The sequence below is a fragment of the Acetobacter sp. ESL1128 genome, from assembly GCF_058505085.1.
Window position 1 is genome coordinate 560350 of sequence record NZ_CP196369.1, and the last position, 55599, is coordinate 615948.

General features: G+C 58.7%; 52 protein-coding genes and 1 tRNA gene (2 of these 53 cut by a window edge). 32 read left to right on the forward strand and 21 right to left on the reverse strand.

Annotated features, from left to right (window positions below):
• From ACSYTG_RS02685 to aldA, 9 genes are all read left to right on the forward strand, one after another.
• On the forward strand, positions 1 to 204 hold the 3' portion of the coding sequence (locus ACSYTG_RS02685) for a MauE/DoxX family redox-associated membrane protein (RefSeq protein WP_489783771.1). The gene continues 387 nt to the left of window position 1, outside the view; the window shows 204 of its 591 coding nt (coding positions 388-591); its start codon lies beyond the left edge, outside the window; its stop codon occupies positions 202 to 204.
• The gene (locus tag ACSYTG_RS02690; protein WP_158093044.1) at positions 201 to 806 is read left to right on the forward strand and encodes a redoxin family protein; all 606 of its coding nucleotides are present in this window, start codon (positions 201 to 203) and stop codon (positions 804 to 806) included. The genes ACSYTG_RS02685 and ACSYTG_RS02690 overlap by 4 nt, the downstream gene beginning before the upstream one ends.
• Positions 793 to 1383 (forward strand): methylamine dehydrogenase (amicyanin) small subunit, encoded by a 591-nt coding sequence (gene mauA / locus ACSYTG_RS02695; protein ID WP_086646666.1) that lies wholly within the window; start codon positions 793 to 795, stop codon positions 1381 to 1383. The genes ACSYTG_RS02690 and mauA overlap by 14 nt, the downstream gene beginning before the upstream one ends.
• 8 nt (positions 1384 to 1391) lie before the next feature.
• Complete coding sequence (locus ACSYTG_RS02700) at positions 1392 to 1883, forward strand: c-type cytochrome (protein WP_233129134.1); 492 nt, start codon at positions 1392 to 1394, stop codon at positions 1881 to 1883.
• 195 nt (positions 1884 to 2078) lie between these two features.
• Positions 2079 to 3440 carry an outer membrane beta-barrel protein gene (locus ACSYTG_RS02705; protein ID WP_086646573.1) on the forward strand — a complete coding sequence of 454 codons (1362 nt, stop codon included), beginning with the start codon at positions 2079 to 2081 and terminating at the stop codon, positions 3438 to 3440.
• 45 nt (positions 3441 to 3485) lie between these two features.
• Positions 3486 to 4085 carry a thioredoxin domain-containing protein gene (locus ACSYTG_RS02710; protein WP_095349972.1) on the forward strand — a complete coding sequence of 200 codons (600 nt, stop codon included), beginning with the start codon at positions 3486 to 3488 and terminating at the stop codon, positions 4083 to 4085.
• Between the two features lie 166 nt (positions 4086 to 4251).
• Complete coding sequence (locus ACSYTG_RS02715; RefSeq protein ID WP_086646574.1) at positions 4252 to 5088, forward strand: aldo/keto reductase; 837 nt, start codon at positions 4252 to 4254, stop codon at positions 5086 to 5088.
• A gap of 13 nt (positions 5089 to 5101) precedes the next feature.
• Complete coding sequence (locus ACSYTG_RS02720; protein ID WP_489783770.1) at positions 5102 to 5965, forward strand: LysR family transcriptional regulator; 864 nt, start codon at positions 5102 to 5104, stop codon at positions 5963 to 5965.
• Between the two features lie 99 nt (positions 5966 to 6064).
• Positions 6065 to 7510 (forward strand): aldehyde dehydrogenase, encoded by a 1446-nt coding sequence (gene aldA, locus ACSYTG_RS02725; protein ID WP_489783769.1) that lies wholly within the window; start codon positions 6065 to 6067, stop codon positions 7508 to 7510.
• 107 nt (positions 7511 to 7617) lie between these two features.
• Here aldA and ACSYTG_RS02730 read toward each other — a convergent pair whose 3' ends face one another.
• From ACSYTG_RS02730 to ACSYTG_RS02740, 3 genes are read right to left on the reverse strand one after another with little or no spacing between them, the layout of a single operon-like run.
• The gene (locus tag ACSYTG_RS02730) at positions 7618 to 8955 is read right to left on the reverse strand and encodes a c-type cytochrome (RefSeq protein ID WP_489783768.1); all 1338 of its coding nucleotides are present in this window, start codon (positions 8953 to 8955) and stop codon (positions 7618 to 7620) included.
• Complete coding sequence (locus ACSYTG_RS02735; protein ID WP_489783767.1) at positions 8955 to 11165, reverse strand: xanthine dehydrogenase family protein molybdopterin-binding subunit; 2211 nt, start codon at positions 11163 to 11165, stop codon at positions 8955 to 8957. Before ACSYTG_RS02735 ends, ACSYTG_RS02730 begins: the two co-directional genes overlap by 1 nt.
• Positions 11162 to 11623, reverse strand: a complete 462-nt coding sequence (locus ACSYTG_RS02740) for a (2Fe-2S)-binding protein (RefSeq protein WP_086646578.1) — start codon at positions 11621 to 11623, stop codon at positions 11162 to 11164. The genes ACSYTG_RS02735 and ACSYTG_RS02740 overlap by 4 nt, the downstream gene beginning before the upstream one ends.
• 260 nt (positions 11624 to 11883) lie before the next feature.
• Here ACSYTG_RS02740 and ACSYTG_RS02745 point away from each other — a divergent pair, with 260 nt between their 5' ends.
• Positions 11884 to 12273, forward strand: a complete 390-nt coding sequence (locus tag ACSYTG_RS02745; RefSeq protein ID WP_086646579.1) for a hypothetical protein — start codon at positions 11884 to 11886, stop codon at positions 12271 to 12273.
• A gap of 127 nt (positions 12274 to 12400) precedes the next feature.
• Here ACSYTG_RS02745 and ACSYTG_RS02750 read toward each other — a convergent pair.
• Positions 12401 to 12476: transfer RNA gene (locus ACSYTG_RS02750), tRNA-Ala, on the reverse strand.
• A gap of 120 nt (positions 12477 to 12596) precedes the next feature.
• Here ACSYTG_RS02750 and ACSYTG_RS02755 point away from each other — a divergent pair.
• Positions 12597 to 12899 (forward strand): YggT family protein, encoded by a 303-nt coding sequence (locus ACSYTG_RS02755; protein WP_233129137.1) that lies wholly within the window; start codon positions 12597 to 12599, stop codon positions 12897 to 12899.
• A 70-nt stretch (positions 12900 to 12969) separates the two neighbouring features.
• Here the strand turns inward: ACSYTG_RS02755 and ACSYTG_RS02760 are convergent, their stop codons facing one another.
• The 3 genes from ACSYTG_RS02760 to ACSYTG_RS02770 form a co-directional block, all read right to left on the reverse strand.
• Positions 12970 to 13146: a hypothetical protein gene (locus tag ACSYTG_RS02760; RefSeq protein ID WP_165925242.1), complete on the reverse strand. Its 177-nt coding sequence runs from the start codon at positions 13144 to 13146 to the stop codon at positions 12970 to 12972.
• Positions 13147 to 13337: 191 nt separating this feature from the next.
• A complete protein-coding gene (locus ACSYTG_RS02765) occupies positions 13338 to 13967 on the reverse strand; it encodes a hypothetical protein (protein ID WP_489783766.1) in 630 nt (209 codons plus the stop codon).
• Between the two features lie 5 nt (positions 13968 to 13972).
• Positions 13973 to 14647, reverse strand: a complete 675-nt coding sequence (locus ACSYTG_RS02770) for a YoaK family protein (RefSeq protein WP_086646670.1) — start codon at positions 14645 to 14647, stop codon at positions 13973 to 13975.
• A gap of 254 nt (positions 14648 to 14901) precedes the next feature.
• Between ACSYTG_RS02770 and ACSYTG_RS02775 the strand changes: the two genes are divergently transcribed.
• Positions 14902 to 15297 carry a hypothetical protein gene (locus ACSYTG_RS02775; protein WP_179290108.1) on the forward strand — a complete coding sequence of 132 codons (396 nt, stop codon included), beginning with the start codon at positions 14902 to 14904 and terminating at the stop codon, positions 15295 to 15297.
• 79 nt (positions 15298 to 15376) lie between these two features.
• Here the strand turns inward: ACSYTG_RS02775 and ACSYTG_RS02780 are convergent, their stop codons facing one another.
• Positions 15377 to 16069, reverse strand: coding sequence for a hypothetical protein (locus ACSYTG_RS02780; protein ID WP_086646581.1), 693 nt, complete (start codon positions 16067 to 16069; stop codon positions 15377 to 15379).
• A 304-nt stretch (positions 16070 to 16373) separates the two neighbouring features.
• Entirely contained in the window at positions 16374 to 17162 is a 789-nt protein-coding gene (locus ACSYTG_RS02785; protein WP_354858417.1) for an META domain-containing protein, read from the reverse strand.
• A 162-nt stretch (positions 17163 to 17324) separates the two neighbouring features.
• Between ACSYTG_RS02785 and ACSYTG_RS02790 the strand changes: the two genes are divergently transcribed.
• Positions 17325 to 17711 carry a hypothetical protein gene (locus ACSYTG_RS02790; protein WP_095349327.1) on the forward strand — a complete coding sequence of 129 codons (387 nt, stop codon included), beginning with the start codon at positions 17325 to 17327 and terminating at the stop codon, positions 17709 to 17711.
• Positions 17712 to 17724: 13 nt separating this feature from the next.
• Here the strand turns inward: ACSYTG_RS02790 and ACSYTG_RS02795 are convergent, their stop codons facing one another.
• The gene (locus tag ACSYTG_RS02795; protein ID WP_489783765.1) at positions 17725 to 18321 is read right to left on the reverse strand and encodes a nucleoside 2-deoxyribosyltransferase; all 597 of its coding nucleotides are present in this window, start codon (positions 18319 to 18321) and stop codon (positions 17725 to 17727) included.
• Positions 18322 to 18542: 221 nt separating this feature from the next.
• On the opposite strand from ACSYTG_RS02795, the gene ACSYTG_RS02800 reads away from it, so the two are divergent.
• A complete protein-coding gene (locus tag ACSYTG_RS02800) occupies positions 18543 to 20135 on the forward strand; it encodes a gamma-glutamyltransferase family protein (RefSeq protein ID WP_489783764.1) in 1593 nt (530 codons plus the stop codon).
• Here ACSYTG_RS02800 and guaD read toward each other — a convergent pair.
• Positions 20132 to 21481: a guanine deaminase gene (guaD, locus tag ACSYTG_RS02805; RefSeq protein ID WP_489783763.1), complete on the reverse strand. Its 1350-nt coding sequence runs from the start codon at positions 21479 to 21481 to the stop codon at positions 20132 to 20134. The two genes, ACSYTG_RS02800 and guaD, sit on opposite strands and share 4 nt — an antisense overlap.
• A gap of 21 nt (positions 21482 to 21502) precedes the next feature.
• Positions 21503 to 22405: a LysR family transcriptional regulator gene (locus tag ACSYTG_RS02810; RefSeq protein WP_086646586.1), complete on the reverse strand. Its 903-nt coding sequence runs from the start codon at positions 22403 to 22405 to the stop codon at positions 21503 to 21505.
• A 151-nt stretch (positions 22406 to 22556) separates the two neighbouring features.
• On the opposite strand from ACSYTG_RS02810, the gene ACSYTG_RS02815 reads away from it, so the two are divergent.
• From ACSYTG_RS02815 to ACSYTG_RS02855, 9 genes are all read left to right on the forward strand, one after another.
• Positions 22557 to 23978, forward strand: coding sequence for an NAD(P)-binding domain-containing protein (locus ACSYTG_RS02815; protein ID WP_086646673.1), 1422 nt, complete (start codon positions 22557 to 22559; stop codon positions 23976 to 23978).
• A 28-nt stretch (positions 23979 to 24006) separates the two neighbouring features.
• On the forward strand, positions 24007 to 24903 hold the full coding sequence (gene puuE / locus ACSYTG_RS02820; protein ID WP_489783762.1) for an allantoinase PuuE: 897 nt from the start codon (positions 24007 to 24009) through the stop codon (positions 24901 to 24903).
• 11 nt (positions 24904 to 24914) lie between these two features.
• Positions 24915 to 25433: a 2-oxo-4-hydroxy-4-carboxy-5-ureidoimidazoline decarboxylase gene (uraD, locus tag ACSYTG_RS02825; protein WP_165925468.1), complete on the forward strand. Its 519-nt coding sequence runs from the start codon at positions 24915 to 24917 to the stop codon at positions 25431 to 25433.
• Positions 25430 to 25762: a hydroxyisourate hydrolase gene (gene uraH / locus ACSYTG_RS02830; protein WP_086646588.1), complete on the forward strand. Its 333-nt coding sequence runs from the start codon at positions 25430 to 25432 to the stop codon at positions 25760 to 25762. The genes uraD and uraH overlap by 4 nt, the downstream gene beginning before the upstream one ends.
• Before the next feature lie 3 nt (positions 25763 to 25765).
• A complete protein-coding gene (locus ACSYTG_RS02835; RefSeq protein WP_095349323.1) occupies positions 25766 to 27226 on the forward strand; it encodes a nucleobase:cation symporter-2 family protein in 1461 nt (486 codons plus the stop codon).
• 62 nt (positions 27227 to 27288) lie between these two features.
• The gene (xdhA, locus tag ACSYTG_RS02840) at positions 27289 to 28794 is read left to right on the forward strand and encodes a xanthine dehydrogenase small subunit (protein WP_489783761.1); all 1506 of its coding nucleotides are present in this window, start codon (positions 27289 to 27291) and stop codon (positions 28792 to 28794) included.
• A gap of 10 nt (positions 28795 to 28804) precedes the next feature.
• Positions 28805 to 31186, forward strand: coding sequence for a xanthine dehydrogenase molybdopterin binding subunit (xdhB, locus tag ACSYTG_RS02845; RefSeq protein WP_489783794.1), 2382 nt, complete (start codon positions 28805 to 28807; stop codon positions 31184 to 31186).
• Positions 31167 to 32030 carry a xanthine dehydrogenase accessory protein XdhC gene (gene xdhC / locus ACSYTG_RS02850; protein WP_253527737.1) on the forward strand — a complete coding sequence of 288 codons (864 nt, stop codon included), beginning with the start codon at positions 31167 to 31169 and terminating at the stop codon, positions 32028 to 32030. Before xdhB ends, xdhC begins: the two co-directional genes overlap by 20 nt.
• 242 nt (positions 32031 to 32272) lie before the next feature.
• Positions 32273 to 33154, forward strand: coding sequence for an NAD(P)-dependent oxidoreductase (locus ACSYTG_RS02855; protein WP_489783760.1), 882 nt, complete (start codon positions 32273 to 32275; stop codon positions 33152 to 33154).
• A gap of 35 nt (positions 33155 to 33189) precedes the next feature.
• Here ACSYTG_RS02855 and ACSYTG_RS02860 read toward each other — a convergent pair whose 3' ends face one another.
• Positions 33190 to 34110 carry a LysR family transcriptional regulator ArgP gene (locus ACSYTG_RS02860; RefSeq protein WP_489783759.1) on the reverse strand — a complete coding sequence of 307 codons (921 nt, stop codon included), beginning with the start codon at positions 34108 to 34110 and terminating at the stop codon, positions 33190 to 33192.
• A 54-nt stretch (positions 34111 to 34164) separates the two neighbouring features.
• Between ACSYTG_RS02860 and ACSYTG_RS02865 the strand changes: the two genes are divergently transcribed.
• A complete protein-coding gene (locus ACSYTG_RS02865; protein WP_489783758.1) occupies positions 34165 to 34806 on the forward strand; it encodes a LysE/ArgO family amino acid transporter in 642 nt (213 codons plus the stop codon).
• A 102-nt stretch (positions 34807 to 34908) separates the two neighbouring features.
• On the opposite strand, the gene ACSYTG_RS02870 is transcribed toward ACSYTG_RS02865, so the two are convergent.
• Entirely contained in the window at positions 34909 to 36438 is a 1530-nt protein-coding gene (locus tag ACSYTG_RS02870) for a UxaA family hydrolase (protein ID WP_489783757.1), read from the reverse strand.
• A 121-nt stretch (positions 36439 to 36559) separates the two neighbouring features.
• Here ACSYTG_RS02870 and ACSYTG_RS02875 point away from each other — a divergent pair, with 121 nt between their 5' ends.
• Together ACSYTG_RS02875 and ACSYTG_RS02880 are read left to right on the forward strand one after the other, a co-directional pair.
• Positions 36560 to 37438: a LysR substrate-binding domain-containing protein gene (locus tag ACSYTG_RS02875; RefSeq protein WP_415437000.1), complete on the forward strand. Its 879-nt coding sequence runs from the start codon at positions 36560 to 36562 to the stop codon at positions 37436 to 37438.
• 56 nt (positions 37439 to 37494) lie between these two features.
• The gene (locus tag ACSYTG_RS02880) at positions 37495 to 38229 is read left to right on the forward strand and encodes an IclR family transcriptional regulator (protein WP_491706442.1); all 735 of its coding nucleotides are present in this window, start codon (positions 37495 to 37497) and stop codon (positions 38227 to 38229) included.
• 12 nt (positions 38230 to 38241) lie between these two features.
• Here the strand turns inward: ACSYTG_RS02880 and ACSYTG_RS02885 are convergent, their stop codons facing one another.
• Both ACSYTG_RS02885 and ACSYTG_RS02890 read right to left on the reverse strand, forming a co-directional pair.
• A complete protein-coding gene (locus ACSYTG_RS02885) occupies positions 38242 to 39738 on the reverse strand; it encodes a class I adenylate-forming enzyme family protein (RefSeq protein ID WP_489783756.1) in 1497 nt (498 codons plus the stop codon).
• Between the two features lie 4 nt (positions 39739 to 39742).
• Positions 39743 to 40768, reverse strand: a complete 1026-nt coding sequence (locus ACSYTG_RS02890; protein ID WP_489783755.1) for an alcohol dehydrogenase catalytic domain-containing protein — start codon at positions 40766 to 40768, stop codon at positions 39743 to 39745.
• Positions 40769 to 40900: 132 nt separating this feature from the next.
• Between ACSYTG_RS02890 and ACSYTG_RS02895 the strand changes: the two genes are divergently transcribed.
• The 4 genes from ACSYTG_RS02895 to ACSYTG_RS02910 all read left to right on the forward strand — a co-directional run bounded on the left by ACSYTG_RS02895 (position 40901) and on the right by ACSYTG_RS02910 (position 46762).
• The gene (locus tag ACSYTG_RS02895; protein ID WP_489783754.1) at positions 40901 to 41599 is read left to right on the forward strand and encodes an enoyl-CoA hydratase/isomerase family protein; all 699 of its coding nucleotides are present in this window, start codon (positions 40901 to 40903) and stop codon (positions 41597 to 41599) included.
• The gene (locus ACSYTG_RS02900) at positions 41589 to 42935 is read left to right on the forward strand and encodes an MFS transporter (protein ID WP_086646599.1); all 1347 of its coding nucleotides are present in this window, start codon (positions 41589 to 41591) and stop codon (positions 42933 to 42935) included. Before ACSYTG_RS02895 ends, ACSYTG_RS02900 begins: the two co-directional genes overlap by 11 nt.
• Complete coding sequence (locus ACSYTG_RS02905; protein ID WP_489783753.1) at positions 42932 to 44128, forward strand: acyl-CoA dehydrogenase family protein; 1197 nt, start codon at positions 42932 to 42934, stop codon at positions 44126 to 44128. Before ACSYTG_RS02900 ends, ACSYTG_RS02905 begins: the two co-directional genes overlap by 4 nt.
• Positions 44129 to 44251: 123 nt before the next feature.
• A complete protein-coding gene (locus tag ACSYTG_RS02910) occupies positions 44252 to 46762 on the forward strand; it encodes a TonB-dependent receptor plug domain-containing protein (protein WP_086646678.1) in 2511 nt (836 codons plus the stop codon).
• Between the two features lie 160 nt (positions 46763 to 46922).
• On the opposite strand, the gene ACSYTG_RS02915 is transcribed toward ACSYTG_RS02910, so the two are convergent.
• Genes ACSYTG_RS02915 through ACSYTG_RS02935 form a run of 5 tightly spaced genes read right to left on the reverse strand, consistent with a single transcriptional unit; the run spans position 46923 to position 51441 of the window.
• Positions 46923 to 48272, reverse strand: coding sequence for an AtzE family amidohydrolase (locus ACSYTG_RS02915; protein WP_489783752.1), 1350 nt, complete (start codon positions 48270 to 48272; stop codon positions 46923 to 46925).
• The gene (locus ACSYTG_RS02920) at positions 48269 to 48457 is read right to left on the reverse strand and encodes a DUF4089 domain-containing protein (RefSeq protein ID WP_086646602.1); all 189 of its coding nucleotides are present in this window, start codon (positions 48455 to 48457) and stop codon (positions 48269 to 48271) included. Before ACSYTG_RS02920 ends, ACSYTG_RS02915 begins: the two co-directional genes overlap by 4 nt.
• Before the next feature lie 15 nt (positions 48458 to 48472).
• Entirely contained in the window at positions 48473 to 48877 is a 405-nt protein-coding gene (gene hpxZ, locus ACSYTG_RS02925; protein ID WP_489783751.1) for an oxalurate catabolism protein HpxZ, read from the reverse strand.
• 33 nt (positions 48878 to 48910) lie between these two features.
• Positions 48911 to 50137, reverse strand: a complete 1227-nt coding sequence (locus tag ACSYTG_RS02930; protein WP_086646604.1) for a pyridoxal-phosphate-dependent aminotransferase family protein — start codon at positions 50135 to 50137, stop codon at positions 48911 to 48913.
• Positions 50134 to 51441 (reverse strand): allantoate amidohydrolase, encoded by a 1308-nt coding sequence (locus ACSYTG_RS02935; protein WP_489783793.1) that lies wholly within the window; start codon positions 51439 to 51441, stop codon positions 50134 to 50136. The genes ACSYTG_RS02930 and ACSYTG_RS02935 overlap by 4 nt, the downstream gene beginning before the upstream one ends.
• 343 nt (positions 51442 to 51784) lie before the next feature.
• Between ACSYTG_RS02935 and ACSYTG_RS02940 the strand changes: the two genes are divergently transcribed.
• On the forward strand, positions 51785 to 54229 hold the full coding sequence (locus ACSYTG_RS02940) for a TonB-dependent receptor (protein ID WP_095349345.1): 2445 nt from the start codon (positions 51785 to 51787) through the stop codon (positions 54227 to 54229).
• Between the two features lie 47 nt (positions 54230 to 54276).
• Positions 54277 to 55599, forward strand: partial view of an 8-oxoguanine deaminase gene (locus tag ACSYTG_RS02945; RefSeq protein WP_489783750.1) — the 5' portion only. 51 nt of this gene lie beyond the right edge of the window; only the first 1323 of its 1374 coding nucleotides appear in the window; it begins with the start codon at positions 54277 to 54279; the stop codon falls past the right edge of the window.

The window sequence follows — 55599 nt, forward strand, 5'->3', positions numbered from 1 at the left end:
TGGGCAGTTGTGCTGCGCACTCTGGCCTGTGCCGTGCTGGCTCTTGTGCCCTGCATGGGCCTTGCCTTTGGGTATGGGGTTGCTCCCGTACTGTGGGGGCAGGGTGTTGTAGGGGGCGTGTGCCTGTATCTGCTGTGGCAGGCCATGCAGGTATTGCCACCGGTGCATGTGCCCGGGTCCGGCATGCAGGAGCATGGCGCATGATTATGCTGTTGTGCCTCTGGCAGGCTGTTCTGGTTGTTCTGGTGCTTGTGCTGGCCGTTGTGCTGGTTGCACTGGCCCGCCAGATTGGTGTGCTGCACGAACGGCTGGCACCGCTGGGTAACCAGGAGGTCAAGCCCGGTCTGGACGTGGGGCAGGTGGTCCCGCGCCTGATCCTGCATACGCTGGATGGCCAGCCCTTTACCGTAGGGGATGTTCTTCCCGCAGGTCGCAGGCAGCTTTTGCTGTTTGTGGCGGCGGAGTGCCCTGTGTGCAAGCGCGTCTCCCCCATTGCGCGCCAGATTGCTGCCGAGCGTGGGCTGGACCTTGTGTTTGTAGGGGACGGCCCCGAACCCGAACTTAAAGCCATGCAGCTGGCCCGGCCAGAAATGCAGGGTGTTCCACTTATAACCGGGGTTGAACTGGCTCTGGTTCTTCAAATCAACCGTATGCCAGCGGTGGTACTGCTTGATGAGCGCGGCACCATACTGGCCAAAGACCTAGTTAATACGCGGCGGCAGATTGAAGGGGTGTTGGATGGCGTGGCCCCCACACACTCCGCAGCGCCAGCCGATACAGGAGCGAATGCGCATGTTGCCTTCTGAACACACTCAAAAAACGGAACAGGATGTCTCCCTGTTCGACCGTATGACCGAATCTGTGCTGCGCCGCTTTGCAGGGCGTACGTCCCGCCGTGGTGTGGTGGCCCGTCTGGGCGGGCTTGCGGCTGCCGTGCCGCTGTTCCCGCTGCTGCCGGTCAGCCGTGCTTCGGCAGCAACGCCTGCTGCGGGCAAGGCTGCTTCCAAGGCGCCAACGCCTTTTGGCACCAAGGCACAGGTCAAGGATGCCAATGCGTGCGATTACTGGCGTTATTGCGCCATTGACGGCAACCTGTGCACGTCCTGCGGTGGTGGGGTTCATAGCTGCCCGCCCGGTACGGCTCCGTCCCCCACATCATGGATTGGGAGCTGCTACAACCCGCAGGATGGTAATTCCTACATGATTGCCTACCGTGACTGCTGTGGCCAGGATTCGTGTAACGAAGTAACCTGCCTTGGCACGGACGGGGACCAGCCCTCCTACCGCCCCATGGCCAATAACGACATCATCTGGTGCTTCGGCACGGGTACGTCGGAAATGTACAACTGCTCCACCGCCGCCGTGATCGGGAAAGCTTCCTGAGCATGCGCATGGCGTTGTTGCGTTGTGTTCTGCCTGCCTGCGTTGCGGTGCTGGCCATTATGGCCGGTACCGCGCGTGCCCATGCGGTGCCAGATGCCGTGCCGGGTGCGACAACCCTGAGCCATACGCAGTCTGTTTATGTTTCGCATTGTGGTGGGTGCCACGGGATTGAGGGCATATCCGGCCCGACCTTTGTGCCCATGCTGCGTAACACGGTAGGCAGTTTTGCCTGCACGGAGGAGGGGCGGTCTTATCTGGTGCGTGTGCCAGGTGTGTCCATGTCCCTGATCCGCGATGACCAGACTCTGGCGGATGTCATGAACTTTGTGCTGATCACACTGGGTGGGACCAGCACGCCGCCCAACTTTAAGCCCTATACGGCAGCGGAAGTGCACACATGGCGTGCGCACCCGCTCTCGGGGCCGGACTTCATGAGCCTGCGTGCGCATGTGCTCGAACGTTCGCTTGCGGCCTGCGCGCATACACCCGGCAAAGGGTGAGTGCGGTGTGCTCCTTGTGGCGGTGCGGCAACAAGGAGCAGGTCCAGCTTGGGGCAGGTCTGGCGGGTGACATGAAAACTTAAAGTGACTTTTGGTCACGCCTTATCCAGCCTGTATCCGGTGCAAACTGTCATACTTACCCGCCCGGCGGGTTTTACTGAATAATTTGGTTCTGATCTGTGGAGCAAAAAAAGTATGTTTCTTCGCCGCCCTTTGCCCGTTGGGATGTGGCTGACCATGCAACTGGCGGCGCTGCCCGCCATGGCGCAGGAAAAAATAATTCCCGGTGATTCCGCCCGCCCTCTGGTGCTGGAAGAAACCCCTGCGGAAAAAGCACAGGCGGACAAGGAAGAGGTTAATCTTAAAACCTCCAAGAACCATACATGGTTTGATGATCTGGAAGGCCACCTTGTGGTCGAAGCCGGCGTAAACGGCAACCCGTGGACCCACACAGGCCGGAACTGGGCACAGTCCTACGTGGACCGCGCCAACACGGCTACACTGAACCAGATTACGGGCACACTCTCCCACCCCACGACCGACATTGGCGGGGGCTATGGCATCGGGTTTGTGTTCGAAGTGCTGTACGGTTCGGACGCCCGCTTTAACCCGACCATTGGTATGGGCGATGGCAACCTGACAGGCATGTACCAGTGGGCGCCAACACAGGCCCATATTGATGCGCATCTCCCCTGGCTGAGCAAGGGCGGCATAGACCTGCAGATTGGCCAGCAATACGGTATTCAGGGTTTTGAGGGCACGGACGCACTGGAACGCCCCTTTTACTCCTATAACTATTCATCCGATTACATTGTACCGTTTGAAACCGTAGGCGTGCTGGCCACATGGCATATGACCGACACGGTTGCATGGGTTCTGGGTGTTAATGCGGGTAACTCCACCACGTTTGGTGGTGCCAAAAACAACAAGCGGCCCAAAGGCTATTTTGGCGTGCAGCTTACAGGCCTTGCTGACGGCAATCTGGATGTGGCGGCCATTGCCTACCTTGGTCCGCAGCAGAGCGTGTATGCCATTGGCAATGTAGCCAACCAGAAAATGGAATATGTTGGCGATATTCTGGCTACGTACAAACTGAACGACACCACGTCCATCACGCTCAATGGTACCTATTACCATGATGACTATTTGCAGGATGACGTGTACGGCGTGACCACCTATTTTGCGCATGATTTCTCCCCCTCGCTGACCTTTAACGCACGTGGTGAAATCTTCCGGGACAATAACGGGCAGGTTGTAGGTGCCAACACCTCCACCATGTCCTACGTGAACGAACTGCGCGGGCGGAGCTACCCCTATGATCAGGCACCGGGCACCACGTATGGGGAACTGACCGTGGGCGTGACCTACCGGCCGGAGTTCCTCAAACTGCCGCGCGGCAGCTTCTCTCTCCGCCCCGAAGTGCGGCTGGACAAGTCGCTCAATGGCACACGCCCGTTCAACCGTGTTTCTCCCACGGATGATCCGAACGTCAATTTTGCCAATAACGGCACCAACAACATGTTCTGGTTCAGCTGCGATGCCATCTGGTCTTACTGATACGCCGGTACAGGGCGGGAAGGAGCAGGTATGACACAGGCAGGCCTGCAGGCTCTTGTTCTTGCAAACGCCATGTTGAGCCTGCTGCTGTGTGCCGCATTTTTTGTGGCGTATCGCATGGTGCTCAGGCTGCGCAGGCTTTTTCAGGAAATCGCGCCCGTAGGTGCCCTGACAAACGCACGCGGCCCCCAGCCGGGGGACATGGCCCCCGCAGGCTCCTTTGCAACGCTGGATGGGCAGGCCATGGGGCTGGCCGGTGGGGCCATGCCCCGCCTGCTGCTGTTTGTGTCGGCTACCTGCCCGATCTCGCGCAAGGTTATACCCATTGCACGCAGCTTTTGCGCCAAGGAGCAGCTGGAACTGGTTCTGGCGGGGGATGATAACCCAGCCGCACAAACCCTTTTTGCACAGCAAACGGCCACACCACCGGCCCTGTTTATAAACGACCCCGCTCTGGGCCGTGCGCTGGAAGTGGACAAGCTGCCAGCAGCCTTCCTGCTTGACCAGCAGGGGGTGCTGATCGCACGCGGGCTGGTGAACAACCGTGAACATCTGGAAAGCCTGCTCAATGCGTGGGAGAGCGGGTTTGGCACGGTGCAGGCCTATATCGCCCATAACCGTAAAGCAGCCCGCACCAGCGCGTAGGGGAGTGCTGGCACACGGCCTTTTGTCGTGTGCCAGCTTACCATGCGTACCCGGCCTGCCTGTTCCTGCCTTGTGAATGGCGGAACCTTCATGCACACAGAAGCGTTGAGATTAATCCGTGCGGGGGACTGTGCGGGGTCCATCCATACTCAAGGAGAACGCAGGCGTGAGCATTCCTGAACTAACCCTGAACGATGGCCGGAGCTTTCCACTTATAGCTTTTGGTACATACAAATTAAACGGTGCAGCAGGCGTGCAGGGCATGCTCAGTGCGCTTGATGTTGGCTACCGTGCGCTGGACAGCGCGTTTAATTACGAAAACGAAGGGGCCGTGGGCGAGGCCGTGCGTAAAAGCGGGCGTGCGCGCGAGGAACTGAGCATTGCGTCCAAACTGCCCGGCCGCCACCAGAAATATGATGAAGCCCTGACCTGCATTGAGGAATCCCTCTACCGTGCCGGTCTGGATTATTACGACCTGTATTTCATCCACTGGCCCAACCCCAAGCAGGGTTTGTATGTGGAGGCATGGCAGGCGCTGATCGAGGCACAAAAGCGCGGTTATGTGCGCTCTATTGCCGTATGTAACTTTCTGGCCGAACATCTGGACAAGCTGCATGCCGAAACAGGCGTGTTGCCCACCATCAACCAGATCGAGCTTTCGCCCTACTTCCCGCAGGACGATATGCGGGCCTACCACCAGAAGCACGGTATTGTGACCGAAGGCTGGAGCCCGATTGGCCGGGGTGGCAAAATCCTGTCTGATGAGCTGATAGCAGGCATTGCCAAACGGCTGGGCAAAACCCCGGCACAGATTGTGCTGCGCTGGCATGTGCAGGTTGGTTCCGTGCCGATCCCCAAGGCATCGCACCGTGAGCGGCAGGTGGAGAACATGTCCGTGTTCGATTTTGAACTGACGGAACAGGACATGAAGGACATTGCCACTCTGGCCCGCCCCGATGGGCGCTCCTTTGGGCAGGACCCCGCGACGTACGAGGAGTTTTAAGGGCGGCTGGGGCATGGATAGCCTCAAACTCGCACAGCTCAGGTTTTTCTGCGCGGTTATGGAGGCAGGCTCGGTTGTGGCTGCCTCCCGCCGCCTGAACTGTGTTGCTTCCAACGTAACGGCCCGGCTGCGGGAGCTGGAGCAGAGTGTTGGCCAGCCCCTGTTCCTGCGTGAAAAAGGGCGGCTGGTTGAAACACCATCTAGCCGGGCATTTTACGCGCAGGCGCGTGAGGTTGTGCAAAAAGCCTCAGCCCTTGAACATTTTTTTAAACCCGATGTGCCGCGCGGTGTGCTCCGGCTGGGGGCGCTGGATGTAGCGTTACAGCATTTTCTGCCCCAGTGCCTGCCATCTTTCATGCAGACATTCCCGGATGTGGAGCTGACCGTGCTCAAGCGCGCGAGCTACACGCTGGAACAGATGCTGATGGAACGCGCAGTGGATCTGGCCCTGACCGATGGCCCAATCCAGCACCCTCTGCTGGAAAGCCGGCTGGTTTTTACGGAATGCCTGCGCCTTGTGGCGCCTGCACAGATTGCATCACCCGGTGAGATAGACTGGGCAAACACGGATGTTCTTCTGTTCAACTCGGACTGTTTTTACCGCAGTGTGTTCGAGGCGTGGATGCAAAAGAACGGTGTTGTACCAAGGCGTGTGCAGACCATTGAATCCTACCACGTTATTTTTGCCTGCGTGCGCGCAGGGCTTGGGGTGTGCTGCTGCCCTGATGCGATGTTGCCCGCAGCCCACGCGCAGGGGCTGCATGCCATGACCCCGCCAGACCTGCCAGAAGCCCCGGTGTACAGCGTATGGCGGCGTGATGGCGTAACCCCGCTGCTTATGCGGTTTGTGGACTATCTGGGCACTCCAGCGGAATAGGTGTTCATTTTTTGTGAGCCTTTGGCTCACATATCATCACTTTTAAAGTGGTGTGCCATGCCCAATAATCATACCCAGACGGTAAGGAGACTATTGGAAATGTCTTTGAAAAAACATGATCAGTTCATCAACGGTCAGTGGGTTCAGCCTAGCTCCGGCGATTACGTAACCATTAAAAACCCGGCCAATGGCGTGGCACTGGCAGCCGCAGCCAAAGGTAATACTGCGGATGTGGACAAGGCCGTGGCAGCCGCGCGCAAGGCTTTTGGTCCGTGGAGTGCCAAAACAGCCTCCGCCCGGGCCGATTACCTGTACGCCCTGATGAACTTGCTGGTGCGTGACAAGGAAAAACTCGCCACCACCATTACCTCCGAAATGGGAAAACCCATTGCAGAAGCACGGGTGGAGGTGGATTTTGCCGCAGGGCTTTTGCGTTTTGCGGCTGAAAATACCCGCCGCCTGCAAGGCGAGATTATTCCCGGTGAACGTGAGGGAGAAAAAATCCTGATCGACCGTGTGCCCCACGGTGTTGTGGGGGGGATTGCCGCATGGAACTTTCCGCTGGCCCTGTGTGCGCGCAAAATCGGCCCGGCACTGGCTGCGGGGAATACCATTGTTGTTAAACCGCATGAGCTAAGCCCGCTCTCGGCTCTGGCGCTGGCCTCTCTGGCGCAGGAAGCCGGGCTGCCTGCCGGTGTGCTGAACATTGTAACAGGGGATGGCCCGGATGTGGGTGTGCCACTGGTGGCCCACAAGGACGTGCCGCTGATTACCATGACCGGCTCCACCCCTGCGGGCAAAAAGATCATGGCGGCCGCTGCCGAACATCTGAAGGAAGTCCGGCTGGAACTGGGGGGTAAAGCTCCGTTTATTGTTATGGAAGATGCGGACATAGACGCAGCGGTGGACGCTGCGGTGAGTGCGCGCTTCTTTAACGGCGGGCAGGTCTGCACCGCCAACGAGCGGACCTACGTGCACGAGGCCGTGTATGACCAGTTTGCAAAAAGCTTGCGTGCACGCGTGGAAAAGCTCAAAGTGGACGACCCCATGCAGGATGATACCGATATGGGGCCAAAGGTCAGTCTGGCGGAGCTGGAAAAAGTGGATGCCATGGTGCAAAAAGCTATTGCACAGGGTGCCACGCTGGAGCTGGGTGGCCACCGCCTGAGCGGGCCAGCCTATGACCACGGCACTTATTATGCACCCACCCTGCTGACCAATGTGCGGCATGGTATGGATATTGTGCAAAACGAGGTGTTTGGCCCAGTACTGTCCCTGCTCAAGGTGCGGGATTTTGATGAAGCCCTCGCACTGGCAAATGATAGCCAGTACGGCCTGTCGGCTTATCTGTTTACCAAGGATCTGGGTCGGGTGCTGCGCATGACGCGTGAACTGGAGTTTGGCGAAATATACGTCAACCGTGGCGCGGGGGAAGAACCGCAGGGCTTCCACCACGGCTACAAGAACAGTGGCCTTGGTGGGGAAGACGGGCAGCATGGGCTGGAAGCTTATGTGCAGACCAAAACCATCTACCTGAATGCCTGAATGCCTGAATGCCACCCGTAAGCACGGGGCTTGGGGGGTAAAACAAAAGGCTGCGGAGCCAGAACGCTCCGCAGCCTTTTTGTCTGTTTTGTATAAGCCCTGTTCTGTTAGGGCTGTTTTATGTCAGGTGCCGTTGATTCAGCCTGTCTGGCGTCATGCACTGCCTGTTCCATGTTGTGCGGGGTGGCTGTGGTAAAATGGGTCATGACAAAGCTGGCAATGTCGGCCAGATCCCGCTCGCTCAGCCCGCCACCGGCAAAATGCGGCATAATCTGCACACCCGTTGTGGTTTGCATGCCGCTTCCCTGCACCAGCAGTTGCACAAGGTTGCGCCCGTTATCCGCTCCAAGTGAGCGCGCTCCCGTAATGGTGCCAAAGCTGGATTGGCGGCCCGTGCCATCGGGCATGTGGCACCCTGCACAGGCAGACGCATACAGGCGTGCACCGCGCGTGTTCTGGGGCAAGCTGGCATCACCCGCTGTGGGGGTTCTGGCTTCCACCGTATCTTCCACCGTGTGCAGGGGGGCAATGCTGCGCAAATACACAACCATGGCATGGATGTCGGATGCGCTCAGGTAGCGCAGGCTATGGCCAATAACATCGGCCATGTCTCCTGCTGCGGTGCCATGGCCATCAGCATGGCCGGTGGAAAGGTACTGGGCAAGAGCTTCATCACTCCACGCGCCAAGCCCGCTCTGTTTGTCCGGTGTCAGGTTATATGCACGCCAACCATTGACCACATTGCCGCCCAGTGCGCGGCTGGAATCAAGCCCGAAGGTTCGTGTGCGCGGGGAGTGGCAGTCTGCGCAATGGCCCGGCCCTTCCACCAGGTAGCGGCCACGGTTCCAGTCTGCTGGTTTGGCCGGGTCATTGGCATAGCTTGCGGCCGGGCCGTTGAGCATGTTCCAAAAAACCATCAGGCTACGGATGGAGAACGGGAATTTGACCGAGTTTTCAGGTGTTTTCTGTGCAGATGGCGGCAGGGTTTCCAGATAGGCGCGTATGTCCCGCACTTCTGCATCGCTCATGCGGGCATAGGCGGGGTAGGGCATGGCGGGGTAAAGGTGCTTCCAGTGGGGGGATATGCCTTTGCGCACGGCATCCACAAACTGCTGGTCGGTCCATGCGCCAATACCTGCGGTTTTGTCCGGCGTAATGTTGGGGGCGTACATAACCCCCACCCCCGGCAGGCTGAAGGCCCGCCCGCCTGCATAGGGTGTTCCGCCTTCGGCTGTGTGGCAGACCTCGCAGTCGGCCGCGCGGGCCAGATAGCGCCCATTTTCCACACTGGGGGCAGAGGTCGCTGCATGGGCATGTGCTGTGGTGGCCAGCAGGGCTGCCCCACCAAGGACCACGCCAGACAGGGCACCACCCACCCGGGAGAACTTTACCCGTGTGCCCTGCACACAGGTGGAAATAAAGGGGAAGGACATGGGGTTACGCATCAGCCCTGCTCCTTGTGGTCTGCCCCATTGCGGGGGGAAAGGAGTGGTAATGTGCGGTAGCGCCGCCCCTGTGCCGCTGCCATGGCGTTGGCCAGAACGGGGGCTGCGGCTGCGGTGCCAACCTCGCCAATGCCGCCGGGGTCTTCCGTGCTGGGCATGAGCAGGACATCAATTTTGCAAGGCGCTTCGTTCATGCGCATGACGCGCCATGTGTTGAAGTTGCTTTGCTGCACACGGCCCCCTTCGAGCGTGATTTCGTTATAAAGGGCCGCACTAAAGCCAAAGATCAGCCCCCCTTCGATCTGTGAGACGACCTGATCGGGGTTGAGCACCCGCCCGCAATCCACCACTGCGGTTACGCGGTGGATAATCACGTTATCGGGTTCGGGCATTTCCACCTCTGCAATGCTGGCCATGTAGGAGCCAAAGGCAAACTGCACGGCCACACCGCGTGCGCGGCCCGGTGGCAGGGGGGTGTTCCAGCCTGCGGCCTGTGCGGCCTTGTCCAGCACGGCCAGAGCGCGGGGGTTCTGGGCCAGCATGGCGCGCCGGTAGGCTACGGGGTCCGCGCCTGCGCGGTGGGCCAGCTCGTCAATAAACCCTTCCACCACAAACAGGCCGCGTGTGCCGCCTACACCGCGCCACCATGCGGTAACAACGCCGGGGGCTTCACGCCGGGCAAATTCCAGCCGGTAGGCGGGGTAGGTGTAAGGCGTAATAACGGTCGCGACGGAAAGATCTTCGTCATACCCGTCCTTGGTCAGTTCCGGCGGGTCCCAGCGGGCAACTACGGCGGGGCCGACAATGCGGTGGGTCAGCGCGGTTATAAAGCCCTTGCTGTCCAGTGCGGCGGTCATCTGGTCCACGTAGGCAGGGCGGTAGCGGTCGTGCGTCAGGTCCTCCTCGCGGCTCCAGATGATCTTGAGCGGGTGGGGCACCTGCCGTGCGAACTCCACGCACTGGGTAACGTATTCATGCTCCAGCCTGCGGCCAAAACCCCCGCCAATATACTGGCAGTGCACATTAACCTTGTCTTTGGGCAGACCGGTCAGTTCTACCGCCGTGTCCCGTGCGCGGTCGGCAATTTGTGTGCCGGTCCATATGTCGCACCCATCGGGGCGTACATGGGCGGTGCAGTTTATGGGCTCCATGGTGGCATGGGCCAGCAGGGGCTGCTGGTAGGTGGCGGTATGTGTGGCCGCCGCGTGGGCAATAACGGCTGGGGCATCGCCCTTTGTGCTGGCCACAATGGCGGGGCCATTCAGGCCATCATGCAACTGGTCATAGATGGTCTGGGTCGTCACATGGGCGTTAGGGCCATCGTGCCATTGGGGCTTGAGCGCGCGCAGGCCCTTGCGGGCGGCCCAGTAATGGTCGGCTACAACGCACACGGTGTTATTGGCCGTGTTGACCAGCACGGCCTGCACGCCCCGTATGGCAAGGGCTGCGGCCTTGTTCATGCCTGCCAGCGTGCCACCGACCACCGGGCAGGCAGCTACGGTGCCGATTTTTTGCCCCGGCACCTGTACGTCCATGCCAAAAATGGCACGGCCCTGCACCTTGACCGCACTATCTATGCGGTGCTGGGGCTTGCCCAGCAGGGTGTAAGTGGCAGGGTCCTTGAGTGTGGGTTTTTGTGGCACGGGCAGCGTGGCTGCCTGAGCGGCAACCGCACCAAAAGGCAGGGAGCGCCCGGTAGGCACGTGGATAATTGTGGCCGAGCGGGTTGTGCACTCCGCCACCGGCACCTGCCAGCGTGTGGCGGCGGCCTGTACCAGCATGCTGCGCGCTGCGGCCCCGGCCTGCCGGAGCGGGAGCCACTCGGTCATGACCGAAGTGGAGCCGCCCGTAATTTCGGCCCCGCCGCCGGGGGGAGCGGCTTCAATTTCCACCTGCGCCATGTCTATGCCCAGTTCTTCGGCAATCAGCATGACGGAGGATGTGTAAATGCCCTGTCCCATTTCCACATTGGGCAGAATAAGGGTAATGCGGTTGTCCGTTGCAATGCGGATATAGGCGTTGGGGGCAAAGGCTCCCTGTGCGTTTTCCACCAGCAGCCCCTGCTCGGGGGCTGTGCCTGCGGGCACGGACGCGCCCTGTGCCCGGCCCCGGCGTGGCGTGGGCCAGAACGTGGCCAGCAGAAGGGCGCCCCCGGCCCCCAGCATCTGCCTGCGGCTGGCCAGTGCGGGGCGTGGTGTTTGTGTGGTCATGCCAGTGCTCCCGCCGCGTGGTGGAGGGCTGCGCGAATACGCACATACGTGCCGCAACGGCACAGATTGGCCGACATGGCGCTGTCTATCTGTTCATCCGTGGGGTGGGGGACGGCACGCAGGAGCGCAATAGCCGCCATGATCTGCCCCGGCTGGCAGTAACCGCACTGCACCACATCCAGTGCCACCCATGCGTCCTGCACGGCTTTGGTTACGGGGTCTGTGGGGTTCAGCCCTTCCAGCGTGCTGATACGCTGCTCACCAATCAGCCCTACCGGCAGGTTGCACGCCCGCACGGCCCGGCCATCCATATGCACGGTACAGGCACCGCACTGGGCTATGCCACAGCCGAATTTGGTGGCGTTCATGCCCAGAACATCGCGCAGAACCCACAGAAGGGGGGTGTCTGGATCGACATCCACCTGGTGGGATTGTCCGTTTATGTTCAGGCTCAGCATGGTGGCTCCTTGGGGTGGGTCTGGGCCTTGCAATGTAATGGAATTGGTTTGTTTCCGAAATGGGAAGGATGAAGAATGTGTCGGGTTTTTTGAAAAATCATCTGTATATAAATGGATACATTTCTACCTTTGCGCAGATTTGATGCCAGTAAGGAATGGCCGTGCAAGTGGAGTAAACGCTGCCGTGATGGCGCTGGCGTTGCTACAGCCCGCGCCTGCGTTCATCATATGCAAGCACACAGCATGAGAGGCGATTCCCCATGAACACCACCCCCGGCACCCCGGATGCACTTTTGTGGAAGCTGGCACGTCTGGCCGCAGGTGTTGAGAACAAGGCCTGTGAGGAAACAGCGATTTCGTTCGATCTGAAGGAAATTACGCAGATTTTGCAGGAGATCAAAAACGCTCTGCCGGCGGATAATGAATGGTCGCTCTACCTGACACCGGGCATTATCTGGTCCACGGTCTGGAGCCTTTATCAAAACGCACTGGAGCTTGGCGGTTATCAGGACCGCGAGGCAATTGTGCAGCTTGTGCGGGATGCGGTGGAAAGCCTGAGAAGCGCTTTGCTGGGCACGGCAAAAACCACAGGTGTACGCACACTTGGTGTAGACCATCTGATGGAGCCGGGAGCCATTACAGCGGGCTGAATGCGGCAATGGGGCGTGTGCCTGCAAGGCATGGAGGCACAGAACCGCCAGCGTGTGTAAACACAAGGGCTGGTGGTTTACAAAAAGCCGATATTTTTTAAGGAAAACAACAGCAGAGTCAGGCGGTTGGTGGAGCTGAGGGGAATCGAACCCCTGACCTCCTCATTGCGAACGAGGCGCTCTCCCATCTGAGCTACAGCCCCGCCTGATCTGTCAGGCAGTGGTTTACAGGGCTTACGATTTTTCTGTCAAGTTGTATTGTAGGGCGTATAACTGCAAGGTGGCCCTGCCGGGCTTGAAGCGTAAGGAGCTGGTTTTATATCGTGTTTGTGTTTTCGCTCTTCATGGTGCTGACGCGGATACTGGAGATTTATTGCTGGATTCTCCTTATATCCTGTATTTTTGTCAATCTGTATGCGTTTGGCATACTGGATAGCCGCAACCAGCTTGTCTGGAAGATTGGCATGTTCCTGGAACGGTTGACCGAGCCTGTGCTGGCCCCTGTCCGGCGGGTGCTGCCAACGCCCGGTGGGGTCGATTTTAGCCCCATGGTCGTGCTGCTGGGTATTCAGTACGTTATTCAGCCCCTGCTGGCCGATGTGTTTAGCGCATTGATCATGCACTAGGCAGCTGGATACAAAAAAACCGCCAGGCCGTGCAGGCTGGCGGTTTTTTTAACGGGTTGTCCGCTAAGGCTCAGTGATGAGCGTCGGGAGTGCCGTCTTTTTCAATGTGGGTCAGCGTGTAGCTGCTCATAATGACAACCGGCACCAGGAACGCCACAACCGCAACGCCCAGCACTGCGGTGTTGCCGCCAAGCAGGTATGCGATCAGGTCAAGACCCAGAAGTGTTACGCACAGATAAATGCCCATTCCAAAAACCCTTTTGTAGCCTGTAAGGCAGGAGCTGCTGGTGTTCTGGCGCGGAATGCCTACTGTGCAGAACCTGCCGGATTCATTCACAAATCTGACAGCGTCACACTACTCCTTTGGTTTTGGCGGTCAACTGCTATCTGCTGCATGGCGTTGCGGCATTTTCGGGCGGTGTCCCGCCTGCGGGGGCGCTAGGGGCGGGCTGGTGGTGCAGGCGGTGTTGGCCCGGATGCAGGGGCTGCCTGCTCCTGTGGTGCGGCCGAAGCCGCATTGTGCGGGGACTGGGAAAAACCGCTAATATCAGGCGCATGGAAGGCGGAAACCGGGCCAAAAATGGTGCCCGATACTTTATGGGCGGAGGGTACGGGGGTGTTCAGGCACCCTTTTATAACGGTGGCGCACACCCCGTCGCTGCCAATCATCTGGTCGTTGTCACCGCTATAATGCATGTCTGTTACCCTGCCATCTACCAGCCGGATGGAGGCCACACAGGTGGAGCCTGCCCCGCCAAGGGTTGTCTGGGTCAGGTTGACCAGTGTTTGCAGGGGGATCAGCGTCGAATCGTTGGTTGCCGGTATGTTGGTGCCCCGGGTGTACTGGTAGATCCGCACGTGCTCGTTAATGATCTGTGTTCTGTCGGGTACGCCTACGCAGGCTTGCAGGTCCTCGTTGGTCATGCCCAGTACGGCCAGTTGCCCTTTATGTGCAATGCGGGAGGAGTAATAACCGCACCCGCTCAGGGCAAGCAGTGTAGCCAGGGTCAGACGGGGTACAAGGTGCAGGGGCCGGGTAAAACGGCGCGGAGTAAGGCGGGCAGGCATGCGCCTTAGTTTCCCGGTCTTGCGGGGGTGATGTCAATATACAGAATGGCAAGCCATGGCAGGGGCCATAAAAAGGGCAGGGGAGCCTGCCACAGCAGGGCTAACGCACCAAGCATGGCCCCACCGGCAAAACCAACCCATGACAGACCGGGGAGCAGAATAGCCCCCGCAGGCAATGCTGGCCCCGTGCTGGCCCCGCAGCGCAGGGCTACGGCACTGGCCAGTGCCGAGGCACATTTGAGCATGTTGCTGGTAATAACCACGGTCTGGATTGCGTTGCCGGAAAAACGGGCAATGCTCTCGCCCTGAACCGCCATAAGGGCGGGGAGCAATACAAGCTCGACCAGCCGGGCATGTGCCCCAAATTGGGCAGCCTGCACCACCAGCAGTAAAAGCACCATGAGTGCAATGCCATTGGTGGCCCCCCACCGCAGGCGGGCAAGGCTTGCCAGAAAGCCCGCACCAAAAAAAATGGCCAGCACGCAGCCCAGCAACACGGCGTAGTGCCAGTTGGCATGGGCCAGTGCTGCGGAAAGATGTGTGGTGTTGCCGGTCATGGCCGAGGCAAACAGGCCGCCCAGATGAGCAAAGCTGAGCGCATCTACGTGCCCGGCCAGAATGCCAAGCACCAGAATACGGCGGGCGGATACGGCTACAGGGGTGGCAGGGGCGTCTGGCATGTTGGGGCTTGCTGTGCGTTCAGGCAAAAGATGGGAGCGTATTGTGCCCCACAGGGCAGAAGGCTGCAAACACTGCCGGGCAGGAGGAGCCATGCCCGACAGAGCGGGTTTATACCGGGCTGTGGGGATGGCCGCAGGGCACCTGATGGAAAAATCAGGTCTTTAAAAACCATAATGCTGCCACCAGATACAGGCATGCATAACGCAGGCCCTGAAAAGCAGGGCTGGTTTGGGAACGGAAAAGAGACAAGCGTATGAGACTGCACCGCGTGATGACACTGGGACTGGCCGGCCTTATGGCCGCAACAGTGGGCACAACCGTTGTACAGGCCGAACCGGGCGGGTGCCTTAAATATGGTGCCGCAGGTGCGGTTGGTGGGCATCTGGCCAACCATGCCGTACTGGGGGCCACGGCCGGTTGTGTAACGGGCATGTACCGCAGGCATGAATACCGTAAGGAAGCCAGGAACAAGGCCAAGCTGTACGATCAGGAACATCCCGGCGCAAAAGGCACATACGAGCAGAAAGCCACCGCCTATGATGTGGAACACTCCACCGCTCCGGGTAGCACAACAGCTCCTTCCAATGCCCAGCCCGGTTCTGCCCAGCCGCAGCAGCCAGCAAGCCCGCAGGGGGAAGAACACCTGTAACCGAGCCTGACGGCCTGCCCCCTTTGGTTTGAAGCCGCTGAAAGGTCTGCGCTAAAGGGGGGGGTGCCCCCTGCCTGCATCATGCTTCCGGTTTGGGGGCAGGCGGGGTCCGGCGGGAGGAGAGCGTGCGCACGGTATCGAGCACAAATGCGGTCACGTAGAGCATAATGCGCTCAAACTCTTCCTGCACATCTTCAAAGGTCAACAACTGGTGGCGGAGCAGGATGTGCATGATCTGGGTATGGCAATCCATATCCGGGTTTGTGTCCAGCCATTCCGTCTCGCTCAGGCGTCGGGCATTGGCCTGGCAGATGTTCAGCAGCACAATTTCTAACGCAATATGCCCACCCAGCACCCGCCCAAGTGGCTGGGTGGGGTTGTAAATGGTGGGAATAAGCGTTTCAGCGTTATAGGTTTCTTTGCACTGTTCGTAGTGAATTGAGTAATACAGATATTCCGCAAAGGTAATTTTTGTATAAATGCCGGTATCGCGCGCTGTTGCCTTGAGAAAGTTTTTATAAAGATTGGCACTGACTTCAAACGGGATTGTGCCGTTCAGGTCGGCAAAGCGTTTTGCGACACTGAGAATACTGGAAACCCGCAACTGCGCCCCTTTGAATGCGCGCAGGGTAATGGCCAGCAGCTCTTCCTGACTGATGCTATGGATGATTGTGCGGAATTTCTGGCTATGGTCGTGGGTTAATTCCACAAATTTATCGTAAAATTTGGCTTTGGTAAGAATGTAAGGCCCGGAAAGCTGGCTGTTGGGCATGATCGTGCTTTAAAGACGGGGGGATGAAATAGATAGGGTTTTAAAAACGCGGGCTGGCATGGCGTGTTTCTGAATCCTCTGGAGTGGCTTATGCTTAAAATACACTCACGCTCTTTTGCACAAAAAAGGTAAATTTCTGGTTAAAAATTGTTTTAGTGGCGGTCTCAAACCGGTGTTTGGGAGCACAATAAAAAAGACGGACTCGTTTCGTTGTGTGGTTTTGCGGACTGTTTGTGTGAATTTTACGCATGCCCCCCAAGGGCGGCATAAAGCCGGCCCATACCGGTCTTATGCCACGGTAGCGTTAAAAGGTCTGGCGCAGGCGCATGGTTTTTCCATCCTGCGTGTGGAGCACAAGGGTTCCATCTTCCATGCTCCAGGACTGCACAGTGTGCAACAGGTCCAAAAACAGGGCAGAAACACGGCCATGCGCGCCCGGGCAGGCCATGAGCGTGCTCATGCCCGCCTGTGGCGACTGGCTCACCTTGCCATCATGGCCAAAAACAAGGCCACCAGCATAACGGTTGCAGCCATCTGACCCGGATACCTTGCCGCTGTCGTTAATATCCAGCGTAGGGGTAAACATGTCTGCCGCCGGGTCGGGGTTTTCGTCCGTGGCGCTGTCATGCGCATCGGGCAGAACATTGCCGTTGTGCAGTTTATGGCCATCAAGCTGTGTGGCAACCCAGCGTGTGGCGTTCAGTTGCGTGGGGGGCACAATGTTGCCGCCGCAGCCGTTAAGGGTCTGCTCCTTGGTGGTAATGCGCACGCTTTGTGTAAACATCTGCCCGCTCATGCTGTCCTGGCAGGGGGTGGGGCTTATGGTTACGGCCAGATCGGGGGCCTCGTAATGGCGGGTGTCGCCACGGGTATAGGTCCGGGTGATCATGCGGGTCAGGCGGGGGCCATCGGGGGTGCTCAGGGCCAGTGTGCCTGCTGCCATGCTGAAGTTCCAGAATGGCTCGTTCCCACGGGCTTCATACACGCCGTTGTCTGTGCCGGGTGTGTTCAGCGGCTGTGGTTGCGTTGCACAGCCCGCCGCAAGGGTTAAGGCGCAGGACGCCAGAAGGGAACGAATACGCGGCAGGGCCATGGCATGGCTCCTCATTCTATTGCGGACCGTAAGCAGTATGGCCCTTTGGCGCGTGGGCACAACGGCTTTCTTGTTCATGGCATGTGGGGCAGGTTGGGGGCTGGGGGGATAAGGTGCAGGGCGGGCCTGTTCTGCCGGGCATAGGGGGATTAAAAGCAGGGTATGATTATTCAGGGTTACAATTACTTTTGCGACATGCCGGACGATGCGCGCTACCTGCGCAGCCCCCAGCCGGATGAACGGTTTATTGAAGAAAATATGGTGTTCATTCTGCCAGACCGCCTGCGCAAGTTCCGCCGGCAGTTGTGGCATGTGCGCCGCAACCCCGGCCCGGTGCATGTTTATGTGCCGCTGTTCCGTGTGAATACGATTATGGCATCAGACCCGCTGCCTGCGGGGTATGGGGCGGTGCAGGATGTGTATCCATTCTATACTCACACCACGCGCAGGCGTGGGCGGGCACTTGATTATTATGTGCTGTTCCTTTTCAGGGACAAGGATTCCTACGTCCGGTGTGAAGCAGCCTTACCCGCTGATGGCGCGGGCTGACCTGCCTCCATATTCATGTAAGCAGATGGGCCGCCGCAGCCATGATCGCCCCTTGGGCGGAGGAAAAAACAGTGCCGGAATCAGCCAGAACCGTTGCAATCATCAGGTTCACCGGTAAGCCAAAATCCTCCACCGTCATGTTGTGGGCATCCACCAGTGTTGTGCGGTTGTCCAGCATGACCGTGCTCATGCTCTCCCCACTGGCCAGTAAGCGTTCGGGGTAGGCGGCCATAGGGGTGGTGGTGCTGGCATAGCCAAAAACTGGCAGGCCGAGCGCGTGGGCATAGCCTATTTCAAACGCGGTGCCATCATCCACATTGGGGCCACGGAAGGGGGAAAGATCGGCAATAACAGCCCGGCTCTGGCGGATCAGGTCCATATTGGCGCGGGCTATGGCTGCGGCAAGGGCTGCGGGGCCAGCATGGGCCTTTGGGTCGAGTGCGGCATCCAGCGGGTATAGGCCGCGCAGGCCCGCGCGCGTGCAGGCCGCCACCAGTTGTGCCCCTTGTGCGCGGGCATCCAGCGCAAAAACGCCCGGCCCGGCCAGGTACACGGCTGGTTCTGGTGTGGTGCTCTGCTCTGGCCGGGTGCCTGCATGGTTCTGGGGCATGGCGTTGGGTCCTGCTGGTGGTGGGCAAAGTGGCATGGTTGTCAGATTTTGTGTGTGCTGTCAGGCGTAAAGGTGGGCAAGGGGGTGCTTGGGCGGGCAGGTCAGGGTGGCTCTCGCACTCCGGCAATGGGGGTGTGCTTTTTTTGTTTATGGGGCATGGCGCAAAAGCGCGGTATCCTGCGTGCAATACAGGCCATACCAGAGCGGGAGCCGCCCAGACCATGCTGCATAGTTTTCAGTCCACCCGGGGGATGGTCACATCCCCGCATCATCTGGCCAGCCAGAGCGGTCTGGCTATTCTTAAAAAAGGCGGCACGGCGCTGGAGGCGGTTACCGCCATGGCCGCAACCCTGTGCGCGGTTTACCCGCACATGACCGGCATGGGGGGGGATGCGTTCTGGCTGATCTCCTACCCCGATGGCCGGACCGAGGTGCTGGAAGCCTGCGGTGCCGCCGCCCTGCATGCCAGTGCGCAGGACTACACGGCCGCAGGCCATACCAGCGTACCCTGGCGGGGGGGCATGGCGGCCAATACCATGGCGGGCACGGTTTCGGGCTGGCAGGCAGCACTTGAGCGTAGTGCGGCACTCCAGCCCGCCCTGCCGCTGGACGCAGTGCTGGAAGATGCCATCTGGTACGCCCGGAACGGTTACGCCCTGACCACGAGTGAAGCCTCCCTGCTGGCGGAAAAACAGGCCGAACTGCTGGGCAATGCCGCCTTTGCCGCAGCCTATGCCCCACAGGGGCGCTTGCCGCAGGCGGGGGATATACGCAAAAACCCGGCACTGGCCGAAACCCTGCAAAGTCTGGTGCGCCACGGGCTGGATAGTTTTTACACTGGCGATGTTGGCCGCAGGCTGCTGGCAGACCTGACCCACGCCGGCAGCCCCCTGCGCGCGCAGGACTTTGCCCACCACGCGGTGGCAACCCCAGCCCCCCTGCATGCCCGTGTGGCGGGCGCGCAGGTTTATAACGCTCCCCCGCCAACTCAGGGTGTGGCCTCGCTCGCCATTCTCAAACTGTTTGAAAAACTCAACGTGCAGGAGGTGGATGGCTTTGCCTATGTGCATGCACTGGTCGAGGCCACCAAGCATGCCTTCCTGTTTCGGAACGCGCATGTGGGCGACCCACGCTGGATGAGCGAGGACGCACAGGGTTTTCTGGATGATACCGCCCGCTTTAACGCCATGGCAGCCAGCATAGACCCATACCGCGCCATGCCCTGGCCCGCACCGGCCCAGATGGGAGACACAACCTGGATGGGGGCTGTGGACTCCCGCGGGGTGGCGGTCAGCATGATCCAGAGCCTGTATTTTGAATTTGGCTCCGGTGTGTTCCTGCCCCAGACTGGGCTGCTCTGGCAGAACCGTGGCGCGTCCTTCCTGCTGGAGGAAGGGGCATGGAATGCCTTTGTACCCGGCCGCAAGCCGTTCCACACCCTTAACCCCGCGCTGGCCCGGTTTGATGATGGACGGGTCATGGTTTATGGCACCATGGGGGGCGAAGGGCAGCCGCAAACGCAGGCCGCCCTGTTTACGCGCTACGCCATGTTTGGTGTGCCTTTGCAGCAGGCCATTACCGCGCCACGCTGGCTGCTGGGGCGCACATGGGGCAGCCACAGCCATTCGCTTAAAATGGAGAGCCGGTTTGATGCGGGCGTTATCGCCCGGCTGGAGCAGGCCGGGCACGAGGTGGAGCGCGTGGCCCCCTTTACCAGCATGATGGGCCATGCCGGGGCCGTGGTGCGCCATGCCAGCGGCCTGTTTGAAGGAGCGGCAGACCCCCGGAGCGATGGGTGCGTGGGGGCTTACTAGCCCGTATGCACCGCTGCATCCGCCTGCGTTTCTGCCCGTGTATGCACCAGCCGGCCATTGGCCCATGTGGCGCGTATGGCCCGGTCATCGCCCAGAACCATTAAGGTAAACAGGCGCTCGGCCAGACTGGTGCAGCGGGCACTCCGCTGGGCCATAAGCGGGGTGGCGGCGGGGTCCATAACACAGAGGTCGGCCTCCATGCCGGGGGCTATCAGGCCAATATGGTCGTGCAGGTGCAGGGCGCGTGCAGCCCCCGCCGTGGCCAGCCAGAGTGCCTGTGCTGCGGAAAGCCGGGTATCCCCCGCCATGAGTGACACCTTGTAAGCTTCCCCCATTGTGGCCAGTAGCGAGAGCGATGTGCCTGCCCCAATGTCTGTCCCCAGTGCCACGTGCACCGGGCGGGTGGGTTTGAGCGCGTCAAACAGGGCAAATGCGCCACTCCCGAGGAACAGGTTGGAGGTTGGGCAATGGGCCAGCGTACAGCCTGATTGGTGGCAGTGGGCAAAGTCATGCTCAGCCATGTGAATGGCATGGCCAAATATGGCGCGTGGTCCATCCAGCCCTGCTTTTGCGTACACATCCAGATAGGAGGAGCGGTTGGGGAACAGGCTGCGCACGGCGGCTATTTCGTCCAGATTTTCGGCCAGATGGGTCTGCATGTACAGCCCCGGCGTGTGCTGGAATAACGTGCCTGCCAGTTCAAGCTGTTCTGGCGTGCTGGTTATGGCAAAGCGTGGGGTTACGGCATAAAGCTGGCGGTCCCTGCCATGCCAGCGCGCAATAAGGGCGGCGGACTGGTCGTACCCGCTTTGGGCAGTGTCCTGCAGGTTGGGGGGGCAGTTGCGGTCCATCAGCACCTTGCCCGCGATCATGCGGGTGCCAAGGCGGGCGGATTCCTCAAAAAACGCATCGACCGACTGGGGGTGTACCGTGCAGTACACCGCGGCCGTTGTGGTGCCGTTACGCAGCAGCTCGGACAAAAACAGCCTTGCCGTCCGCCGGGCGACATCCACATCGGTAAACTCTGCCTCGGTGGGGAAAATATACTGTTCCAGCCACGGCAGAAGCTGCTCCCCCCAGGAGGCAATGGCCGAAATCTGGGGGTAATGCACATGGGCATCTATAAAACCCGCGCTGATCAGGCAATCGGGGTAGTGGGTCAGGGGGGTGTTGTCTCCCAGCAGGGGGTGCAGGGTGGCGTAGGGGCCGCATTGGGTAATGCGCCCGTGTTCCATAATAATCAGCCCGTCCTCTTCCAGCACCAGTGCATCGGGCGTGGTAAAGGGGTTGGCGCAAAAGGTAACGTAACTGCCTCTTATGGCGTGGCGGTCCGGGGTGTGGGGCATTGGGGGCGTGCTTTCGGGCCGTTAGAACTGTTCGGCAAAAAAGTTTTCAATTTCGGTAATAATAAACCGCGCGGCGGTGGAAAGCTGGCGCGAGCGGTCCACGCACAGGGCCAGTGTTAGCGGGGGGAGCTTGCGGTTGGTAATGGGGGTAAAGGCCAGTTGGCCTTTCTGCACCTCATCATACGCATCCAGATAGCTTAGAATCCCCACCCCCGCGCCTTCCAGCACCATGGATTTGATCATCTGGATATTGTCGGCCTTGGCCACGGTTGCGACCTTGACCCCCGTTTCCGCCTCCAGCACCCCAATGGGGCGCCACAGGGCCAGCGGAGGGGCCGGGATGATCATGGGGTATTCCGCCGCAAGGCTGAAGCGGGCTTCGGTCATTTCCGCGATCTCGTGCGAGGGCAGGCAGACAAAGCCCAGTGGTATTTCCTTGTGGGTGCGTACTGTTAATTCGCGCATGTGGCCGGGGTTGAACATGAGCGCGAAGTCGGCATGCCCTTTAACCAGCAGTTCCCCCATATCGTGGCTTTTGCGCACATGCACGCTCACCATAATGCCCGGATGTGTCTGGCGCAGCTTGCCCAGAAGGGTGGGCAGAAAACCCTTGGTCAGTGCATCGGGGATAAGAATATCCGTGCTCCCCTGCCGCAGGCCTTTAAGGTTATCCAGTTGGGTTTGCAGGGCGTTCAGGTCGCGGGACCAGCGGCGGCAGGAGGTCAGGAGCAGTTCCCCCGCCGTGGTTAGCCGCAGCCCCGATGGCAGGCGCTCAAAGAGCTGGGTGCCCAGAATTTTTTCGCCCTGCAATACCTGCCGGTCTATGGCGGATGCGGCAATATGCAGCTCGTCCGAAGCTTTTCTAATAGAGCCATGCTGGGCTACGGCCATGAAATACCGCAGGAAGCGGGAAAAAACGGGCATCAGCTTTTGCTCTCTTTTTGCGAACGCACCATGCTGAATTAAGTCATATACAAGAACGATACGTGTGTGAAACAGTAAGTCTGATTTTATTTGGCGCGATCAGGAACCACGCAGGATTCCCGATCTGCATAATGTGGACTGATAAATGGGTATGGAACAGCTAAACAAACGTGTTCGGGACGATCTTGCCAAAATCGAGTTTGCCTCGGGTAACTGGTGCGTTCCCCATCAGCACAACGGACGGGATGTGCTGGACGTGGCCATTATTGGCGGCGGGCAGGGCGGGCTTGCCACATGCTTTGGCCTGCGGCGGCGCGGCGTGGCCAACACCTGTATTTTTGATATGGCCCCCGAGGGGGAAGAAGGGCCGTGGGTTACTTTTGCGCGCATGATCACCCTGCGCACGCCCAAGCACGTGACCGGGCCGGACCTTGGTATTCCCAGCCTGACCCCCCAATCCTGGTTTGAGGCAAAATACGGCGAGCAGGCCTGGCGTGATCTGGATAAAATCTCCCGTCACGACTGGCAGGATTATCTGCTCTGGCTGCGTGATGTGCTGGACCTGCCAGTTAAAAACGAACACCGTCTGGCCGACATTGCATGGGAAGACGGGCTGCTCAGGCTGACCTTTACCGGCGCAGGTGGGGCCGAGCATGTGGTCTGGGCGCGCCGTGTGGTTCTGGCGACCGGCATAGAAGGCGGTGGGGCGTGGCATGTTCCCGACTTTATCCGCGAGGGGCTGCCCAAAAGCCGCTATGCCCATACCTGTGAACAGATTGACTTTGAAGCCCTGCGCGGCAAGCGCATTGGCGTGCTGGGGGCTGGTGCCTCGGCGTTTGATAACGCGGCAACCGTGCTGGAACATGGCGCTGCCAGCGTGGATCTGTGCCTGCGCCGCAAGCAGATCCCCACAGTGAACCCCTACCGGTGGATGGAAAACGCAGGCTTCCTCAGCTATCTGGCCGATCTGCCAGACCTGCTGCGCTGGCGTTTTATGTACAAGATTTATGACCTGAACCAGCCGCCCCCGCAGGATACGTTCTGGCGTTGCCGCAAGCACCCCAACTTTGCCTACCACCCCGGCACCCCCTGGACCGCCGTGCGGGAGGAAAACGGGGCCGTGGTCGTAACCACTCCAAAAGGCGAGATGGAGTTTGACTTCCTGATCATTGGCACAGGCTTTATTATCGACCTGACCAAGCGGCCCGAACTGGGGCGCATTGCCAGCCGCGTTGCCCTGTGGAAAGACCGGTTTGAAGCCCCCGCAGATGAGCAGAGCGCCCTGTTGGGTAGCCACCCTTACCTGAGCAACGCCTTCCAGTTCCAGCCATTGGAAGCCAATGACCCGCTCGCCCCCATGATGCAGTGCATCTACAACTTTACGTTCTCCGCCATGCCCAGCATGGGGCTCGCCGGGGCAACCATTAGCGGGATGCGCTTCGGGGTGGAAAAACTGACCAACTGCATAGGCCGCAGCCTGTTTGTGGAGGACGGAGCCCTGCACCTGCAAAGCCTGCTGGATTATAACGTGGATGAACTGACCAGCTTTGACCCGCCGCCAGAGCAGGCCTGAAAAAAACCAAGCGTAAAACGGGATAAAAATGAACCAGACATACCCGCGTGACATGATCGGCTATGGCGCCACCCCGCCCGATGCACACTGGCCCGGTGGCGCGCGTATAGCCGTGCAGTTTGTGATCAACTACGAAGAGGGCGCGGAAAACTGCGTCCTCCACAATGATCGCGGGTCCGAGGCATTTTTGTCCGAAATGGTGGGCACGTCCTCCATTATCGGTGCGCGCTGCATGCAGATGGAAAGCCTGTATGAATACGGCAGTCGTGCCGGCTTCTGGCGGCTTTACCGCCTGTTTGCAAAAGCGGGCCTGCCCGTTACGGTTTTTGGTGTTGCCATGGCGTTGGCCCGCAACCCCGCAGCCGTTGCCGCCATGCAGGCCAGCGGGTGGGAAATTGCAACCCACGGCCTGCGTTGGATAGATTACCAGAACGTGCCAGAGGATGTGGAGCGCGCCCATATGCGCGAGGCCATAGCCCTGCACACGCAGGTTACGGGGGCTCCGCCGCTGGGCTGGTATCAGGGCCGAACCAGCCCCAATACCGCCCGTCTGGTCGTGGAGGAAGGCTGCTTTTTGTATGATGCGGATTCCTACGCCGATGACCTGCCCTATTACGACCGGCGCTACGGCAAACCCCAACTGATTGTGCCGTACACGCTGGATGTGAATGACATGAAGTTTGCCGCCCTGAACGGCTTTACCGAGGGCGAGCAGTTCTTCCATTACCTGCGCGACACGTTTGACATGCTCTATCAGGAAGGGGGGCGTATGATGTCCGTTGGCCTGCACTGCCGTCTGGCAGGCAAGCCCGCACGGGCACTGGCTGTTGCCCGCTTTTTGGAGCATGTGGCAACCTATGCCGATGTATGGGTGGCAACCCGGGCCGATATTGCCCGCCACTGGCAGAAGGTGCACCCGGCATGACCACCTCTGGCATGCTCACTCTGGCGCAGGTTAACGCCATGCCCGATGCCGCTTTTGTGGAGGCGTTTGGCAGTGTGTATGAACATTCCCCATGGGTTGCGGCGCAGGCAGCCAAAAGCCGCCCGTTTGCAGACCTTGGTGGCATGTGTGCGGCGTTTTCCGCCGCCATGCGTGCCGCGCCCGAGGCGGCACAGTATGCGCTTGTGCGCGCCCACCCCGAGCTTGGGCACCGTTTGGGGGTGGACCCGGGGTTGACCGCAGACTCTGCACAGGAACAGGGCGGAGCTGGGCTGGACCGGCTAACGCCAGAGGAATACACGCATTTTCGTGCCCTGAATGATGCGTACACACACAAGTTCGGCATGCCGTTTGTTATTTGTGTGCGCAAGGTGGGCGGGCATGCCAAACAGGTTATTGCACAGGCCATGGAACAGCGGCTTGCCAGTACGCCCCAAGCCGAACTGGCCGAGGCCTTGAGCCAGATTGACGCAATAGCCGCATTACGTCTGCACGATAAGGTGGTGGCATGAGCTCTCTTTCAACCCATGTTCTCAACACGGTTTCCGGCCGTCCGGCGGTGGGGGTGGCGTTGCGCCTGAGTGGGGCCACAGGCGTTCTGTTTGCAGGGCAGACCGATGCCGATGGCCGCTGCCCGGAGCTAAAAGCGCTTGAGCTGGAAGCCGGTGCCTACTGCCTGGAGTTTGAGGTCGCGGCCTATTTCCGCCAGCAGGGCACACCGCTGGCGGACCCGCCGTTCCTGGATATTGTGCCAATCTGCTTTGGTCTTGGCGGCAGCGGGCATGCCCATGTGCCCCTGCTGGTCGCCCCATACGCCTATTCGACCTACAGGGGGAGTTAAGCCATGCAACCTGCCAGCAACACGCCACAGACCGTCCACCCCGTGGACCAGATGCTCCCGGTCTGGAAGCTTGGCTTCTATGGCCTGCAACATGTGCTCACATTCTATGCAGCCGCCGTTATTGTGCCTGTGCTGCTGGCGGGGGCCATGGGTCTGCCCCGTGCCGCACTTGAGCATCTGATCGAGGCGGATCTGTTTACCTGTGGCATTGCCTCCTTCATCCAGTCCGCGGGGCTTGGGCGTTATATCGGGGTCAAGCTCCCGCTGTTGCAGGGGGTTACCTTTGTGGCTGTTACCCCCATGATCGCCATTGGCGTGGCCGCGGGTGGGGGCGTGCAGGGGCTGCCCCAGATTTTTGGCGCGGTCATTGCTGGGGGGATATTTACCTTTCTGGCGGCACCGTGGTTTGGCAGGCTGGTCAGGTTTTTCCCGCCTGTGGTTACGGGGTCTGTCATTCTGGTTATCGGGCTGGCTCTGCTGCCGGTGGCCGCGAATGATATTGTGAACGGGCAGGGCACGGGGGTCATGCAAAACCCGGTTAACATGCGCAATGTGGCGTATGGTCTGGGCACGCTGGTTTCCATCCTGTTTATCCAGCGTATGTTCAAGGGGTTTGTGGCCAGCATTGCCGTGCTGTTCGGGCTGGTGGCTGGCACGTTAACCGCGTGGTTTCTGGGCGATGCCAGTTTTGATGGCGTGCTGTCTGCTCCATGGGTGACCGTTGCGCAGCCTTTTTACTTTGGCATGCCCACCTTCCATGTGGTGCCGGTGCTGTCCATGCTGGTGGTCATGATCATTACCATGCTGGAAACCACGGGGGATGTGTTTGCCACGGGTTCCATTGTTAAAAAGGATATTTCCTCAGCCGACATCACGCGGGCGATCCGTGCGGATGGTCTGGCAACCATGATTGGCGGGGTGCTGAACTCCTTCCCTTACACCTGCATAGCCGAGAACGTGGGCCTTGTGCGGCTTACACGGGTGACCAGCCGCTGGGTTGTGGTGGCGGCGGCGTTTATCATGATGGGGCTGGGCTGCCTGCCCAAGCTTGCCGCCATTATTGCCAGCGTGCCCCTGCCGGTACTGGGTGGGGCCGCACTGGCCATGTTTGCCGCCGTGGCTGTGGTGGGGATTCAGACCCTTGTCAAAGTGGATTTTGATAATCTGAACAACACGGTTATTGTGGGCACCAGCATCGGGCTGAGCATGCTGGCAACGGCACAGCCCCATATTGCTGACCATTTTCCCGCATGGATGCAGGTTATTTTTGGCAGCGGTATTACGTTGGGTGCCCTGTCTGCCATTGTGCTGCATCTGGTGTTCAACTTTGGCAATCTGTGTTCCTCCGAGCAAACGGTGGAACAGGATACGGTCATACTCGAAACCCCGGTCTGGAACGTTGTGGGCGCGCAGGACAAACCTCAGGCGGCCCTTGGGCAGGCTGGCCGCGCCCAGACCGAGTAAGCATCGGCGTTTCGCATACTCTGTGCCTGATACGCATAAAAACATAAGCCGGGAGGGCACGCATGCGCCAGCACGTCAGCTTTTATGTGGGGGATACCCTCCACCATCTGTCCAGCCTGCCGCCGGAGTTGACCCTGCTGGACTGGCTGCGCGACCAGCAGGCCCGCACCGGCACCAAGGAAGGCTGTAACGAAGGGGATTGCGGTGCCTGCACCGTTCTGGTCGGGCGGCTGGAGCAGGGGCATCTGGTATGGCGCGCAGTTAATGCCTGTATCCACATGGTGTGGATGCTCGATGGCGCGCAGCTCTTGACTGTGGAGGACCTGCGCGGCCCCGATGGTGCATTGCACCCGGTGCAGCAGGCCATGGTAGACGAGCACGGATCGCAATGCGGGTTCTGCACACCGGGGTTTGTCATGTCCATGGTCGCGCTGTCCACGCGCGCGGATCTGGCGGCACTTGAGGGCACGTTGGATGGTGAGCGGATTATAAACGAGGCCCTGGCAGGCAATCTGTGCCGTTGCACGGGGTATGCCCCCATTGTGCGCGCCATGAAAAAAGCCGCAGCCTACTGCGCCCGGCATGGTGAACCCATAAGTGCCCGCACGGCGGAGCTGAGCGCGCGCCTACAGGCCCTGCAGGATGGCAAAACAGTGGAACTGCATAGCCCGCAGGGGCGTGTTACGCTCCCTGCTACGGTGGAGGCACTGGCCACTGCCTATGCGCAGGACCCGGCGGCCGTGCTGGTAGCAGGGGGGACCGATGTTGGCTTGTGGGTCACCAAAAGATTGCGCCAGCTCCCCCATATTATTGCCGTGCGTACCGCCCGCGACCTGCACAAAATCCATACCGGCCCCGATGGCGCGTTGTGGATAGGAGCAGGCGTTACCTACACGGAGGCCATGCCCCATCTGGTCGCGCACCTGCCAGTTGCGGCAGATACGCTGCGGCGTATCGGGTCCACGCAGGTTCGTAATGCTGCCACCGTGTGCGGCAATATCGGCAATGCGTCACCGATTGGGGATGGCCCGCCCATTTTTATGGCCGCAGGTGCGCAACTCCACCTGCGCTGCGGGCCTGACCGCAGGGTTGTGCCGCTGGAAGCGTTTTTTCTCGAATACGGCAAGCAGGACATCCGCCCCGGCGAGTTTATAGAAGGCGTGCTTATTCCGCCGTTGCCTGCTGGGAGCGTGTGCGGAGTGTACAAGGTTTCCAAGCGGTTTGATCAGGATATTTCTGCCGTGCTGGGGGCCTTTGTGCTGGTTGTGGCTGAGGATGGCACCATCCAGCAGGCCCGTCTGGCCTATGGCGGCATGGCGGGCATACCCTGCCGGGCCAGCCGGGCGGAGGCTGCTCTTATGGGGCAGATGCGTACCCCCGAAACACTCCTTGCAGCGCAAGCGGCCATAAAAGAGGATTTTACCCCTCTGTCAGACATGCGGGCCAGTGCGTGGTACCGTGCAACGGTTGCCGCCAACCTGCTGGTCCGCCTGTTTGAGCCTGATAGGGATAACAGCCCGCACCACGCCCCAACATTACAGAACTGGCAGGAGGTGGTGCATGGTTGACCCCCACACCATGGCAGCACAACCAGCTGAAACCGGAGGCTCGGCACCCCAAGATCCCGCACAGGTGGCCGGTGCGGCGTCTTCCTCGCTCAGGCATGAGAGCGCGCACCTGCACGTAGCGGGGGAGGCGCGGTATGTGGATGATATGCCAACACCGCCCAATGCGGTGCATGTTGCCCTTGGCCTGAGTAGTCGCGCCCATGCGCGCATCATCAGCATGGATCTGGGGCCGGTGCAGGCTTACCCCGGCGTGGTTTGCGTGTTGAGCGCGCGCGACATAGCGCACCACAACCAGATCAGCTCCGTAGGAGCGGGGGACGAACCCCTGCTGGCCGAAGACCATGTGTTTTTCTGTGGTCAGCCCTTGTTTGCCGTGGTGGCCCAAACCCGCCATGCAGCCCGCCAGGCCGCAGTGCTGGCACGGGTGGAATACGAGGACCTGCCCGCAGTGCTGAACATAGAGCAGGCCCGCGCGCAAGGGGGGGCACTGGTCTGCCGCTCGCTGGAAATGACACGGGGTAACGCCGCTCAGGCTCTGGCCAATGCCCCGCACAGGCTTGCAGGCCAACTGGCCATTGGCGGGCAGGAGCATTTTTACCTCGAAGGGCAGGCCGCATTGGCCTGGCCCGGAGAGGACGGGGAAATGCGTATCTGCTCCTCCACCCAGCACCCGACAGAAACCCAGCACATGGTGGCCCACGTGCTGGGTTGCCCCAACAACCTTGTGACCGTGGAAGTCCGGCGCATGGGCGGTGGTTTTGGCGGGAAGGAAACTCAGGCCAACATTGTGGCCTGTCTGGCAGCCCTTGCCGCTGCGCGAACCGGCCGCCCAGCCAAACTCCGCCTTGACCGTGATGATGACATGATGATCACGGGCAAGCGCCATGATTTTGTGATTGACTATGACGTGGGTTTTGATGCGCAGGGCCATGTTCTGGGGGTGGATATGGAGCTGGCTGCCCGCTGTGGCTGGTCGGCCGACCTGTCCGGCCCGGTAACGGACCGCGCCCTGTTCCATGCCGACAACGCCTATTACTACCCGGACGTACGCCTGCGCTCGGTGCCGCTGCGCACCAACACGCAGTCCAACACGGCATTTCGTGGTTTTGGTGGCCCGCAGGGGGCTGCGGCGGCTGAACGGATTATGGAGCAGATTGCCTTTGCCACCGGGCTGGACCCGTTGGATGTGCGGCTGCGCAATGTGTATGGTACGACCGAACGCAACGTCACTCCGTACCACATGACCGTGGAGGATTCCATTGCCGGGGAGGTTATGACCCAACTTGCGCAGGACTGCGACTACCGCAAACGCCGCGCACAGATCAGGGAGTTTAACAAGACAAGCCAGTACCTGCGGCGCGGTATTGCATTAACGCCGGTCAAGTTTGGTATTTCCTTTACCGCTACGCATTTTAACCAGGCCGGGGCATTGGTGCATGTTTACACCGATGGCTCGGTGCAGGTGAACCACGGCGGGACAGAAATGGGGCAGGGCCTGCATACCAAAATGGTGCAGATTGCCATGCGCGAGTTCGGGCTGCCCCATGAGCGGGTGCGCATTACCGCCACCACAACAGGCAAGGTCCCCAATACCTCTGCTACCGCTGCGTCCAGTGGTGCGGACCTGAACGGCATGGCCGTGCTGGCGGCTGTGCGCACCATCAAGGACCGGCTTGTAAACTTTGCCGCTGCCAAATGGCAGGTTCCCTCCGAACAGGTGCATTTTACAGCCGACGGTGTGGTGGTGGGGGAGGCTACGGTGCCGTTCGCCACGCTGGTCAATGCGGCGTATATGGCCCGTATTTCCCTCTCCTCCACAGGGTTTTATAAAACGCCCAAAATTTCGTGGGATAGTGCAACAGGGCGTGGCCGACCGTTTTATTACTTTGCTTACGGTGCGGCCTGCGCGGAGGTTGTGGTGGACCTGCTTACGGGGGAAAACCGCATGGAGCGGGTGGACATCCTGCACGATGCAGGTCTCTCCCTTAACCCGGATATTGATATAGGGCAGATCGAGGGCGGGTTTGTGCAGGGCGCGGGCTGGCTGACCATGGAGGAGCTGTTCTGGGATACATCGGGGCGTTTGCGCACCCATGCGCCCAGCACCTACAAGATTCCTGCCTGTTCTGACCGGCCACGTATTTTTAATGTCAAACTCATGGACAACGTGCCCAACCGGGAGGAGACCATTTTCCGCTCCAAAGCGGTGGGGGAACCACCGTTTGTGCATGGTCTGGCGGTGCTGCATGCCATTTCCGATGCGCTGGCCAGTGTGGACAACTACCGTACCTATCCGGGGCTGAATGCCCCGGCAACGCCCGAACAGATTTTGCGCGTGGCCGAGCGCCTGCGCCAGCAAGGTGGAGTGGGTCATGCGCAGGTACACACCTAAGCAGTTACTTGGCCTTTGGCAGCAGGCACCTCAGCCTCTGGTAGTGGCGCGCGTAACGCTTACCCGCGGTTCCACCCCAAGGGAGGAGGGAGCGTTTATGCTGGTCGGGCAGGACGTTGTGGCAGGCACGGTTGGTGGCGGCGCGCTGGAACTGGCGTGTGAGCAGCATGCCCGCACCATGCTCCAGTCGGGCGAGGCACTGTGCGAGCGCCAGATAGTGCTGGGGGGAAGTAATGTCAGCCAGTGCTGTGGTGGCCGCGTGGCCGTAAGGCTGGAAGTGCTGAGTGCTCCGTTATGTGCACAGCTTGAACAGCAACTGGCCCAGCAGAATGCCCAGCGCCCAACCCTGTTTTTGTTCGGGGCGGGGCATGTGGGGCGTGCACTGGCCCACGCACTGGCCCCTTTGCCGTTGCGGCTGGTCTGGGTGGACCCGCGCGCACATGAGTTTGGCCATGTGCCCGAAGGCGTGGAAGCACGCGTGACCGCCGCGTGGGACGATGTTCTGGCAACGGCGGAGCCGGGTGCGGGGGTTCTGGTGTTAACGCCATCGCACACACTGGATGCGCTGATTGTGGAGGCAGCGCTCCTGCAGCCCGGCCTGGCCTATATTGGGCTTATCGGTTCGCGCACAAAACGCTTGCGGTTTGAAAAATCCTTTTCAGAAGTGGGGATTTCTCCAGAACAGCTTGCAGCACTGGTCTGCCCCATAGGGGATAGGGGCGTGCGGGACAAACGCCCCGAGGTCATAGCCGCTCTTGTGGCAGCTGAAGTGGTGGAAAAACTGCTCCATCCCGCACAGCAGGGGGAAGGGTTTGCTGGGGCCAGTATGGGCGCCAGTGCCTGACCCCTAAACTCTGTGCGGCAAGTTTGCAGCAGTTACGTTGGCAGGATCGGGGAAGAGCCGATTGTGGGCAAAAGACGTCACATTCTCTAGAGTACATGGCGCATCAATTTTAAAAACAGAATGAAAATGGCAGAGCGGGCCTGTCCCACGCCTTGTTCTGGTTGATTGGAATACTCCGCTCTTTTCAATTTATGAAAAATTCAGAAAATTGACCGCAATGGATCAATGCAACAGGAGGCAGCATGAAAATCGGGTTTGTTGGTCTGGGTGCTATGGGGCACCCTATGGCGAGGCGCCTTCTTGCTGCTGGGCATCAGCTTTGTGTCTATAATCGAACAGCCGCCAAAGCTGCCGACTTTGCTGCTCTGGGCGCGACTGTGGGGGAAACTCCTGCCATGGTTGCCCATGAAGCCGATATTGTCTTTTCTATGCTGCTGGATGATGCAACGACTGAGCAGGCGACATTTGGCAAAAATGGTATAGCCGAAGGGTTATTGCCCAATGCTGTGCATGTCTGTTGCAGCACAATATCCCTCGAGCAGGCACGCCGTTTGCGCGATGGTCATGCAGAACGTGGGCAAACATACGTCAGTGCCAATGTTCTTGGGCGGCCTCCTGCGGCGGAAGCGGGAGCATTGTTTGTTATGGCCGCTGGTAAATCGGCCGTGCTGGATTATCTGGAACCAGCACTCCAATGTTTTGGCCCTCATATCTTCAGGGTGGGGGATGACCCGTTGCAGGCCAACCTTGCAAAACTGTCCCTGAATTTCATGATTTACTCAACCATTGAACAGATGGCAGAAGTTTTTGCTCTTAATGAAAAAGCGGGAACAGACCCACGCAAGATTTTTGAGATTATGACAGGCAGCTTCTATACTGCTCCGGTCCATAAGAACTATGGCAAGCTGATGGTTGACCATGCTTATGACACTCCCGGAGCACCTGTTACTCTGGGCCTGAAGGATGTCGGGATGTTCATGGATGCCGGGGGAGATTACGGCGTACCACTCCCTTATGCCGCCATTGTTCGTGATCGTTTGTTGAGTGCAGTCAGCGCGGGTGATGCAGACCGCGATTTTGTCGTTCTTCAGGAACGGGTGCGTCAGGAAAGTGGTTTGAAGTAGGGCATGCCAGCGCAGAGAAGCTGGAAGGTTTAGGGCTATTCCCGCTCAAGATATTGGCTTTGCAAGCATTGCATTTTAAGATTCCGGGTGAGTTTGTCCAGTAATTCGCTTTTCAGGCGCGGAGTAACCCAGTTCAGATTAACATTTACTCGGTGCTTTGGTGCGAGTTCGACAAGCCGCCCGGATTCAAGGTGCGCTTTGGCGAGTGCAAGGGGTTGTAACCCCCACCCCATTCCGGCGAGTGCAAAATCCAGAAACCCCTGAGGGGTTGGGATATAATGCACGTGTTGGGGCAAAGGGAGCTGATGGACTTCCTGCAACCACCGTGTTTGCAGCCTGTCCCGTTTTTCAAAGCACATGCAGGGCGCGTTGGAGAATGCGTCTTGCGTCCATCCATGAGAAAAATAGCGTTGCACAAAATCCGGGCTTGCACAGGCTGCGTAACGTAACGTGCCAAGGTGTAGCGTGCGGCAGCCGGACTCCGGGCTTGAATCTGCCGTAACTGCGGCCATGACATCGCCCGACCGCAGCCGGTCCGCCGTATGGGCTTCGTCCTCTATAAGCAGGTCCAGAAAAACCCCGCTTTCTTTTACGAAGCCAGAAATTGCGGATGGAAGCCACGTGGCGAGACTATCCGCGTTAACGGCAATTTTGAGCGTGGGTGAGCGGGAGACGGATAATGCTGCATCTCCAGAAAGCTGAGGAATTTCAGCTTCCAGCAGGCGGACTTTGTCAATATGGGCGCAAAGAGCCTTGCCCAGCGTGGTGGGCTGGCAGGGCTGCCCGCGGATAACCAGCAGTGCGCCCAGTTTTTCCTCATACCCTTTGACGCGTTGTGAAATGGCGGACGATGTAATGCCAAGAGCCTGAGCCGCTCCTTCAAAAGAACCCTCACGCACAACGGCACTGACAATACCCAAGGCAGCGTAATCCAGCATAAGTAAGGAATGCTTCATATCATTTAGAAAAACAAGTTTTTCTTATTGGGAAAAAGGACATAGTGAAACAGCATGATGCTGTTCCTCATTTCGTTTTTCGCTGGGTTTGCGCTTTCCGCATCTCTGATCGTAGCCATTGGTGCACAAAACCTGTTTGTGCTGCGGCAGGGTCTTAAACAGGAACATGTCGGGATGATTGTCCTGTTCTGTGGCCTTTCGGATGCCGTGCTGATTATTGCGGGTGTGAGTGGGGTCGGGGCTTTGGCGTCTGCTCTGCCTGCCCTGTCGGCGGGTCTTACGCTGGCTGGTGCCTTGTTTCTGGCATGGTATGGCGCAAAATCACTGTACCGGGCGGCAAATCAGAGCAGCATGTTGGCTCAGGTGGATCGTGGGATTTCGTTAAGGCAGGCGCTGCTGGCCGTGGCAGCTTTTACATGGCTTAACCCTCATGTTTACCTTGATACAGTGCTGCTGATGGGGGCTGCGGCCACGGCACAGCCTCCATCAGCAAGGCCCATGTTTGCAGCAGGGGCGGCGTCTGCCAGTTTTTTGTGGTTTGCGGCTCTGGGCTATGGGGCACGCCTTTTACAGCCTTTGTTTGCTCGCCCCCGCTCATGGCAGATTCTGGATGTGTTTATAGGATGCATCATGTTTACGCTTGCGGGTTTTCTGCTCTGGAACGGCCTTATGCACCCGTTTCTGGCACGGTCATAATGGTTGCCATTGGGCTGGAGCGCCTTATTACAGGCAGCGCAGGGGGGCATTGCCCTTCCTGCGCTGTTATGGCCGTCAAAACATTCTTTTACGGCCCTGAGATTACATCTGGGCCCCGATCATCCATGGGACCATTTCCTCGTTACCAACATTGAGCGCTTCGCTCTTGCTGTGCTCCCCTGACGCCATGCGGATAATGAAGTGAAAAATCTCTTCCCCCATGTCCGTCACGCTGGAATGGCCATCCAGAATACTGCCGCAGTTGATGTCCATATCATCCTGCATGCGGTTATACATGGTGGTGTTTGTTGCGATTTTGATGGTAGGGGCAACGCGGGATCCAAAACAGGAGCCTCGGCCAGTTGTAAACGCCAGCAGGTTTGCCCCGCAGGCAATCTGGCCCGTAGCGCCCATCGGGTCATATCCGGGAGCATCCATAAACAGTAACCCACGCGCATCAATAGGTTCGGCGTAGTGGTAAACGCCCTGTAGCGCGGTGGAACCACTTTTTGCGACCGCACCCAGAGATTTTTCCAATATGGTTGTCAGCCCTCCCTTTTTGTTGCCAGGGGTGGGGTTGTTATCAATGCTGCCGTGCTCGCGCTCTGCGTATTGTTCCCATCCGTGGATGATATTGACGAGTTTTTCGCCAATATCACGCCGTGCTGCCCTGCGGGTTAACAGGTGTTCTGCTCCATAAATCTCCGGAGTTTCGGTCAGAATGGCTGAACCACCCTGTGCGACCAGAAGATCAACCGCATGCCCCAGAGCGGGGTTTGCCGTAATGCCCGAATACCCATCCGATCCACCGCACTGCAAGGCAAGGACCAGATGCGAGAGCGGAAGGGCCTCACGCGTGATAGTGTTGATTTCGGGAAGGATTTTTTCAATCGCGGCAATACCGGCATCAACGGTCTTCTGCGTTCCGCCCTCCTCCTGCATGACAAGGGGGATCAGGCGTGTACCGGGGTTTACATTCTCGGCCATGAATATGGCGTCCATCTGGTTTGCCTCACACCCCAGCCCGATCACAAGAACTGCCGCAAAGTTGGGGTGCACCACATAGCCCCCAATTGTCCGCCGAAGTTGCTGAAGGCCTTCCCCCTTTGAGTCGATACAGCACCCAAAGCCATGTGTGACAGGAATAACCCCATCAACATTAGGGTAGTGCTCAAGAACATCTGACCGAACAAAGTGTTCGGCAATTTTTTTGACAGTTGTGGCAGAGCAGTTAACCGTGCTGACAATTCCTATAAGGTTGCGTGTTGCTCCCCGGCCATCCGGGCGCAGGTATCCATTAAAAGTCAGGTGCTCGGCTGGTTCGGACGACGGTTTTACCCCTTTGCCAAACGCATAATCCCGCGCAAAATCATGGCCCATAGAAAGGTTTTGGATGTGCACATGCTGGCCGGGAGTAATATCCTGCGTCGCAAACCCTATGATCTGACCATATTTGTGTACGGGATCACCGCGCTGGATTGTTCTTAAGGCAACTTTGTGCCCTCCCGGTATTTCGGTGGCAGTGCGCACCCCGTCGGTTCCTTCGAGCAGGCTGCCCGCAGGCAGGGCCAGCGTGGCAATGGCGACATCATCCAGCGGATTTAATTTTATGATGTTGGCAATCGTGGACATTTTTCTAACCCCGGTTTGAATTCTCCATCTAATTTATAAGGAGGATTTGGAATTGGGTGGGTTGAAATCGTCGCACCTGTCTGTCAAAGTTTTTTCACCAATCTCAGAGCAGAAGTCCCAGATGCAACGCCGCATTCCCCCCCTGAACACGCTTTACGCGTTTGAAAGTGCCGTCCGGCACGGATCATTCAGCAAAGCGGCTGAGGAGTTGCTGCTGACAAGAAGTGCCGTGAGCCACCGGATCAAACTTCTGGAGGAACTGGCGGGCTTTGCCCTCTTCCACAGGCAGGGCCGTGCATTGGTTCTCAGCTCCGCTGGGGAGGCGTATATTACGGTTGTAAGGCATGCGCTTGATGCGCTTGAGGCTGTTAAACTGCCCCGTCTGGCCAATAATATTGAGGCCAGCATCACAATCAGCACACCACCGTCTTTTGCACGGCTGATTCTGTGGCCCGCAATACAGGGTTTTAAGCAGGAACACCCCGAGGCGCAGATCAGTATTGAACTCAGTTCTTCCGGGCTGGATGTCAAAGCCGAAGGGGCGGATATTTATATTCGGTTTGGAACAGGCAACTATCCCGGAATGAAAAGCCTGATGTTTATGAAGTCAGATATTTTTCCTGCCGCAACACCGGATTTTATAAACCAGCATCGTCTTTTTGCACCTGCCGACCTGGAACACTGCACTATGCTAAGGAGCCCTCTGGAACCATGGAAGCCGTGGTTTATGGCCGCCGGGCTGCCTTGGTCAGAACCTGTAGAGGGGCCTCATTTTGGTGACTTTGCCATGATGTACCAAGCCGCACGGGAGGGTATGGGGGTAGCCCTTGTGCGTGCTGCATTGCTTGAGCACTTTGACCCCGGAGCAAAACTGATCCCCGTCACCCATATTCGCGCGACCCCCGCATATGGGTATTATATCGTTTACCGCGAAGATGCCGCGGAGCCTAAGAGCAAGCATCTGCTCCTTGAATGGCTGGTTCAGGATAGGCGTGCCTAGGTTCAGGGTTTATGAAGTCAATATTTGAACTGATAGAATTGTGAAGGTCGGGGGTTATGCAGGGTAGCGGCGTTGGGGTCCTTGATAAGTATATGGCGCTGCAAAAGCATCTGGCAGGTGTCTCCAAGGGTTTGACAGCACTGGAGCTTGCGCGGTTGACGGGTATGGACCGTGGTACGGTCCACAGGCTGTTAAAAGCGATGATGCACTGGCGGCAGGTGGAGGCGGAACATGGAGTATACCGCCTTGGGGGTGGCTGCCTGCTAGCAGCAAGTGCCTACCTGACGCGCCTGCCCCTACGGCGGATTGCGCTGCCATACACCATTGATTTGCAGAATGTTATTGCGGATCGGCCTGCCATTGTCTCTGTCGCCCTGCCTGTGGGGGATCAGATTGTGCTGATCGAACGGATGTGGACAGCCGCAACCCCTTTTAATGTTGTTGCGGATCTGGATGACAAATTTGCCATAGACAGCTGCACCAGTGGACGCGCCATTCTGGCAACCTACCCCGAGGCGCAGGCGCGCCAGACAGTGGGGGATGAGCGTTACGAGCGGGTGCGCCCCAGACTGCTGGAGGTTGCTCAGGCTGGCGGATATTCTTTTGGCCATAGCGAGCAGCGCAAGGGTTTATCCTCTATGGGGTATCCAATCCGCCGGGGGCAGGATGCGGCTGTGGGTGCGCTGGTCATAGCGGGGTTGGAGATGGATGCAGTGTTGCAGGTTTCTTCCCCTCTGGCGCGGCATTTGCAGCGGGCCTGTGGGGGTATTGCCGAACAACTGTTTGGTTGACCGCACGGGACATTATTCTTCCAGAAGTTTGAGCAGTTTTGCCTGTTGTACCTTGCCATAATGAGAGCGCGGCAGGTGCGGTACAAATAATATCTGTTTGGGTACCTTGTGGCGGGAAAGCTGTTTTTTGCAATGCAGGATCAGCTCATCCGCTTCCAGCTCGGTATTGGCATGCAGGACTATGGCGGCACAGACGCGCTCCCCCCATTCGGGGTCGGCCGCACCAAAAACATGGGCCTCTGCAACCCCGCGGTAGGAGAGCAGGCAGTCAACAACTTCGGCTGGCTGCACGGACATGCCACCAGAGCGAATAATCTCTTTGCTGCGCCCCACAATTTTAAGCATATGGGTGTTGTCCATAATGCCAAGGTCTCCTGTGGCCAGCCAGCCATCGTGTAGCACGGAGGCTGTTTTTTGGGGCTGTTTCCAGTATCCCGCCATAAGGTGAGGGCCGTGAATTTCAACTTCCCCAGCGTGGAGCTGCGTGCTGTGCGCGTTTAAGCGGGCCTGCACGTGCTGTAGGGGAAAACCGACAGCTCCAGCGCAGGTGCCGGCTTGGTGCAGGGCGGCAAGTTCTGGTGCTGGCAGGTAAAAGCTCCATGGTGCTTCGGTCATGCCGTACAGAATACTCAGCCGGGGGCCAAACAGATGCATGGCTTTTTCCAGCGTTTCGGGCGGCAGGGAGGCCGCGCCAACATCCAGCGAACGGAAAAAGGGAAGGGGGTTCTGGCTATTGGCAATGGTGCCGTGTGCCTGAGCGTGCTGCACCAGACGGGCAATCTGTGTGGGTACAAGCGAGCTGTAGGCGGCATGCGTTGTCTGGAGGAGGGGCAGAAACGTGGACGGATTAAAACGCCCACCCAGCACGACCGTTCCCCCGTGGCACAGATGCGCCAACACGGAAACCGATGCAATGGGCCACAGGGGGCGGACATTAAGCAGCACATCCCCCGCAGATGTCGGGCGGGCCTGCCCGATATTGCTGACAATGGCAGTCAGGCTACCCTGTGTGTGCATAACAGCTTTTGGCTGGCCCGTTGTGCCCCCAGTATAGTTGAGGGACGCCAGCGTGGAGGGGGAGCCACCGGCCTGCGGGGCTGCCGTATGTGCAGTTATGGTCTGCCATGTGGTGGGGAGCGGAACACTGGTGGCACCCCCCGCCTGCTGTGCCAGTTCTGCATGAATGGGGTCGTGGAGCAGAATGGCAATTTCGGCATCGGCAATTTGGTTGCGCAGTTCCTCAACAGAAAGGGAAGGGTCAAACGGCACGCGCACATATCCGCAGGCCATGCTGCCGTAATCCGCAATCAGATAAGGGATGCTGGCATCAGCCAGAATGCCAACCCGCGCGCCGCAGGCAATGCCCCGTTCTGCCAGAAAGGCTCCAAATCCCTGTAAAGCCGCGTTTATCTGCCAGAATGTAAGCTTCTGGCCCGTGGCGGGTTCATGCAGGGCGAGTGTTTCTGGCCAGCGGGAAGCCGCGTTGGAAAAAAGCTGTTGTATGCTCATGCTCTTACCATCCGCTCAAAATAATGCGGCCATTGACCTGCCGTGCCTCCAGCAGTGCATGGGCCTGAGCCGCCTGGGTAAAGGGCATGACACGGTCGATCTGGGGGCGAACAAGGCCAGAGGCAATCATGGCCAGAGACTGGCTGACCTCGTCCAGCGTGGCGCTGCCTGAGCCCTGTACACGTAACCTGCGCCCGATAAGCAGGCCGGGTGAAACTTCAACAGCCCCCGGAGCAATGTTGCCCAGCACCACAATGCGCCCCCCCATGCCCGTTGCACGCAGGGTCTGGGGGAGAGTGCTGCCCAGATTTTCCATGGCAACATCCACGCCCTTTTTGCCGGTTTTGTTCCACACCTCGGCGCTGTAGTTTCCATCCCGTGCAACCACAACGGAAGAGGCTCCCAGTTCTTCCAGCCTGCTGGCTTTTGCGCTGTCCCCGGTTACGGCAATGACGTGTGCCCCAAGTGCGCGGGCAATCTGGATCTGGTGCACGCCCAGCCCGCCACTGGCACCATTGACCAGCACGGTCTCACCCGCAGTAAGCCCGGCCTGCGAGATAAGAGCCCGCATGGCGGTGCCAATGGGGCAGGAGGCAAGGGCCGCCTGCTGGAAGCTCACATTATCCGGTATGCGAATGGCAGATACCGCAGGCAGGCGGATATACTGGGCATAAGCACCTTCTGTATCCACGGCGGGGAGGGAGACCGCGCGGCACAGGTCTTGCCGCCCTCTCAGGCAGTCGCGGCACTGGCCGCAAAAGCGGCGTTGATAGCCTGTTATGCGGTCCCCGACCTGAAGAGTGCTGACTGCGGCACCGGTTGCCACAACACGCCCTGCGACCTCATGGCCAAGAATGACCCCCTTGGGGGCACCTGCCAGTTTGCCCGCCCTGTGCAGCAGGTCATGGTGGCAGACTCCGGCAGCTTCCACCTGCACAAGCACATCATGCGGGCCTGCTACGGGGGTTGGTACCTCCTCCACCCGGAGTTGAGATGGACCGCCAAAGTCCGAGAGTATGATCGCTTTCATGCCGTAGTCCCTCCATAAATGTTCGAATTACGAACACATAGACCAAAATATAAACTTTTTATATTCCACATTGAAAATTGTTGCTATGTATAAATTAACGACTCTGAATCATGTTTTAAAACGGAATACACCATGATAGATAGTGCTATACAGTCCGGTGTCCTCACCATCACCCTCAACCGCCCTGACCGGTTGAATGCGCTGGACAGCCACGACAAAGCCGCCTTGGGCCGCGTCTGGCGTGAAGCACTGCGTGATTCCACAGTCAGAGCCGTGGTGTTGCACGGTGCGGGTGAGCGGGCCTTCTGTGCCGGGTCGGACCTGAAGGAAATCGCAACAACGCAGCAGGTCGCCACAACAGATGTTCTGGCCTCCTGTATTCCCGGTGTGGCGGAGGATTTTACAAAACCAGTTGTTGCCGCACTGCACGGCCATGTCATTGGGTTGGGAATAAGTATAGCCATGTATTGTGATTTTCGGATTGCGGCACCACAGACCTCTTTTCGCTTTCCTGAAGTCGAGCATGACATGCTCTCCGGGTTTAGCGCGGTTGAACTGCCTTCCCTGATCGGGGAGGCCGCCGCACTGGATATTATGCTGACCGGTCGCACCTTTGGTGCGGAAGAAGCACAACGCATGGGGCTTGTTTCCTCCCTTGCGCAGGACCCGCTGGCCGAAGCTACAGCCCTTGCGGTCCGGCTGGCAGCACTGCCGACATCCGCCATGGCATGGAGCAAGCGTTTGCTGCTGGCCGAGCGGCGTACCCGACTGGACAGGCATTATGCACTGGTTGATCAGGCCAGGCTGGAAGTGGGTCGATATGAACAATGATGGCCTGACGCGTGCCGGGCAGACTGAAGGCGCTGTTTTTCGCCGTGTTGCATGGCGTTTGATGCCCTTCCTTTTTATCTGCCTTGTTTTTAACTGGCTGGATCGTGTGGCCGTTAGTTTTGCCCATTTGCAGTTTGGCGCGGACCTGCACATAAGCGATACGGTTTTTGGTCTGTCTGTTGGTCTTTTTTCAGCGGGTTATCTGCTGTGCGAGATTCCCAGCAATCTGGTCATGGAACGCTGGGGAGCGCGGAGAACGCTTGCCCGGATCATGATCTTCTGGGGGTTGGTGACTATTGGTATGGCGTTTGTGCAGGGGGCGTATTCCCTGTACGTCGCGCGGACTTTGCTGGGTATGGCGGAAGCTGGCTTTTTCCCGGGGGTTATCCTGTACCTGACTTACTGGTTCCCCAGTGCGTACCGGGCCCGGATTACGTCACGCTTTATCATGGCTATAGCGGTCTGCGGCATTGTGGGCGGGCCAAGCGCAACGTGGATCATGACCCATATGGCCGGGGTCTGGGGCTGGCATGGGTGGCAGTGGCTGTTTCTGCTTGGTGGGCTGCCGCCAGTTATTGCCGGGTTTGTGGCTTTTGGCTGGCTGGCGGACAGGCCGGCCGATGCCCGCTGGCTCGGGCGTGATGAAAAAAACATCATTCTACAGGCCATGGTGCGCGAACCATCTTCTGTCGTGCGGCCTGTTCGGGCATCGCTTGCCAGTGCTTTTTCCAACCGTACGCTGTGGCTGTTATCCCTGAGTTACTGCCTGACCATTACGTGCACCGGCAATGTGGTCAATTTTTGGGTGCCCTCTTTGTTGCGTGCCGCAGGGGTGCAGAACCTGCAGCAGCTTGGGCTGCTCAGCGCCCTGCCGCATGGCGTGGGTATTGTGGCCATGCTTCTGGCTTGCCAGCATTCTGACCAGCAACAGGAGCGGCGCTGGCATTTTGCTCTGGGTGGTGCTCTGGCCATGGCCGGTATGCTGGCACTGCCATGGATGGTGCATGGCACCATGAGCACAGTGTTTTTTCTAACCATCATGGTCGCAGGGTATCTGATTGCCACAGCAATTTTCTGGAGCATTCCTGCAAGCCTGCTGCCTGCACAGGACCGCGCCATTGGCTTTGCACTGATCAACTGCTGCGGTCAGGTCAGCAGCATGCTTGTTCCGGTTTTAATCGGTTTTCTCAAAACCCGGTTGGGCGGGTTTGAGGTCGCCCTGAGTATTGTCAGCCTGTTTGTCGGGCTTGGAGTGGTTGTGCTGCTGGCCATGACGGCCCGCACGGCACGCCTCCCGGCCTCTCCTTCTCATTCGATTGTGGATTCACACTCATGACAGATTATGTTCATATTGCCCGCACGCTTGCCCCGCTTGTTGCCGAAGATGCCTCCCAGCGGGATGCGGAGCGGATCCTGCCATTTGCCATTTTTGAAAAAATCGCCAGTTCAGGCCTTGGTGCCGCTCGTGTGCAGAAAGAACTGGGTGGGGGAGATGTCAGCCAGAGTGCCGTGGCTGAGATTTTTATAGCTCTGGGCAAGGCAGACCCCAATGTGGCGCAGGCTCTGTTCCCGCATTTTATCAATATCGAGCAACTCAGGCTTATGGCCGAGCCGGATGCACAGGCGCGTTATCTGGGGCAGATTGGTCGCGGTATTATCAGCTCCGGTGCCGTGGCTGAGCGGAGCGGGAACTTCCGGGGGGAAATCCATACCCATATTGCGCATGTCGATGGCAAAACAGTTTTGCGTGGGCGCAAATTTTACAGCACCGGCTGCCTGTTTGCCGACCTGATCAAGGTGCAGGCGGTGGATGAGGCGGGCAAGGGGATTTATGTCATGCTCCCCAAAGACACACAGGGTCTTGTGCTGCTGGATGACTGGGACGGAATGGGCCAGCGTACCACAGCCAGTGGTGTAACGGAGTTCCATGATATTGTTCTGTCGCCAGAGCAGATTATTCCCACAGGGCATTGGGCAGGTCGGCGGAACTACGTAGGGGCCTCCGCACAGCTTATCCATTGTTCCATTGATGTGGGCATTGGGCTGGCAGTGCTGGATGATGCTGTTTACTGGGCCAAAAACCACACCCGTCCTTTACGTGAAAGTGGCGTGAGCAGAGCCAGTGATGATCCGTACATTCTTTACACGGTGGGGGAAATTTCTGCCCGTGTCAGAGCGGCGGAAGCATTGGTCCGGCGTGCGGCCGAGTATGTGGAACAGGCTGCCCGTGCCCAGCTGGAGGATGTCCGCCAGGGGCGGAGCACAACAGCGGAAACCGAAAATCTGCTTGTCCAGTCATCCATTGCTATTGCGGAAGCCAAAATAGCGGCCACGGAAAGCGCAATACATGTTGCGCAGAAGCTGTACGATGTGGGTGGTGCTGCAACCACACAAAAACCGTTCAACTTTGACCGGCACTGGCGCAACGCACGCACACACACAACGCATGATAGTGTTGCCTATAAATACAAGGCAATTGGCAATTTTCTTCTTAACGGGGAGCCGCCTCCCATCACGTTTACTTACTGAATCAGCCATCTGGCGTTTTTTTATCTTAATACAACTATTTTAATTAGTTGTATGAAAAAGGGATCGTTTGCTATGGTTATTAAAGTTGCGAGTGGAAGGAAAGCACTCCCAATAGTTGTTGTTATGGCGGCGCTACCGGCCACGGCATATGCTGGCACGGCGGAGGAAGGCAAAAGTCGGGACCGGCAGGGGGCACATGCAGCGCCAGCCCATCAGGCTGTTGTAAAAAATGCGTCCGCAGTAAAAAAAACTGCCCATAAGCAGGATGTTTTGCAGGCATCGCCAGAGCTGATCTCGGTTGTGGGCAAGCAGGAAGACCCGGTGTTGTCCGGCACTACGCGCAGGCATAGCACGGCTAATGTGCAGGTGATCAGTGCGCAGGAAATTGTAAGGACCGGGCAGAGCAACGCCATGGCTGCGCTGGAGCAGTTAATGCCTTCAGTCAGTTCCCCCTCATTCAGCGGGGTGGGGTCCAACCGTTTTATCCGTACCATGCAGTTGCGTAACCTCTCGGCCGACCAGACTCTGGTGCTGGTGAATGGTAAACGGCGGCACCTGACGGCAAACTTCAATGCCAATGCAGGCCCCAATTCCGGCACGGAACCGGCTGACCTGTCCCTGATCCCCTTAAGCGCGATTGATCATATTGAAGTCATTACAGAAGGCGCGTCCGCCCTTTATGGCCAGGATGCCATAGCGGGGGCGGTTAATATTGTGCTCAAGCACAATACAAGCGGGGGGTCGCTCAATTTTGTGGATAGCGGATATTACGCCGGAGATGGCGTGGGCGTAAACGGGTATGGAGACTACGCGATAAAACTGGGGAACCGTGGTGGTTATCTGGATGTTGCGGCGCAGGTTTCCAACCAGTTACCGACCAATCGCTCGGGCCTTTATACGGGCAGCATGTATTTCCCGCTGGCTGATGGCAGTGTGGACCCGCGCCAGACAAAGGCTGGCCGTGACTTTAACCGTCTGGAAGGGCTGGGCCATACAACAATGGAGACACTCTCCGTTAATGGTGCCCTGCCCATAACAGATAGTATTCGTGGTTATCTGACGGCCACCTATGGCCACAGAACGGTAGAAAATCAGGTGACCTACCGTAATCCGGCCAATAACAATACGGTTCGAGCACTCTACCCGGATGGTTTTATTCCGCTCATGGGCATGACCGAAAATGACTTTCAGGTTAACGGTGGCGTGCAGGGTACAACCGCTGGGTTTGACTGGGATGGCTATGTAACCTTCGGGCGGGATGATGAGAGCTATACAACTCTCAATTCCGATAACCCGACATTCGGGCTGGCCAGCAAACGCAATTTTTATGATGGTTCGGATATTTCCACCCAGTTGGTCACGGGTTTTAAAGCATCCAGAAACTTTACGCCCTCTTTTCTGTCTCGCCCGGTAACGCTGGAGTTTGGGGGAGAATACCGGCACGATACGTTCCAGTTAACGGCGGGGGAGTATCAGTCCTGGGCTAATGGTGGGGTCAAGGTGCTGGATGGGCCAAACGCCGGTGCCACCGCCACCCCCGGCGCATCGGGCCATATTGGGGCATCCCCCGATACAGCTAGCAACACAGCGCGCGATACGTTTGACGGGCACGTTAATCTTTCTTTCCATATTCTCCCAAAATGGGAGTGGACACTAGGTGGCCATGTGGTCAGCTATTCCAGCCTTGCCACAACGGAAACAGGGTCTGTTGGCACGCGGTATGATTTTAACAAACGCTGGGCCATTCGTGCGAATTTTAACACGGGTTATCGTCCGCCTACTCTTGGTCAGGAAAATTATTACTATACCTCAACATTTCCGACCTACACATTTGCACAGCTCCCAACCACAAGTGCTGCGGCCAAGGCGCTGGGTGGCGGCCAATTGAAAGGTGAATACTCACGCAGCTACAGCATTGGCATTGATGCGCACCCGGTGGATAATTTTACGTTAACCGCCAACCTTTACCGCATTGCCATTAACGACCGCATGGCAAACTCCACACAGTTTGGAGGAACAGCGGTGGAGAGTATGCTCAATAATCTGGGGTTAAATGGTATCCGCTACGTTCAGTACTATACCAACCCGGTTAACACCGTGACCAATGGTGGGGATGTTAATGCGGCATATAACCTGAACCTGCATAAGTACGGGCAATGGATTTTTTCTGTTGGCGTCAATTTTGCCGATACGGAAATCAGCCATTACAACAGCACGCCCTCTCAGCTTCTGGCTCTCAACCAGCCGTATTTTGATGCGTATGCCCAGAACACATTGTTACACTCTTCACCCAAAAACAGGGAAACCCTTGGGATTACATGGGCAAAAGACAAATGGCTCGTGTCTTTTCAGGAGCAGCGTTACGGGCAGTTGACATATATTGCCAACCCCAGCCTTGCGGCAAAGGACTGGACAGTGGTCAAACCCGCCTTCATTACCAATTTGACAGTCAGCTACGACATTAATCCCCGCTGGTCGCTTAGTGTGGGGGCGCAAAACCTGTTTAACAAATATCCCAATCAGGTTTCCAAGGCCGGGCAGGCGTCTTCGAGCGGGGCATTTAAATACCCGTATTATTCTGCCTATGGGTTTATGGGTGGGTATTACTTTGCAAAGATCAGCTACCATTTGTGAGGTGATGCCCCATTCATTTCATGGGCAAAAACCTTCATGCGTTATCAGAGCGCGCTGTATAATGGATTCCTTCTGGAACTCATTAAAAGCTGTTTGATTGCCAGATGTTTTTTATTCTGGGGGGCATGTGCCGGGTGAAGTGTTGCCCGGCACATGCTTTTTAAGCAGCCTGTTGCGCCTCAAGCGGGCAGCGCCCGGCCAGACCAGCCTGTTCCAGCTTGCGGGCCAGACTGAACAGAGCAGCCTCGCGCCCGGGAGCTGCTACCAGTTGCAGGCCCAGCGGCAGGGTGCCGGTGTTCCTGAGCGGCAGGCAGAGCACGGGCAGGCCCGGCAGGGTGATAGGCTGCGTGTACAGGCCCAGATTGGCACGGGCGGAAGCCGGTTTACCGTCAACCATAACGGTTGGGTCATCCAGTCGGGGGGCTTCGCACATAACAGCAGGGGCAATCAGCACATCCACCTGCTCAAACACGGCATGCACCTGCTGGCGGAACCAGCGGCGGAAGCGTTGTGCCTGCACATAGGTGCTGGAGGGCAGCATGGCACCAGCCAGAAGCCGGTCGCGGGTTGCAGGGTCGTATTCCTCTGCCGCTGCGCGCAGGCGGGGCAGGTGGAGCGTGCCACCTTCTGCCGCTGTAATCAGGAAGGATGCAGCCCGGGCTGTTGGTGTTTGTGGCAGTTCTACACTGCCCGACAGACCAAGATGCTGGCAGACCCGGCCTATGGCCGCAGCAAGGGCGGGGCTGAGGTTTTGCGCAAACCAGCCGCCAAGGCATGCCGCGCGTACGGTCTGGGGTTCGGGTTCGGCTGGTGTGTCCGCCATAATGTAAAAGGCGGCCATAAGGTCATCTAGCGTTCCGGCAAAATGCCCCACTACGTCCAGACTGGCGGAAAAAGGATAAGCACCCTCCCGCGGGAGGCGGCCGAATGTGGGCTTTAACCCCCATACCCCGCAGAGTGATGCCGGCACACGGATGGATCCGTTGGTGTCTGTCCCCAGTGTGAGCGGTAAAAAACCAGCAGCAACAGCCGCGGCCGACCCGCCGGAGGACCCACCCGCCATGCGGCTTGTATCGTGCGGGTTGCGGGTTATGCCGTAATGGGCGTTGTCGGTTGCAAAACCGTAGGCAAATTCATCCATGTTGAGTGTGGCAACGGCAATGGCTCCGGCTGCGCGCAGGCGGGCCACAATGGCGGCATCCTGCGTGGCGGGGGGAGTATTGCGCAGCACAATGGAGCCTGCGGTGGTAACATGGCCCTGAATGTCAAACAGGTCCTTGACTCCAAAAGGCACACCGGCCAGCGGGGGCAGGGGTTTGTTGCGGGCCAGCAGGGCATCCACGGCCTGAGCCTGCTCCATGGCCTGCTGCGCAAACAGGTGGGTCACGCTGTGAATGGCGGCATCACGCTGGTTGATGGTGGCCAGCACCGACTGCATGACGGAGGCCGCACTGCGTTTGCCACTGCGGATGTCCTGCGCAATACCCAGTGCGCTTGCAAAGCGGGTCATGGTGTGTAGTCTCCCGCTGGTTCGCATGTGTCGGGGAGTGGAAAATCCCTTACAAGGGCCGCATAGTTTTGCAACACATGGGTGTTGGCAATCACGCCAGCAATGCAGGCCGGGGGGAGGTCAAGCTCCATGGCCTGCGCGCGGGCAGCGACAAGAACCTCATCAGAGAAGGGAGGCGTGGTCATGGCATGCTCCTTTCCTTACAGTGTGGGGCGTTCGGTTTCTGGCTGTTCGGCCATGATGGACACATGGGCCGCCAGAATTTTCCAGCCATCGGGCGTGTTGATCCATGTCTGCATCTGCCGACCCGTGCGGGTAGAGCCGATGCGGCGGAATTCCAGACTGACAACCCCCGCCTGCGTGCCAATGGGGGTTATGGTGCGGCGCAACATGGTGCGCGGGGGCGAGCCACCTGTGCGGTTGCGGCGGAAGGCGGCAATCTCTTCCGCGCCGTAAAGGTTTTCCCCCACGCCGTAGCGCACGGTCTGTGGCCCCTGCCAGAACAGGGCGTCCAGCACGGTCACATCGTTTTCGGCCAGTGCGCGTTCGTACTGGTCCGAGCAGTGCGTGAGTGCGAGGATGGTCTGGGCGTCATCCAATGTCATGCGCGTGCCGTCCTTTTGCGGGTGGCCTTGGGGTTATGGCCATTCGGCCAGTGCGGCGTCCACGGCTGCACCACGGGGCAGCGTGTGGCCCTGTGCTGCAAGGCAGGCCTCCAGCGCGCCAAGGGTCAACAGCACCTTATGTTTGACGGCATTGTACCCCATGGTGCCAATGCGCCAGATACGGCCTGCCAGCGGGCCAAAGGCCGTGCCAATTTCTATGCCAAAATCATCGCGCATGCGGGTGCGTATGGCCTCACCATCCACACCATCGGGGATCCACACACCGGTTACGTTGGTCATGCGGTGGGCATCATCCCCAAAAATGCGCAGGTTCATGGCGCGCAGCCCCGCAATCAGGCATGCACTGGCCTGTGCGTGGCGGGCAAAGCGGGCATCCAGCCCTTCTTCGAGCACAATGCGGGCGGCTTCTCGCGCGCCGTAGAGCATGGTCGTGGCCTCGGTATGGTGGTTGAGGCGTTTTTCCGACCAGTAATCCATGACCATGGCCAGATCGAAGTAGTTGGACAAAATGCGTGCCCGGCTGCCATTGGTCGTACCTTCGCCCCGGATCCCTGCTTCCACATGGCGGCGGGCCATAATGTGTTCCGCTGCCCGGTCCGACACGGTTATGGGGGCGGAGCCGGGTGGCCCGCCCATGCATTTCTGCAACCCGCCGGAGACCACATCAATCCCCCACACATCCGTGTTAATGGCCATGCCGCCCAGCGTTGCGGTGACATCCGTGTAGGAAAGCACGTTGTATTTGCGGCAGAGTTCTCCAACCCCTTCCAACGGCTGGGCCATGGTGGTGGAGGTGTCACCATGAATGCAGGCGAATACTTTTGGTTTGTGGGTTTTTAGTGCGTCTTCAATCTGTTCCAGCGTGGCCACCTGCCCCCATGGCAGGTCGAGCGCGCAGATTTCCGCCCCGATACGCTCTGCAATTTCGGAAAGCAGGAGGCCAAAACGCCCGGCCCGCACCAGCAGGATTTTATCGCCCGGTTCCACAAGGGAGACCAGAGCCGCCTCAATCCCTGCGCGGGCCGTGCCATCCACCAGAAATGTCCACTGGTTCCGTGTCATGAAAATCTGACGGTACAGAGCCATGGTTTCGTTCATGTACTCTGTCATTTCCGGGTCAAACTGGCCCAGCATGTCAGCCGACATGGCACGCAGCACACGCGGATGCGCGTTAATGGGGCCGGGGCCCATCAACATCCGCTGGGGTGGGTCAATCTGCCGGAAAAACGTGGAACTCATGCAGAAAACTCCGTTGGTTTGTGTGCGGTTGTGGTGGCAAATGCGCGTATGAAATCCAGCATGACCAGAAAAGCCGTATGGGCATCATCATGCCGCACGGCTTCTGCGGGGTTGTGGCTGATCCCCTGATGGCAGCGCAGGAACAGCATGCACACCGGGGTCAGGGCCGCCATGACCATGGCATCATGCCCTGCACCGCTGACCAGATGGTGCGCCGCCTGCCTGGTTATGCGGGTGACGGATGCCGCAAGGCAGGCCGTTAATGCGGGGTTGCAGGGGGTGGCGGGCAGATCGTTCTGGAGTTCAATGCTCAGGCCCACGCCGCGTTCGTCTGCAATGTTCTGCAAGGCGTCACAAATCTGGGTGGTGGCCTGGTCGCGCACCTGTGCGGTCCCTGCGCGGATGTCCAGACTGAAGGTGGTCTGGCCGGGCACAACGTTGCTGGCACCGGGGCCAACATGCAACTGGCCAACGGTTGCCACCAGATCGGGCGGGCCATTTGCACCAATGCGCTCGATGGCCACCATGGCCTGAGCGGCTGCGGCCAGCGCATCCTTCCGCAAGGACATGGGCATGGTGCCGGCATGGCCCGCCACACCCTGTATGCTCACCTTGAAGCGATATTGCGCGGCAATGGCCGTGACCACGCCAACGCCCAGCCCGGCGGCTTCCAGCACGGGGCCCTGCTCTATATGGGCTTCCAGATAACCGACAACCTGTTCGGGTTTGTAGGCTGCCTCAAGGTAGCGGGCGGGGTCCAAGCCGTTCTGGTGCAGAACATCATGCAAGGTGGTGCCGCTGGCATCCACCGTGCCAAGGGGGAGGGCATCAAGCGTGCCGGCCACAGCGCGCGACGTAAGCATGGAGGCAGGGAAGCGCGAGCCTTCCTCATCCCCAAACCCGATGACCTCAATGGCAAAAGGCAGGCGCTCACCCTGAGCGGCCAGATGGGCCACGACCTCTATGCCCAGCATGACACCCAGCGTGCCGTCATAACGGCCCGCATTACGCACGCTATCCAGATGTGACCCGATAAGGAGCGCTGGGGCACCGGGGGTCTGCCCTTCGTAACGGCCGATCAGGTTGCCCGCCGCATCCGTGCGGGTGGCCATGCCTGCTTCGTGCATCCACAGGGCAACCTGTTTGCAGGTAGCCGCATGGGCAGGGGACAGATAAGCCCGAAAAAGACCGTCCTGCGTATCGGAAAAAGGGTGTGAGCCAAGATGGTCACACCGGTTGACCGGACGGGAGTCCTTTTTGCTGGCCTCTGCCGGGCCTTGGGGGAAGGGCGGGGTCGGGGTGATTGGTTTTGTCCTTGGTATGCAAATGCCTGATCGGGTTTTGCCAGCGCTGGCTGGCGTAGTCTGGCAATCATAGACGGATTTGGTCCGTTCTCCCAAAAGCAAAAAAGGCAATTTCGCGTTGCAAAATTGAGCGCGGCCCCCGTGCTGAAAAAAGCAATGAGAAAGTGCTTTTTTTTATTTTGTGAGAAAGGGAACTCGCAATTATATATCGGAATCGTATCGTTTATGGGCAGAGTTTCGGAACACACCCCGCCTTAGGCAATCTGCAGGGGAACACACCGCGATAATGCCTGACCCGCCGCCCTTCCCCCTGCTCCAGCTTCTGCTTTTGGGAGACTACACCATGCCTTCCCGATTTTTTCCCACCCGCCGTTCTGTCGGTTCATCCCTGACCTATCGGCAGCGCCTTGCGACCTTGACCTGTCTGGCCAGTGTTGCCGGCTTCTGTGCCAGTGTGCAGGGGGTGGGGCAGGCTTTTGCCGCCACGACCGACCAGAGCGCCCCTGTTGCGGGCAAGGCAGGGCATGCTCCGGCCAAGGCAGCGGCCCGGCATGCCCATGCCAAGCCAGCCAACAGGTCGGTGCAGGCAGGTGGGGCAGAGGAAATTTCGGTTGCATCCAACCGCACGGCCCGTTCCGGCGGTGGTGGCATGATGCGCCAGGAAGTGGCCCCCCACGCGGTGCAGACCGTGACCAAAGCCTACATCAATATGCGCAGCCCCACCTCCACACCGCTTGATCTGGTCAAGAACCTGCCCAGCCTGAATGTTATGACCCCCGACGCATCGGGGATGCAGGGCGGGTCCATCCAGTCACGCGGGCTGACGGACCTTGATATGGCGCTCATGGTGGATGGTGCACCGGCGGCAGCGGCCAAATACATGACCGAAGATATTGATTCGGAAAACCTGGATGAAGTCAGTGTAACCCCCGGCAGTGCCGCGCGTGACCTGCCGGTTATGTCTGCGGCAGGTGGGGTCATGAACTCGCGCACGCATCTGCCGTCCGAAAAAATGGGCGGCATGGTCGATTTTTCCTACGGCACCAACAACCTCTCACGCGAGTTCATTCGTCTGGAATCCGGCGAGATCGGCCGGACCGGGATCAAGAGCTTTTTCTCGTTCTCCAACACGCATGACCGGAGCTGGATGGGTGCTGGCACCAACCAGCGCAAGCACATCGACTTTGGCGTGCGCAAGGACTGGGAAAACGGGTCCAACGCCCACCTGTTCCTGTCCTGGAACTCTGAAGACTTCGTCATCGACAACTACCCGACTGCCGAGCAGTTCTACAAATACAAGCATACGGGCGATGGCTATGGCCGCTCTGCCAGCTCCAAGGATGTTAACTACTGGCGCAATAATAATGACCACTGGAACCAGATTTTTCTGACCGCTCCTGTGCATATTGTGCTGCCCAAGAAGCTGACATTCGACATCCAGCCTTATTTCAGCTTCGGGCAGGGGTGGGATGCCTCCCCCGGTGGGGTAGCCGGTTATAACAACCCTGTGACGAATAGCGTCGTAGGTGGGAACTATGCGTCAACGGGTCAGGCCGTGCCGTCTGGTACCAACATGACCAACTACTTTTTGGAAAATGAGGCGCGACAGGTCGGTGTGGTTGCCAAACTTGGGTATGATATTGATAAGCACAACCACCTGAGCTTTGGTTACTGGTACGAAAACAACCAGACCATTCAGTCCTACCCAACTGCAACAACCCTGGCCAATGGGGCCGCCTCCGGCCCTACTGCATCTGCACATGTGGTTGGTTCCACTTTTGGCCAGACCGCAGGGTATGAACTGCACTCGCTATTCATCCAGAACCAGTCGCGCTACCTGAACAACCGCCTGCTGATCAATGCCGGGTTCAAGTTCGTTATGTCCAACACCTGGAATAATGGCTGGATGGGGAACACAAACCATCCGACTGGCTCCAACTCTGGGGCGAATAGAACTGAGCCTCTGCCGCAGCTGTCCATCAGCTACCAGATTAACGAGAACAACCAGATTTACGTGAACGCGGAAGGTGATTACCGTCAGCCAAGTGCCACCGATCTGGGCTGGACATACGCGGGTACGCCAATTCCCAAAAATCAGTATTCCATCAAAGAAGAACTGGGTTACCGCTACCACAATAAATACGTTATGGTTGACATGTCTCTGTTCAACTACAACGTCAAAAACAGGCTTGTTGACCAGTATGTGGGTATGAACAGCTTTAGCCCCATGTCCATTGGCAGCCAGACCATGCGTGGGTTTGACTTCATGGTCGCGGGCACGTCTTACCATGGCTTCAGCCCGTATGCGTCGGTCGAGTATCTGCACGCTACGCAGGATAGCAACGTGTATGATCCCAACGACAACACGATGATCCACTCCAAGGGCACGCAGGCCATTATGGCCCCGCGGGTTATGGCAAACTTTGGTCTGACCTATACCTATAAAGGGTTTTTTGCGAACGGTTCCGTGCACTACACCGGCCCGCAGTCTGTTGCCATTGCCAACGACCAGCGTATTCCGGGGTATGTGACCAACACGCTCTCGCTCGGGTATCACTTCAAGCCGTTTGGTTTCCTCCAATCGCCTACGTTCAAGCTGAACTTTACCAACCTGACCGGGTCTATCGTGCGCACGGGTGCCATGGGCGCTGTTTACCGGGGGAGCGACCTGAACTCGCACCCGGTGTGGAGCGGCAGCGGCAGCAACACGGGTGGATTGGGTTATGGCAACTCGTTCATGGTGGAACCACGCTTTACCATGGTAGGTTCCGTCTCCACGTCCTTCTGATCAGTTCACCAGCGCACCCGGTTTTGCCGGGTGCGACAGGAGTTTGCATGCCACGCCGCACTTTGCTCACAAACATAACCAGACTGGTGTGTATGGATGACGCCCGCACCGAACTGGAAAACGGGTGGGTTCTGGTAGAAGGGCGGCAGATTGTGGCGCTGGGTGGGGGGCAGGTTGCACCCCCGTCCGGCGCTGACCACGTTATAGACCTGCAAGGCCATGTGGTGCTGCCGGGTATGGTGAACACCCACCACCATATGTACCAGTCGCTCACACGGGTTATTCCGCAGGCACAGGATGCCTCCCTGTTTGGCTGGCTTAAAACGCTCTACCCGATCTGGGCGGGCCTTACGCCGGAAATGGTGCAGGTCTCCACCCGCACGGCCATGGCGGAACTGCTGCTTTCAGGCTGCACCACAACCAGTGACCATCTTTACATCTTTCCCAACGGATGCAGGCTGGATGACCAGATAGAAGCCGCCTTTGCCATGGGCATGCGCTTCCATGCCTGCCGTGGTGCCATGAGCGTGGGGGAGAGCAAGGGGGGCCTGCCGCCTGATGCGCTGGTGGAGCGTGAAGCCGATATTCTGCGCGACACACAACGCCTGATCGAAACCTACCATGACCCCGAACCCCTTGCCATGCTGCGGGTTGCGGGCGCACCGTGCTCGCCTTTTTCGGTCAGCCGGGAGCTTATGCGGGACATGGCAACACTGGCCCGTGCCACAGGCACCATGCTGCACACGCATCTGGCTGAAAATGATCATGATGTCAGCTACAGCCGCGAGCGCTTTGGCCAGACCCCGGCAGAATATGCTGAAACACTGGGCTGGGTCGGGGCCGATGTCTGGCACGCGCACTGTGTAAAGCTGGATGCGGATGGCATGGCCCGTTTTGGCCGCACGCAAACAGGTGTGGCGCATTGCCCGTGCTCCAACATGCGACTGGCATCGGGGATAGCCCCGGTGCGGCAGATGCAGGCAGCGGGTGTGCGTGTGGCGCTGGGGGTGGATGGCTCCGCCTCCAACGATGGGGCCAGCCTGCTGGGTGAGGCACGGCAGGCCATGCTGCTCTCCCGCCTGCTCCCCGAAACCCCGCAAACACCGGGGATGATGAGCGCGCGGGATGCACTGGCCCTTGCCACGCGGGGTGGTGCGGCCGTGCTGGGGCGGGATGATATTGGCCAGATTGCCGTGGGCATGGCGGCGGATATTGTCGCGTTTGATGTGCGCGGTCTGGCCCATGCCGGTGCCCAGACCGACCCGGTAGCCGCCCTTGTGTTCTGCTCCCCCACGCAGGTTTCCATGAGCATGGTTAACGGGAATGTTCTGATACAGGACGGATACTTTGCCCGGCTGGACCTGCACGGG

What these genes read in the sequence shown, in the direction of transcription:
- ACSYTG_RS02880 (WP_491706442.1), top strand. Translation starts at nt 37,495, where the DNA reads ATGCAGGGTAGCGGCGTTGGGGTCCTTGATAAGTATATGGCGCTGCAA.
- mauA (WP_086646666.1), top strand. Translation starts at nt 793, where the DNA reads ATGTTGCCTTCTGAACACACTCAAAAAACGGAACAGGATGTCTCCCTG.
- ACSYTG_RS02915 (WP_489783752.1), bottom strand. Translation starts at nt 48,272, where the DNA reads ATGACCCGCTTTGCAAGCGCACTGGGTATTGCGCAGGACATCCGCAGT.
- ACSYTG_RS02855 (WP_489783760.1), top strand. Translation starts at nt 32,273, where the DNA reads ATGAAAATCGGGTTTGTTGGTCTGGGTGCTATGGGGCACCCTATGGCG.
- hpxZ (WP_489783751.1), bottom strand. Translation starts at nt 48,877, where the DNA reads ATGACATTGGATGACGCCCAGACCATCCTCGCACTCACGCACTGCTCG.
- ACSYTG_RS02895 (WP_489783754.1), top strand. Translation starts at nt 40,901, where the DNA reads ATGATAGATAGTGCTATACAGTCCGGTGTCCTCACCATCACCCTCAAC.
- ACSYTG_RS02870 (WP_489783757.1), bottom strand. Translation starts at nt 36,438, where the DNA reads ATGTCCACGATTGCCAACATCATAAAATTAAATCCGCTGGATGATGTC.
- ACSYTG_RS02910 (WP_086646678.1), top strand. Translation starts at nt 44,252, where the DNA reads ATGGCGGCGCTACCGGCCACGGCATATGCTGGCACGGCGGAGGAAGGC.
- ACSYTG_RS02760 (WP_165925242.1), bottom strand. Translation starts at nt 13,146, where the DNA reads ATGGGCATTTATCTGTGCGTAACACTTCTGGGTCTTGACCTGATCGCA.
- ACSYTG_RS02810 (WP_086646586.1), bottom strand. Translation starts at nt 22,405, where the DNA reads ATGCCCGTTTTTTCCCGCTTCCTGCGGTATTTCATGGCCGTAGCCCAG.
- ACSYTG_RS02865 (WP_489783758.1), top strand. Translation starts at nt 34,165, where the DNA reads ATGATGCTGTTCCTCATTTCGTTTTTCGCTGGGTTTGCGCTTTCCGCA.
- ACSYTG_RS02775 (WP_179290108.1), top strand. Translation starts at nt 14,902, where the DNA reads ATGAGACTGCACCGCGTGATGACACTGGGACTGGCCGGCCTTATGGCC.
- ACSYTG_RS02920 (WP_086646602.1), bottom strand. Translation starts at nt 48,457, where the DNA reads ATGACCACGCCTCCCTTCTCTGATGAGGTTCTTGTCGCTGCCCGCGCG.
- ACSYTG_RS02875 (WP_415437000.1), top strand. Translation starts at nt 36,560, where the DNA reads ATGCAACGCCGCATTCCCCCCCTGAACACGCTTTACGCGTTTGAAAGT.
- ACSYTG_RS02940 (WP_095349345.1), top strand. Translation starts at nt 51,785, where the DNA reads ATGCCTTCCCGATTTTTTCCCACCCGCCGTTCTGTCGGTTCATCCCTG.
- ACSYTG_RS02790 (WP_095349327.1), top strand. Translation starts at nt 17,325, where the DNA reads ATGATTATTCAGGGTTACAATTACTTTTGCGACATGCCGGACGATGCG.
- uraH (WP_086646588.1), top strand. Translation starts at nt 25,430, where the DNA reads ATGAGCTCTCTTTCAACCCATGTTCTCAACACGGTTTCCGGCCGTCCG.
- aldA (WP_489783769.1), top strand. Translation starts at nt 6,065, where the DNA reads ATGTCTTTGAAAAAACATGATCAGTTCATCAACGGTCAGTGGGTTCAG.
- ACSYTG_RS02835 (WP_095349323.1), top strand. Translation starts at nt 25,766, where the DNA reads ATGCAACCTGCCAGCAACACGCCACAGACCGTCCACCCCGTGGACCAG.
- uraD (WP_165925468.1), top strand. Translation starts at nt 24,915, where the DNA reads ATGCTCACTCTGGCGCAGGTTAACGCCATGCCCGATGCCGCTTTTGTG.
- ACSYTG_RS02885 (WP_489783756.1), bottom strand. Translation starts at nt 39,738, where the DNA reads ATGAGCATACAACAGCTTTTTTCCAACGCGGCTTCCCGCTGGCCAGAA.
- xdhC (WP_253527737.1), top strand. Translation starts at nt 31,167, where the DNA reads ATGCGCAGGTACACACCTAAGCAGTTACTTGGCCTTTGGCAGCAGGCA.
- guaD (WP_489783763.1), bottom strand. Translation starts at nt 21,481, where the DNA reads ATGCCCCACACCCCGGACCGCCACGCCATAAGAGGCAGTTACGTTACC.
- ACSYTG_RS02890 (WP_489783755.1), bottom strand. Translation starts at nt 40,768, where the DNA reads ATGAAAGCGATCATACTCTCGGACTTTGGCGGTCCATCTCAACTCCGG.
- ACSYTG_RS02860 (WP_489783759.1), bottom strand. Translation starts at nt 34,110, where the DNA reads ATGAAGCATTCCTTACTTATGCTGGATTACGCTGCCTTGGGTATTGTC.
- ACSYTG_RS02930 (WP_086646604.1), bottom strand. Translation starts at nt 50,137, where the DNA reads ATGAGTTCCACGTTTTTCCGGCAGATTGACCCACCCCAGCGGATGTTG.
- ACSYTG_RS02800 (WP_489783764.1), top strand. Translation starts at nt 18,543, where the DNA reads ATGCTGCATAGTTTTCAGTCCACCCGGGGGATGGTCACATCCCCGCAT.
- ACSYTG_RS02740 (WP_086646578.1), bottom strand. Translation starts at nt 11,623, where the DNA reads ATGCTGAGCCTGAACATAAACGGACAATCCCACCAGGTGGATGTCGAT.
- puuE (WP_489783762.1), top strand. Translation starts at nt 24,007, where the DNA reads ATGAACCAGACATACCCGCGTGACATGATCGGCTATGGCGCCACCCCG.
- ACSYTG_RS02745 (WP_086646579.1), top strand. Translation starts at nt 11,884, where the DNA reads ATGAACACCACCCCCGGCACCCCGGATGCACTTTTGTGGAAGCTGGCA.
- ACSYTG_RS02700 (WP_233129134.1), top strand. Translation starts at nt 1,392, where the DNA reads ATGGCGTTGTTGCGTTGTGTTCTGCCTGCCTGCGTTGCGGTGCTGGCC.
- ACSYTG_RS02770 (WP_086646670.1), bottom strand. Translation starts at nt 14,647, where the DNA reads ATGCCAGACGCCCCTGCCACCCCTGTAGCCGTATCCGCCCGCCGTATT.
- ACSYTG_RS02795 (WP_489783765.1), bottom strand. Translation starts at nt 18,321, where the DNA reads ATGCCCCAGAACCATGCAGGCACCCGGCCAGAGCAGAGCACCACACCA.
- xdhA (WP_489783761.1), top strand. Translation starts at nt 27,289, where the DNA reads ATGCGCCAGCACGTCAGCTTTTATGTGGGGGATACCCTCCACCATCTG.
- ACSYTG_RS02905 (WP_489783753.1), top strand. Translation starts at nt 42,932, where the DNA reads ATGACAGATTATGTTCATATTGCCCGCACGCTTGCCCCGCTTGTTGCC.
- ACSYTG_RS02720 (WP_489783770.1), top strand. Translation starts at nt 5,102, where the DNA reads ATGGATAGCCTCAAACTCGCACAGCTCAGGTTTTTCTGCGCGGTTATG.
- ACSYTG_RS02705 (WP_086646573.1), top strand. Translation starts at nt 2,079, where the DNA reads ATGTTTCTTCGCCGCCCTTTGCCCGTTGGGATGTGGCTGACCATGCAA.
- ACSYTG_RS02900 (WP_086646599.1), top strand. Translation starts at nt 41,589, where the DNA reads ATGAACAATGATGGCCTGACGCGTGCCGGGCAGACTGAAGGCGCTGTT.
- ACSYTG_RS02730 (WP_489783768.1), bottom strand. Translation starts at nt 8,955, where the DNA reads ATGCGTAACCCCATGTCCTTCCCCTTTATTTCCACCTGTGTGCAGGGC.
- ACSYTG_RS02735 (WP_489783767.1), bottom strand. Translation starts at nt 11,165, where the DNA reads ATGACCACACAAACACCACGCCCCGCACTGGCCAGCCGCAGGCAGATG.
- ACSYTG_RS02780 (WP_086646581.1), bottom strand. Translation starts at nt 16,069, where the DNA reads ATGCCCAACAGCCAGCTTTCCGGGCCTTACATTCTTACCAAAGCCAAA.
- xdhB (WP_489783794.1), top strand. Translation starts at nt 28,805, where the DNA reads ATGGCAGCACAACCAGCTGAAACCGGAGGCTCGGCACCCCAAGATCCC.
- ACSYTG_RS02785 (WP_354858417.1), bottom strand. Translation starts at nt 17,162, where the DNA reads ATGGCCCTGCCGCGTATTCGTTCCCTTCTGGCGTCCTGCGCCTTAACC.
- ACSYTG_RS02690 (WP_158093044.1), top strand. Translation starts at nt 201, where the DNA reads ATGATTATGCTGTTGTGCCTCTGGCAGGCTGTTCTGGTTGTTCTGGTG.
- ACSYTG_RS02815 (WP_086646673.1), top strand. Translation starts at nt 22,557, where the DNA reads ATGGAACAGCTAAACAAACGTGTTCGGGACGATCTTGCCAAAATCGAG.
- ACSYTG_RS02765 (WP_489783766.1), bottom strand. Translation starts at nt 13,967, where the DNA reads ATGCCTGCCCGCCTTACTCCGCGCCGTTTTACCCGGCCCCTGCACCTT.